Below are 57,671 nucleotides of genomic sequence, written 5' to 3'. Positions count from 1 at the left end.
GCAACAGCGACACCACCCGCTTTTCCCACTACATGGCGGTGGATCCAGAGCGGGGACCGCCGGAGCCTCTCTGGCGCCTGCTGCGGCCGCTGGTGCTGCTGCTGCCCTACCGCATGGCCGCCGTGCATGGGCTCGTGGTCGCTGGTTATGCGGCAGCGCCGCTGCTGATGGCTCGGGCCTGGGGTGTGCCCGCCTGGGGCGGCTGGTGGTCTCTGCTGATCTGCTGCAGTCCGATGCTGCGGGGTTTCATGCAGAACGCCCACAGCCGTCAGGCCCTGGCGGTGCTGCTGCTCCTGCCGCTGATGCTCTGGGCGGCCCGCCAGTTCCGCCCCCAACGTCTCTGGCTGGGGCTAGGGGTGATCCTCTCGGCGCTCACCCACAGCACCATCGTCTGGAATCTGCTGATCAGCCTCAGCCCACTGGCCATGCGCCTGCCCGAGTCGCTTGCCTTGGCGGCCGGGCGCTGCCGAGATGTCTGGTCGCTCCCCGGCTTGCGCCGCTGGCTGGTTCTGCTGTCGGTGCTCGCTGGTGGGGCCCTGATCACCCTGGTGGGGATCACGGCCCTCCAGCGCCTGCAGGACTACTCATTCGATGCCTATTTCAATGATTATTCGATCCGCAGGATCGTGGGCCGTCTGCAGCGCGCCCTGGCCCTGGGTGTCCTGCTGGCCTGTGCCCAGAAGCGGCTCTCGCCCCTGCGGTTGCTGCGCTGTGAGCAGACCCGGCTGCTGATGGTCTTCGGAGTGGCATACCTGCTGATCCAGGCCTCGGTCAGCCACCAGTGGCTGCCCCAGGTCACCAGCCGCCTGGCCGACAGCGTCGCCTTCCTGCTGCTGATCAGCTTCCTGATCTGGCTGAACCGCTACGACGCGCACTGGTGTGTCATTCCAGCGGTCTACGTCACGTTCCAGTACTGGTTCGAGGGACGCATCCTTCCCTCAGCCGGCTTTGATTGCGGCCAGAACGACAGCTTCCTTTGCGTGCCTGATCGCTGGCCCTGGCAGGTGCGCTGGTGATTCGGCAGGTGATGCACCCAGGCCTCACCAGCGCTCCTGATCGAGCCGCTCACCGCGCAACTGGCGCAACTTCTCCCCCAGGGCCGGTCCTGCGGCGTACCCCGCTTCCAGCAGCTGCCGGGCGCTGGTGGGGGAGGCCAGGCAGCGCCAGCGCAGCAACCAGCGCAGCAACCCCCGTCGCCAGACACCGGACGGCCCGCTCACCAACGCCAGGATCACCGCTTCCGGCGTCAGCCCCCCCCGCTCCAGGGCCAGGCTCAGCTGCGCCGGGCTGCCGCCTGGCTCAAGGCCGGGTTTCACCAGCCATTCGCGCAGCCGCACCAGGCCGCGCAGGCTCAGCTGGCTGCGGTGAGCCAGCTGCAGCTGGTCGGCCAGAGCCAGGGGATCCGCCAGGGGGGCCAGCAGGGCAACCATCAACCACTGCTCCTGGGGCCAGGCGGGTAACTGAGTCAGGGCCAGCAGCCGCTGGGCCCAGCGCAGCCGTCGCCGCCAGTTCCGGTCATGCTGAATGACGGGATCCAGCAGCTCGAGTGCCTGCCAGTGCTGCAGCAGCTCCAGGGCCCGCGGCCAGGGTTCACGTCCGAGCAGCAGCTCCAGCTCCTTGCGCAGGCGGCTGCCCAGGGAAGGGGGTACCCCCGGGCTGCCGCCGGGTTTGGCCTCACCTCGGCGCCAGGGCCAGGCCGCGAGGGTGTGCTGCCACTGCGCCAGGGCCTCAGGCGCCAGCTCCAGGCCCAGCCGGGCGCTGTAGCGGGCCGCCCGCACGATCCGGGTGGGATCGTCCTGAAGGCTGTGCCCGTGCAGGAAGCGCAAGCGCCGGGCCGCCAGATCCTCCCGCCCGCCGAAGGGGTCCAGCAGCTGGCTTTCGAGGGCATCGGCGTGGGCTGACTCGGCCCGCTCCAGCTGCTCGACATCCAGCAGCAAGGCGATGGCGTTGATGCTCAGATCGCGGCGCGCCAGATCATCCGCCAGGGAGCCGTAGCAGACGCTGGGATTGGCGCCGGGTTCCTCGTACCACTCCCGCCGGGCGGTGGCCAGATCCAGCAGCACCCCGTCGATGTCCAGTTCGGCCGTGCCGAACTCCTCATGCAGCTGGCAGCGGCGCAGGCTGTGCCCCAGCAGCTCGGCCAGCTGGCGGGCGATGCGGTGGGCGGCCGGCGTCCCGGGTTCAGACCCGGATTGCTCGACCACCAGGTCGAGGTCGGGCAGGCCACGCCAGGGATCCCTGTGTACCCGGTGCAGCAGCAGATCCCGCACGGCCCCGCCCACCAGGGCCACCCGCAGGGGAGCAGCGGCTTCGACCACCAGCTGCAGGGCCCGCCGCAGGGGGGGATCGAGCTGGATCAGCACGGGGTCACCAGACGTTGGGTGAGCCAGGCCATGCGCCGCACCCGCACCAGACGATGCAGGAACTCCAGTGGATGATGCCGGTAGCGGGGGTTGTGGGTCCACAGGGGCCGAAGGCCGAGCCAGACCACCTCGGCGCCGCTCAGGCTGCGCACCCCATAGAGCGCCGAGGTGAGGCCGGCCACCACCAGGCGCCGACCGGGCGCCGCCTGCTGAAGAGTCCGCACCAGCACCTCCACAGGCACTGCGCTGCGCAACACGGCGGCCACCCCGGCTGGCGGTTCGGGACCGAAGCTGCCGCTGGCCGGTGCCTTCGGGTGCTCGAGCAGCAGCAGGCGATCCAGGGACGGATCGAAGCCCGACAGCTGGGCGATCCAGGCCTCAAGCAGTTCCGGTGGCAGGCGCTCCCCCGGGAACTGATGGGCCAGGTTGGGGAGGGAGCAGAGCCAGAGCGCACGCTCCGGCTGGGTGGCCGCGAGGCAGGCCTCCACGAACGGCTGGCAGGCAGCACCGAAGCTGGCCACCAGGGCTTCGAACAGTCGCGCGCGGGTGCCCAGCGGCACGGGATCCACCGGCCCATGGGGCCGGTGCCAGTGCGGTTGGGCGCCTTCGAGCACAGTGTGCACCCGTCGGCCCGGCTCCGGGATCGGCCGGTTGAGCAGGCTGGGCAGGATCGCCTTCAGCTCGCGGGCGCAGCGGTAGTAGATGCCCAGGCCATCGCCGCAGATCAGCCAGGTGGGGATCCCCAGCTGCTCGCAGGGGTCCCGCTGAACCTGCTGCCATTGGTTGTTGAGGCAGGCCAGGTCGTAGGTGTCTGGCTCGAGGGTCTCCGGTTCCCGCACGAGATGCACCGGAGCCATGGCTTCAGGATCCAGCTGGCGCAGCTGCTCCAGCCAGCGCTCGATTGCCCGGTGCTGTTCGGCCAGCCGCAGGGGATCCCAGGTGATGGCACCGGTGAGCAGCAGAGCGATCTCCGCGGCACCGCCACGCAGCTCCGGCCGCTCCAGCACCACCGCCAGCTGGTTGACGAGATGGATCAGCCCTCCGCTGAGCACGAGCACCCTGGGAGCCGTGCTCACAGGGGCTCGATCGGCGCCAGGCGTGGATCGAGGATCTTCGGGCCCATGCCCTCGAACTTCACCGCGATCGAGATCTTCTCACCGCTGCCGAACAGGTGGGTGATCGTGCCGTCGCCGAAGCTGGCGTGGCGCAACTGATCGCCGATGGCCCAGGCCCTTGCCGGGGCGCGGCGGCGCACCGCATTGGTCGGGGCCGCGGCGCTGCCGCCGGCGGCCACCCGCTGGCTCTCCTCCCGGTCAACACGGGTGAGCCGATCCAGCCGCTGCTCCCGCCGGATGGCGGCACCACCGCTGTGGGGGATGTCGCCCTGCACCAGCTCCGGCGGCAGCTCCGAGAGGAACACCGACGGCACCGCTGGCTCGCGCATGCCGCCCCACAGGCGTCGCTCGCTGGCGTGGGAAAGGAACAGGCGCTCCTTGGCCCGGGTGATGCCCACGTAGCAGAGGCGCCGCTCCTCTTCCAGGGCGGCGGGATCCTCCAGCGAGCGGTAGCTGGGGAAAAGGCCCTGCTCCAGTCCCACCATGCACACCACGGGAAACTCCAGGCCCTTGCTGGCGTGCAGGGTCATCAGGGTGACCCGGTCCTGCTCGGTGTCCTTGCTGTCGGCGTCGCTGGCCAGGGCGGCTGAAGCCAGGAAGCCCTCCAGCGAGCCCTCCTCGTTCTCCTCCTGGTATTGCAGGGCGGCGTTCACCAGCTCCTGCAGGTTGCGCCGCCGCTCCTCGGCCTCATCGGTGCCCTCGGTGATCAGTTCGGCAAGGTAGCCGCTCTGCTCCATCACCCGCTGCACCAGTTCCGATGGGGGCGCGTCCTGGATGCGGCGGTTCAGATCAGTTATCAGTTCGCTGAACTGCAGCAGTCCCCTCGCCGAGCGGCCCGCCAGAGAGCGCACCGCCTCCGCATCGTTCACCACTTCCCAGAGCGGCAGACCCAGCTGGGCCGCGGCGTCGGTGAGCCGCTGCACGGTGGTCTTGCCGATGCCGCGGCGCGGCACGTTCAGCACCCGCAGCAGGCTGACGCTGTCGGCCGGGTTGACCAGCAGACGCAGGTAGGCCAGCACGTCCTTGATCTCGCGCCGGTCGTAGAAGCGCAGGCCCCCGACCACGATGTAAGGGATGCCCCAACGCACCAGCGATTCCTCCATCGCCCGGCTCTGGGCGTTGGTGCGATAAAGAATCGCCATGTTGCCCCAGCTCAGCTCGGGGTGGGCTGCCTCGAGCATGCGCAGGCGGTGCACCACCGCCTCGGCCTCGGCGATCTCGTCGTCGCAGCGGGTAAGGGTGATCGGTTCCCCTTCACCGCGGGTGGGGCGCAGCACCTTGTCGATGCGTTCGCTGTTGTGGGCGATCAGGGCGTTGGCCGCCTCCAGGATCGTGGCGGTGGAGCGGTAGTTCTCCTCCAGCTTCACCATAGTGCGGGTGGCCTCGTCACTGGCCCGATCGCCGAAGTCGTCCTGGAAGCCCATCAGGATTGTGAAATCAGCCGCCCGGAAGCTGTAGATGCTCTGGTCGGCGTCGCCCACCACAAAGACCGAGCGCTGGCCCCAGTCGTCGAAGTGCTCGGGATCGCGGCCGCCGGTCACCAGCAGCTTGATCAGGTCGTACTGGGTGCGGTTGGTGTCCTGGTATTCATCCACCAGCACATGGCGGAAGCGGCCGTGCCAGTAGTGGCGCACCTGTTCGTTGCTCTGCAGCAGCTGCACCGGCAGCAGCAGCAGGTCGTCGAAGTCGAGGGCGTTGTTGGCAGCGAGGGCGCGCCGGTATAGCCGGTAGGCCTCGGCCTCCTTGCGGCCGCGCATCCCCTCGGCCTTCGCCTCCATCACATCGGGCCGCCAGCCCTGATTCTTGGCATTGCTGATGGCCCAGCGCACTTTCTTGGGCTCGAAGCGCTTGGGATCAAGACCCAGCTCCTGGGTGACGATCTCCTTGACCAGGGTCTGGGCGTCGGATTCGTCGTAGATCGAGAACTGGCGGGTCCAGGTGAGACCTTCGGGGTCCTTGTACTTGTCGATGTCGAAGCGCAGCAGCCGCGCGAACAGGGCGTGGAAGGTGCCGATCCAGAGCTCTTTGGTGACCTCCCGGTAGATGCGGTTACGAAGCTGCCGCTGCTGCTGGGGCTGCAGGGTGCTGAAGGGCTGGCCGAACTGCCTGGTGGCGAGCCGCTGGGCCAGCAGCAGCTCCAGCCGTTCCTTCATCTCCCGCGCCGCCTTGTTGGTGAAGGTGACGGCCAGCAGCTGGTGCGGATCGACGCCGTGGTGGCCGATCAGGTGGGCGATGCGGTGGGTGAGGGCGCGGGTCTTGCCGCTGCCGGCGCCTGCCACCACCAGCAGGGGGCCGTTGTGGTGATCGACCGCCCGGCGCTGGGCGTCGTTGAGGCCGTCGAGGAAGCTCATCGCTGGATGGTATCTGCGCTGTCGGTACCAACGGCAGCCAGGACCTGAGAGGCCCAAAGGGAGGCCTGCCCAGGATTCCCGCCCGGCGCGGCGCTCGCGCCGGTGGAGGCTCCCATACCCCAACTCAAATCGTTCCCCGGTGTTCCAGGGCGCTCTGCCTCGTCGTCCCGGCGAAGGTTCAGCGGGAAGGCCGGCCGAATACATTCAGTCCGTTTGCGCGTGCAGGACGGCCATGCAGAGGGGAGCATTCCGAACGCCGGTGACGCTGGGGGCAATCAAGGGATGACGATGCGACCGGATGAACGTCCCACTTCGGGACCCTCGGTGCCGGAGCGCGGCTGCGGCGCGCCCGGACGCTGGGCAGCCCTGCCGGTCGCGCTGCGGTCGCGCGCCACGCTCCGCTGGGGGCTGTTGTTTCTGGTGGTCTTCCTCGCCATCCACTGGCAGGAGGTGACCTCCCCCACTTACAACGTCGACGACTGGGCCCTGATCGGCAAGCCGATCCGTCAGGCCTATGAGAGCCGCCCCGCCTGGGATCTGATCTACGGGCTGCTGTTCCAGGACGCCTTCTCTCCCTTCTACGGCTGGCTGATCGCGGCGGGCTCTCTGTTCGCGATCGCCGCCTGTCTGTCGTTGTTCCTGCCGTCGCTGGCACCGGCCTGGATCGCGCTGGCCGCCCTGCTGATCTCCCTGCATACCTTCCTGCTGGACCTGTTCAACTTCGGTTTCGCCATCGGCCTCTACCTCCTGCCGGCGGCGCTCTCCCTCTGGGGCGGGGTGCTGGTGGCCTACAACCCGGGCCCGCCGCTGCTGGGGCGGCGCTGGCGCGATGCCGTGCTCGGAGTGGCGATGGTGGCGTTCGCGATCGGCATCTATCAGCCCCCCGCCATGCTGGTGCTGGTGCTGTTCGGCTTCGACGCCCTAGGCCGCAGCCTCGGCACCTTCCGCCCGTACCCCTGGAGCTGGCTGCGCCTCGCGGCCGGACTGCTGCTCGCCTTGCTGATCTACGGCCTGACCGCCCGTCTGGCGATTATCGGCCACGTCGCCGACTACCGCACGGAGCTGGCCAGCTTCTCCATGTTCCTAGTGAAGCTCGGGTCCATCGACCGGTATCGGGATGTCTACGCCACCAACGTTCCACTGCTCTGGCGACCGGCCCAGATCCTGCTCTCCAGCATCTTCCTGCTGATGGTGCTGTGGCTGAGCGTTCACCTCTGGCGCACGCTCCCCACGGTGGCGGCCCGCCGGCGGCAGCTGGGCCTGCTGTGGCTGTCCGCAGGTTGGTGCACCGTCTGGCCCTTCTGTCTCTACACGGCGCTGGAGGTCGGCTTCCCGGCCCGCGCCTTCGCCCTCGGCAACGTCGGCATCGTGGGCTTCAGCGTGGTGGCCATGGCCTGGCTCTCGGGTCGGGCTGTGCCCCGTGCGCTTCCCAGCCGCCTGATCATCAGGGGGTTGGTGGGCTTGCTGATCGTGGGCTACGTGATCCCCCAAGCTGCCTTCGCCTCGCGGATCTGGGAGCTCACCCAGCGGCTCGAGCGGCGCGACATGGCGATGGCTCAGGCGATCGCCGCCGACGTGCGGTCCCTCTCCCGTGCCAACCCCCGCCTGCCGCCCGAGCCATTCCGGCTGTTCGGCACCACCGAGAGCAATCAGCCCTTCACCCACTGGAGCAGTGTCGGGGAATCAGCCTTTCGTGCCAGCTGGAGCATCGAGGCGATCTTCCGCCAGCTGCTGGGGCTGGAGGTGACGCATCTCCGCTCAGGCAGCGAGGGCACGCCAGCCTCCGTGGACCGCAGCACGCTGCCAGCCTGCGGTGCCTGGCCTGCCCCCGATGCGATCGTGCCCTACCGGGGCCTCTGGCTGGTGTGCCTGGAGGCCAGCTCCACGGCTCCATCAACTGCGGGCGAGCGTCGCTGAGCTGCGCGCCGGCCTGACGAGGCCCTCGATCGGCGCAGGGGCCCCAGCCCCTGTCGTCAGCCAGCCTGAATGCTGGCGACTGAGCCATGCGATGGGTCAGGCAAACCGGAGCCGGCCCATTGGGACGCGATCAGTAGCTTTGCCTTCCAGGATTCGTGTTCATCCTTTCCGGGCTGGTTGCCCGCTGGTGCGCGCCCGCTGAAAGCTCCAGCGGGTCAGCAGGAAGGAGATGCTGGACCAGAGCAGCATGGTTGCCAGGCCCACCAACACCTCCGGCGACTCTTGCCGCTTGAGGATCCAGCCCAGCCCGAGAGCCAGCAGCAGGCACGCCGCCTGGATCAGCAGATAGTGCAGCAGCAGCTGCCGCTGGAAGCGGACCCGGAAGCTGATCCGGGCATGCAGCACGGCATTCAGCAACAGACAGATCCCGCCCGCGACGGTGATCGCCACGAGTGTCGGCGTGCCGGCGCGGGAGGCCACCATGAACAGCAGCAGATACAGCAGTTCGCCGAGCCCCCCCACCAGCAGGAAGCGCACCAGACTGTGGTTCAGCCAGCGCACCGGGCCGAGATGGCGCAGGCGACGGAACAGGGGTGCCCTCACCCTTGGCTGCCCCCTGTCACAGGAGCTCCCGGGGCACCGATGGCTTCCATGCTGCGCACGAATGACTGGGGCTTATGGCTCACCGTGAGGAAGATGCGGCCCAGATACTCACCCATCACACCGATCAGCAGGCACTGCAGGCCGCCGAAGATCAGGATGGCACAGATGATCGACAGCCAGCCTGCCACATCGGAGCCGAGCAGCAGAACCTGCAACAGCAGCAGCACGATCACCACCAGCCCGAAACCGGCCAGGCCCATCCCCAGCAGCGAGGCCAGCCGGAGCGGCATGATCGAGAAGCTGGTGAAGATGGTCAGCCACAGCCGCACCAGACGACGCAGGTTGTAGTTGCTGACGCCGTTATAGCGGCTGTCGTGGCTCACCTCCAGGCTGCCGATGCGCTGCGTGTACTGCGACAGCAGACCATCGATGTAGGGATAGGGACCCTGATACTCCGCCACGCGCCTGGCGATCGGCCCGGAGACACAGCGAAAGCTGGAAAGATAGAAGCGCTCAGGCAGATCCAGCAACCAGTTGGCGGTGCGATTGGCGAAGCGGCTGCCGAGATTGCGCCAGGTGGCGTGCTGCTTCTCCCGGTATTCGCCGTACACCACGTCGAGCTCCTCCTCGCGGGCCTTCCGCCAGAGCCGCAGCGCTTCCTCGGGCGGATTCTGCAGGTCGTCATCGAGATTGACGATCCAGGCACCCTGGCTGTGGCGATAGCCGGTCAGCACCGCCGCATGCTCGCCGTAATTCCGGGCATGGCGCAGCACCAGACCCCGCAGGCTGGTGTGCTGAAGGCGCCGCCGGACCTGCTCCAGCGTGTCGTCCGGACTGCCGTCATCGACCAGCACCAGCTCCCAGGAACAGGGGATCGCCAGGGCCTCGAGCCTCCCGATCAGCGCCTCGACGCAGCCCCCGCTGCGGTACAGCGGAATCACGAGGCTCAGTTCCACAGGCGCGGGTCGGGAGGGGGGCGTCATCGGCTCAGGCAGGGTGCGGGGCGTGGGGCTTGCGGGCCACCAGCAGCAGGGAGCTGCCCCAGGGTTGCGGCAGCAGGGGGGCCAGCAGGCGTTCCAGCTCCAGCAGAGTGCCTAGGCTCCGGTTGATCCAGGCTGGGGGGAGCCGCAGCTCCGAGTCCCCTGGGCAATCCTCGGCGCCGGATGCCCCCTCGGGACGCCGCATCAGGTCACCCAGCCGCAGGCGCAGCCACAGGCGCAGCCACAGGCGCAGCCACAGCAGCGGCGTCAGCGTTCCATTCCAGTAGCGGATCTCCTCTACGGAGAAACCGCTCGCCTCGACCAGCCGGTGCAGCCCGGCCGGCAGGAAGCGCCGGGCTCCCATCACCCGCACGTCGTGGCTGCGAGCCAGGCAGGGCATGGCGGCCACGTTCAGCAGCAGCATGCCCCCCGGCACCAGAAGACCGGCCATGCCCCGCAGGGCCTGCTCGGGGGAGACATCCCGGTGGTAGAGCACATCCACCGAACAGACCAGATCCCAGTCGCCGAGCACAGGCGACAGGTCATTGACGGAGCAGTGCCGCACCTCCAGCCCCAGCGAGCGGGCATGGGCGAGCGCCAGCGGATGGATGTCGCAGCCCTCCGCCCGGGCGACATCGGCGCGGCGGCTCAGGGCCCGCAGCAGTCCCCCGGTGCCGCAGCCGGCATCGAACACCCGCAGGGGTCGGCCGCGCCGCCGGCCTTCCCGCTCCAGCCGCGCCAGCAGCCGGCGGCGCAGGGCGATGAACCACCAGTGTCGCTCCTCCAGGCGCGCCAGGCTGCGGTACTCCTCGGGCAGCATCAGCGGATCCGGGGCGCGGGGGCATCGAGCAGCGGCAGCAGCTGGGTGCACACCTGCTCCAAATGCCGTTCCTCCAGGTAGGGGTGCAGGGGCAGGGACAGAATCCGGCCGAGAAGCGCTCTGGTGTGTGGCAGCTCCGGCGGCGGGCCGAAGCTGCGGATCACGTGGGGATGCTGGTGGCAGGCCTGGGGGTAGTGCAGGGCCAGGGGCAGCCCGGCCTGACGACCGGCGGCCAGCAAGGCATCGCGATGCCCTTCCGGCACCTCGACCACGTAGAGGTGATAGCTGTGCCGCCACGCCTCACCGTCCCCGGGGACGGTGAGGCGGCATCCAGGCGCGCGTCGTACCAGGCGGCCACCTGCCGGCGCTGGGCGATCCGCGCCTCAAGATGGGCGAGCTTGCCGAGCAACACCCAGGCCTGCAGCTCATCGAGCCGGCTGTTGACGCCGAACTGAACGGCCTGCCGGGATCCGTCCCAGCCATAGCAACGGCTGCGGCGGGCCAGCTCGGCATCCTCGGGGCGGTTCACCACCAGGGCGCCGCCGTCACCGAAGGCCGCCAGATTCTTGGTGGGGTAGAAGCTGAAGGCCCCGAAGCGTCCGCGGGTGCCGACAGGCCTCCCCCCGACCAGGGTGCCGCAGGCCTGGGCACAGTCCTCGATCAGGGTGAGGTCATGGCGCTCACACAGGGCGCTGAGGGCATCGAGATCGCAGGCAGCACCGTAGAGATGCACGGCGATCAGGGCCCGGGCTGGACGCCGGCGCAGATCCTCCCCCGCCAGCAGCGCCTCCAGATGGGCCACCGACAGCAGGGGCACGTCGGGCTCGACATCCACGAAAACCGGCTCGGCCCCCAGTCGAAGCACCGCCGCGACGGTGGCGTAGGCCGTGTGCGCGGGCAGCAGCACGCGATCCCCGCTCCCCAGGCCGCTGCAGCGGAGCGCCAGCTCGAGGGCATCGGTGCCGTTGGCCACGCCGATCACCGCCGGCGGGTCGCTGCCGGCGGCCAGCCAGCTGCCGAAGGCCTGCTCGAAGCGGCGCACCCCCTCCCCCAGGATCAGCTCCCCCGAGGCGCGCATGTGCGCCAGGGCCTCCAGCAGCAGTCCGCCATCGCGGTGCAGCTCCTGGAGGGGAAAGTTGAAGGGGTCGCCGGGGTCGGCACCGGGGGGCGACTGGGTCATGGCATGGCTGGGGTCGGGCTGGTGGCCGGCGTCAGTCCGGCTGGACCGGCAGGTAATGGCGCGCGTGCTGTTGGTAGTAGGTGATGGTGCGTTGCAGCGTGGCGCGCAGCGGCCTGCTGGGCGACCAGCCCGTGGCCTGCTCAAAGCGGCTGTAGGAGGAGTAGTAGTTGCCGATGTCGATCCTGCGGCGCTCTTCCGGAAAGGGCAGGATCTCCAGATGCCCCCCGCCATGGACCTCGATCAGCAGTTCTGCCAGCTGTCGCAGGCTGATCGTCTCAGGGGCGCCAAGGTTGTACGGACCCGGTAGCAGGGAGGGATCGCTGCCTGCCAGCAACAGGGCATCCACCACGTCCTCGACGTCGTTGAAATCGCGCAGCTGGTCACCTCCCCAGACCTGAATCGGCTGCCGCTCCAGCAGCTGTCTGACCCAGATACCAAGGAAGGTCTGACGGGCATCGCGGATGCGCATGCGCGGTCCGATCGTGTTGGTGAGTCGCAGCACGCAGGTGCTCAGTCCATACACCTCGTGGTACAGGCGATGATAGAGCTCTGCGGACAACTTGTTGATCCCGTTGACGTCAATCGGATGCACGGGATGGTCCTCGTCCACCGGTAGGTAGGCGGGGCGTCCATAGAGCTATCTCGTGCTGGCGAACACGATCCGAGCGCCGGGATTGACGCGGCGACACAGTTGCAGAAGGCTCAGCTGAGCCGTGAAGTTGATCGCCAGATCCGTCTGGGGATCTTTCATGGAATCGAGGTGGCTTGTCTGTCCGGCCAGGTTGAAGATCACCTCCTGCCCCCCCAGCAGCGCCTCCAGCGAGAAGCAGTCGCGAATGTCGGACAGGTTGATGCGTACGCGTTCCGCATAGCCGCTGAGGTTATGGAGATTGCCCCCGTACTCCGGCACCAGGCTGTCGATCACTGTCACCCGGGCTCCCAGGTCGCACAGCCGGATCGCCAGGGTGGAGCCGATGAAGCCGAGGCGCTGCTGGCGTGATCGCCCCGGCCTGACGACTGGCTCATGCGTCCGTCAGGCGAAGGGTCTGCATCGGCGTTCAGGCTAGGTCGTGCAGCTGCTGCCGCCCCTGGGTCGCGCTGTCCTCCAGGAGGAACAGGGGGCATCACCGCTCCGCGTCCAGGTCGGCATCGCTCAGCCCTTCCGGGTCCTTGTACTTGTCGATGTCGAAGCGCAGCAGCCTTGCGAACAGGGCATGGAAGGTCCCGATCCAGAGCTCTTTGGTGACCTCCCGGTAGATGCGGTTGCGTAGCTGCCGCTGCTGCTGGGGCTGAAGGGCTGGGCCAGCAGCAGCTCCAGCCGTTCCTTCATCTCCCGCGCCGCCTTGTTGGTGAAGGTGACGGCCAGCAGCTGGTGGGGATCAACGCCGTGTTGGCCGATCAGATGGGCGATGCGGTGGGTGAGGGCGCGGGTCTTGCCGCTGCCGGCACCGGCCACCACCAGCAGGTGCCCGTCGCGATGATCCACCGCCCGGCGCTGGGCGTCGTTGAGGCCGGAAGCAGGCCCCGGCGCCGTGCCACCCGACACCCGAAGGAGGGGGGCAGGGGAAGGACAGAGCCATGGGGGACCCTTGGGGCCCGATCGCTGCGAAGTATTCCAGGACTCCCTCACCTCTAGGGGAAGCCTGTACCGTCGCCGCGATTGGGACTCGGAATGATTCACCAACTGGGGCGCTTCTCCTTCTGGCGGCAGGGTGGCCGGAGCTGGAACCCAGGCTGGAAGGTCTCCCCATCCCTGAGGGAGAACCTGCCCCTGATCGGCCTGCTGGCGGCGATCACGTGGCTCACCTTCACACGCCTGCTCTCGCAGCATGTCGGCGACCACGTCTATGCCTTGGGCAGTGAAACCCTCCGGGCGGTGCAGGCCTGGGAGAACCATGGCTTCTTCCGGATGGCGGGCTTCTTCCCCCTGGGAGGGACTTACTACCCACCCCATCAGTTCCCCCCAACGCTCTATCAGTCCTATCCCCCGCTCTATCTGCTTCCCTACTGGGTGGGCTACCGACTCGTCGGTGGGGAAGCGGGGTTTCCCGCCGTCAAGATCAGCCTGGCGTTCCTGTTCCTGATCGCCCTGGGGCTGGTGCTCGGCAGGATCGCCACCCTGTGCTTCGCGGATCGGGGCCGTGGCACGCGCCAGTTGGTGTTCGTGGTGGCCTATGCGATCACGATCACCAACGAGGCCGCCCTGCGCTTCACCATCATCGACGAGCCCGATTACCTGGGCCTTCTGCTGATGCTGCTGGGCGTGGCACTCCTGGGGGACTGGTGGAGCCGGCGACACCCCCCCGGGGCCTGGCCGGTGGCCGCGGCCTGGGCGGCTGCGGCTGGAAGTCGACCTTCTCAAGGGTCTGCGGGCGATCTCCCTCACCGCGGTGGTGGCGATGGCCCTCTACTGGATCCAGCGCCTGATCGCCAATCTGATGTTTCCGCAGGGCCTTCAGGGGAGCAGCCTGTTCGATCGGATGGGGCTCACCGCCAGCACCAGCGAGCACCAGGGCGTGCTGGATTCCCTGCAGTTTCTGATCTTCCAGATGTCCGGTGCCACGATCGAGTCGTCGGGGCTGCCCGCCAGACATCTGCTCGAACATGCGGCGATCTGGATGCTGGGCGTGGTTCTGTTCGCCATCACCCTCCTGCGCAGCCATGGGCGCCGCCGGCAGCTGCTGCTGATCCTGGCCGCGGCCCAGCTCTGGCTGTTCGTGCCGCTGCTGCACCAATCGCTCAGCCAGCACGCGTGGATCTACGGCATCCATTTCCTGCCCACGGTGGTGCTGGGCTGGGTGGGCGGACTCACCACCCTGCTGCCGCGGCGACCCGGCAACCTGATCACCCCCTGGCTGCTGGGCTTCTTGGGGATCATGATCTGGGCCATCCAGCTCAGGTACTACCTGGTGGCCTACCTGGGCAAATGATGCGGCCGGCCGCTCCGCCCTGTGGTCCGGGCTCTCCGGAGGCCGTGTCACCCCGTTCGTAGCGTTCAGGGTCTGCCCCTCTCCACCCGTGCGGCATACCCCTCCCTTCCCCTACCGGCCGGAGATCGATGGCCTGAGGGCGATCGCGGTGCTGGCGGTGATCGCCTATCACTTCAACGACCGTCTGCTTCCCAGTGGCTTCCTGGGAGTCGACGTGTTCTTCGTGATCTCCGGCTTCGTGATCACCGCGTCGCTCGCCGGCCATGGGGAGTCGTCGCTGCGCCCTTTCCTGCTCAGCTTCTACGCCCGCCGCGTCAAGCGGCTGATGCCTCTGCTGATCGCCTGTGTCGTGCTCACCACGCTGATCGGTTTCCTGGTGATCACGCCGGGCACCGATGAGTTCGAGGCCACCTGGAGCACGGGGATCGCCGCCCTGTTCGGTGCGGCCAACATCAGCCTGCAGGCGCATCAGTCGGATTACTTCGCCACCAGCACCGCCCTGAATCCCTTTACCCACACCTGGTCGCTCGGTGTGGAGGAACAGTTCTATCTGCTGTTTCCGCTGCTGGTGTTCCTCAGCGGCTTCTCGCGGCAGCAGGTGGGTGCGGGGCGACGGCTGGCCCTGCCCCTGATCCTGCTGAGCGTGGCCTCCCTGATCGCGTTCGCCGTGCTGAACAGCCGGGATCCGCTTGGCGGCTACTACTTTTTCCCGGCCCGTTTCTGGGAACTGGCCGCCGGCGCCCTGGCCTTCCTGGTGTGGCGCAACCGGGGCGGATCCGCCGAGAAGGGCAGCGGCTGGCCGCTGCCGGGGTTCCTGGCCGGCGCCCTGCTGGTGCTGATGGTGCTGCCCCGCTCCGGGGAGCCCTGGACCACGCCGGCCGTGGTTCTGGTCACGGCCCTGCTGCTGCTGGTGCTGGCGGCAGGCCAGGGGACCTACGGGCTGCTGACGTCACCGGCGATGCGCTACCTGGGCCTGATCTCCTACGCCCTCTACCTCTGGCACTGGAGCGTGCTCTCGATCAGCGCCTGGACCGTGGGCATCCATCCGTGGACCGTGCCCTTCCAGCTGGCGCTGATCCTGGGGCTGGCGGCGGCCTCCCACCACCTGATCGAGCAGCCCCTGCGCAGGGCCCGCTGGTCGTCCCGGCCATCGCTTTCCATCCTCTACGGCCTGGCGGCAGCAGCGGCCGCCGCCCTGCTGCTGGTGGTGCTCGGCAAGCCCCTGCGGGGGCATCTTTTCACCGGCAGCGATGGCGCGGCCTACCGCAGGCACTGGGAACATCGGATCGGCATCCCCGGCACCACGGTCAACGGCACCCTCTGCCACACCGGTCCGGAGGTCACCCCGGGGTCGTTCGCCCCCTATGTCCGCCACTGCACCACCGAGCGGCGCCCCGGCGATCGGCGACACCTCTTCCTGCTCGGCGACAGCCATGCCCTGGCCCTGATGCCGCTGGAACAGCACCTCCACGACCGACTGCCCCTGCAGATCACCCACTACTCGCGCAGCGGCTGCCCTTTCCCCCCTTCCGCCTCGGGGCATGAATCGAGCGGCTGCTGGGCGTTCTCCCGCCAGATGCTGGACGCGGTGACGAGCGCCGTTCGCCCGGGCGACATCGTGGTGATCCAGAACTACTTCCGCTCCCACTTCGGCGACGGCGACGACACCCGCAACATGCAGATCGATGCGGCGGGCCGTCATGTGCTCGGCGCGGCGAACAAGCTGGCCTATTACCGCAAGGCGCTCGAGGATCTGGCCGCCAACCTGGGAGCCCGCGGGGCCAATCTGGTGATCCTCGGGGAGGTGCCGCGCTTCCTCGATCTGAAGGTGGATCCGAACCTCTGCATCCGCCAGTGGTTCCGGCCCTGGCTGCCCCCCCAGTGTCAGCAGCCCCAGCGTCAGTCCCTAGCCGGGTACCGGCAGGAGAACGAAGCCCTCAACAAGGTGTTCGAGGCCGTGGCCGCCGCCCATCCCCACGTGCACGTGTTCGATCCGGCGGTATCACTGTGTGCCGATGGCACCTGCAGCAGCCACGACCGACAGGGCAACCTCCTCTACCGCGACCGCGACCATCTCAACGAGCTCGGCGTGGCCCGGATGGCCGAGGACTTCCGCCGCTTTCTGGCCGACCGGGGGCTGCTGAGCACCGCCATGCCCGAGGGGAACGCGAAAACCCTGGACCTACATTGACCGGGCTTCGCGGCGTGCAGGCGTTGGCTCAGGGAACCGGTTCCATCCCGATCTTCATCGGCTACGACCCCCGGGAGCGGGCCGCCACCAACGTGCTGATCGACAGCCTGTACCAGCACAGCAGCATGCCGCTGGCGATCACACCCCTGGTGACGCCCCAGCTGGAGAACCAGGGCCTGTACCGCAGGGAGCGGGATCCGAAGCAGAGCACGGCCTTCTCGTTCACCCGCTTCCTGGTGCCCCATCTGATGGCCTACCAGGGCTGGGCGATCTTCATGGACTGCGACATGCTCTGCCGCGGCGACATCGCCGAGCTGTGGCAGGCGCGTGACGCGGCCTACGCCGTGCAGTGCGTCCAGCACGAGCACACCCCCAGCGAGACCCGCAAGTTCCTGGGCGAGGTGCAAAGCGCCTATCCGAAGAAGAACTGGAGCTCGCTGATGCTGCTGAACTGCGAGCGCTGCACCGCCCTCACCCCCGACTACGTGAACACCGCCACCGGCCTGGAACTGCATCGCTTCCACTGGCTGGCTGGCGACCACGAGATCGGCGCCCTGCCCGACCGCTGGAACCATCTGGTGGACGTGCAGCCGGCCCCGGACGCCGGAGCCGGGGAGGGGGGACCGACCCTGCTGCACTGGACCCTGGGCGGGCCCTGGTTCCGCGAGCAGTTCACCATGGGCGGCGTGCTGGCGGCGGAGTGGTACCGCGCCCGCGAGGATGCCATGGGCCTGTGGGACTGAGGCCAGGAACCCCTTGGGACTGAGTGTCGTCACCGTCTGCATGAACCGGCGCGAGCACCTGCTCGCCACCGCCCCCCGGCTGGCGGCCTGGCCCCGCCACCAGGAGCACCTGATCGTCGACTGGAGCAGCGGCGAGCCCCTGCGCCGGGAGGATCTGCCCGACGACCCACGGCTGCGGCTGCTGCGGGTGGAGGGGGAGGAGCGCTGGAACCTCTGCCGCGCCTACAACTTCGCGCTGGCCCGGGCCCGCGGCACGCGGCTGCTGAAACTGGACGCCGATGCCTGGCCCACGGAGCGATTCGACCCGGACGATCCGGCCCTGCGGCTGCCCGGCAGCGGCCTGCTCTGTGCCTTCGGCAGCGGCCCCGAGGGCCGCAAGGGGCAGCTGCTGCTCGATGCGGCGCTGGTGCAGGCGGTGGGGGGCTTCGACGAGCTGATGGTGGGCTACGGCTTCGACGACAAGGACCTGCAGGCCCGGCTGCGGCTGCGCACGGGCCATGACCCGGCCGTGATCCCGGCCGACTGGCTGGCGGTGATCGCCCACGGCGACGAGGAGCGGGCCGGGCAGGGGAGGGCCGCCCGGCGCAGCGGCCTGGAGGCGGCCCGGGGCCAGGCGGCGATGCGGGCCACCCGGATGGCCAACCGGGTGGTGGCGGCCCACTGCCCGTGGGGCGCGGACAGCCCCGGCTCGCGCTATCGGGAGGTGGCGCCGGACCGGTGGCGGCTGGAGCCGGAGTCCCTGCCGGGGCCGCCGGCCGAGGTGGCGGCGGAACTGGAGCACGTGCGGCGCATGACCTTCTGGGGGGCGTTCCTGGTGATTCCCGAGGTGGGCCTGGAGGCGATGCCCTGGAGCCTGTTCCCGCCGGAGCGGGGCGGGCGCTGGCCGGTGCGCTGGTGGCACCGGCTCTGGTGGCACACCGGCCGCCGGCTGGTGCTGCTGCCGGTTCAGGCTCTGGCTGCGGCCCAGGCCCTGCTCACGGCGGGGGGGAGCAGGACGCCATGAGCGAACAGCCACGCCTCAGCGTCGTCACGGTCTGCATGAACCGGCGCGAGCACCTGCTGACCACGGCGCCACGGGTGGCGGCCTGGCCCCACCACCACGAGCACCTGATCGTGGACTGGAGCAGCCGTGAGCCCCTGCGCCGCGAGGATCTGCCGGACGACCCTCGCCTGCGGCTGCTGCGGGTGGAGGGGGAGAGCCGCTGGAATCTCTGTCGCGCCTACAACTTCGCCCTGGGCCAGGCTAGCGGCACCTGGTTGCTGAAGCTCGACGCCGACTGCTGGCCCACCCGGGAACTGGAGCCATCAGCCCTGCTGGCCGCCGGGCCGGTGTGGGTGGGCAGCGGCGGCGAAGGACGCTACGGCCAGTTCCTGATGGAGCGGAGCACGTTCGCCTCCGTGGGCGGTTTCAACGAGTACCTGCGGGGCTGGGGCTTCGATGACAAGGATCTGCGGGCCCGGCTGGAGGTGCAGCAGGGGCTGCGCCTCAGCACGATCCCCACGGAGGCGATCGGGGTGATCGAGCACTCCAACGAGGAGCGGATGGGCCAGCCGAGGGCCGGCGAGGGGGAGGCGCTGCGCCGCAGCCTGGGGCTGGCGACGATGCGCTCCTCGCGACTCGGCAACCGGCTGCTGGCGGCCCACCACCCCTGGGGCCCGCGCACCCCCGCCAGCGTCTACGAGCAGACGGCGTCGGGTTTGTGGCGGGTGGTCAGCGCCTCCGTGCCGCGCCCCACCGCCGAAACCGCCGACGAGATCGACCATGCGCGCCGCATGGCTTTCTGGAGCTGCTTCCTGGCGATCCCGGACGTCTTCCTGGCGGAGCTGCCCCCCAAGCTGGCGCCGCCCTCCCGGCAGGGGCGCTGGGCGGTGCGCTGGTGGCATCGGCTCTGGTGGCACTCCGGCCGGCGGCTCCTGGAGCTTCCGGTGCTGGTGCTCGGCCTGGGGCGCGGGCGTCTGGAGAGGATGAAGCGTGCCCTGGGGCCACGGTGATCCGCCTGACGCTGGCGAGCAACGCCCTGCACCTGGAGGCGGCGCGGCGCCTGCGGCGGAACCCGGCCCTCACCGGCCCTGCGCCGCTTGAGATCCTGCTCTGGGAGCCGCGGCGCATGCGGCTGGGGCCGGAGGATCGCCGGCTCTGGCCCTTGCGCCTGCCGGTGACTCCTCTCACCATGGCGCTGCTGATGCCGCCGGCCCTGGCGGGCCTGGTGCGGGAACTGCGCCTGGCCCATCTGCACAACGCCGGCCGGGCCCTGCGGCGGATCGCGGCCCGGGCCCACCGGATCGTGCTGCTCGACGACGGCCTGGACCAGTACAGGGCCGCGCCCCGGGCGGTCGATCCCCGGGCGTTCCCTGAGGGGATCGACTACTGGCTCTTCTCCGATGCCCCGGCCTGGCGGGCCCGCTGGTGCGCGCGCTTCCGCTGCCGCGACCTGGGACCCCTGTTCGATCGCCAGGAAGCCCCTCCCGACGGTGCCCGGGAGGTCCCGCTGCCGCCGCCACGGGGGACCCTGATCATCGATTCCCCAGGGGTGGAGCGGCTGCAGGAGGATGCGGCTGCCCTGCCGCGGCCCTGGTGGCTGATCCCGCATCCGGTGGACGCAAAGCGCTCCTGGACCCTGCCGCTGGCGGAGGGGGATCGATGCCTGCAGGTCCCCCCCGAACAGGTGCTGCCGTTCTGGCGGGGGACTGTGGTGGTGGGAGAGAGCCTGATGCTGCTGGCGGCCCTGCGCTGGTGCAGAACCGGAACGGTGGTGAGGGTGGCGCTGCCCGGTGACGTCGATGAACGCCTGCGCGCGTCAGTTTGTGCCGAGGCCGGCCTGGATGCCGGGGTGATGTGGCGTGAATGACACCATGCTGTCAACCGCAGCACGGGTCCGGGACCGGCCATGGCCCGGAGTCGGAGTCGTCTGGGAGCAGCGTTCAGCATGAGTGAGCAAGATTCGCCGTGGCCGACGGACGGCGCGGTCACCACCTTGCCCGCCGCCCTCAGCTCGCCCGGCACGGAGATCTGGGGGCTGGTGTTCCTGGCTCTCTTCCTGGCCGTGCACTGGCAGGAGGTCACCTCCCCCACCCTCAATGTCGACGACTGGGCCCTGATCGGCTCCGCGATTCAGCAGGCCCAACAGAGTCGCCCCGCCTGGGATCTGGTGCATGCCCTGCTGTTCCAGCACGCCTTCTCGCCGTTCTTCGGCTGGCTGCTGGCGGCGGGTTCCCTGTTCGCCATCGCCGCCGCCCTTCCTCTGTTCCTGCCGTACCTGACGGCTCCCTGGATCGCGCTGGCCGCCCTGCTGATCTCCCTGCACGCCTACCTGCTGGATCTGTTCAACTTCAGCTTCGCCATCGGCCTCTATCTGCTGCCCGGGGCCCTGTCGCTCTGGGGCGGTGTGCTGATCGCCTACAACCCCTGCCCACCCTTGCTCGGGCGGCGCTGGCGCGATGCGGTGCTCGGCGTCGCGATGGTGGTCGTGGCCATGGGCATCTACCAACCCACGGGAGCGCTGGGGCTGGTGCTGATCGGGCTCGACGCCCTGGCCCGGGCGCTGGGATCCAGGCAGCCGGCCCCCGGCAGTTGGCTGCGGCTGCTGGCCGGCGTGATCAGCGGGTCCCTCATCTACTACGGCATCGCCCAGCTAGCGATGAGGGGCCAGAGCGCGAATGAGCGCACTGGCTTCGCCACCCTCTCCCGACTGGTGGAGAAGGTGCTGGATGCGGGCGTCTACCAGGAGGTCTACGCCACCGATGTTTCCCTGCTCTGGCGGCCGGCCCAGATCCTCCTCTCCTGTGTGTTTCTGCTGCTGCTGGTCACGCTCAGCATCGCCCTGTGGCGGCGAGCCGCCCCGGGCAGGGAACGCCGCCATCGCCTGGCGCTGCTGTGGCTGGCGGCCGGCTTGCTCACCCAGTCACCGTTCCTGCTATTCGTTGTGCTGGAGGCCGGGTTCCCCCGCCGTTCGTTCTGCCTGGGCAATGTGGGCATCGTCGCCTTCAGCGTGATCGCGCTGGCCTGGCTGGCGGGGTCTCCCGGGGCTCGTGGCCGCTGGGCGCGCCTCGGCAGCCGCGCCCTGGTGAGCCTGCTGATCGTGGGCTACGTGATTCCCCAGAGCGCCTTCGCCTCCCGGGTGTGGGAACTGACCCAGCTTCTGGAACGGCGCGACATGGCCATGGCCCAGGCGATCGCCGCCGATATCCGCGCTCTTTCCTTGAAGAGCACCGCCTCCGATCCTCCTCCCCAGACCTTCCGGCTGTTCGGAACCACGGAGCACAATCAGCCGTTCCCTCATTGGAGCAGCGTGGGCGAATCGGCGTTCCGCCAGAGCTGGAGCATCCAGGCGATCTTCCGCCAGCTGCTCGGCATCGAGGTGGAGCACCTCGCCTACCGCAGCGAGGGCAACGAGGCGGAAGTTCGGGGTTCCCTGCCCCGCTGCCGGGCCTGGCCGGAGCGCGGATCGATCGTGACCTACCGGGGCCAGTGGCTGGTCTGCTTGGAGTCCAACCCCGCGGGCCTGCGATAGCGCCAGCGGGTGAGCAGGAACGACGTGCCTGCCCACACCAGCAGGGTCGCGATCTCGACCCCCGCAGGCGGTGTGGATTGCTGCTCCAGCAGCCACCCCAGACCCAGGGCCAGCAGCAGACAGAAGCCCTGGATCAGCAGGTAGTCGATACGCAGGGCCCGGGGAAGCGCACAAGGAAGCTGATGCGCGCATGCAGGAGCACATTGACCACCAGGCAGGTGCCACCCGCCAGCACGATGGCCCCCAGGGAGCCCACCCCGGCGCGGAGCGCAAGGGCGAACAAGCCCAGGTAAGCAGCTCGCCGAATCCACCCACCAGCACGAAGCGCACGAGCGTGGAATCGAGCCCGCGGCGCAGCAGCGGCAGGGGTCGGCGATTCCTGGTCACGCTCGTCGGGCCGGGTCGCTGGCCCTGCTCGCCGGTGTCTCAACCGGCCAGGTGCCCACGGCCTCGATGCTGCGGGCGAACGACTGGGGCTTGCCGCTGACCGTGAGGAAGATCCGGCCGAGATACTCGCCGAGCACGCCGATCAGCAGGCACTGGAGGCCGCCGAAGATCAGGATGGCCGAGATGATCGAGAGCCAGCCCGCCACGGCCAGGCCCTGCACGAGGGCCTGCACCAGCAGGATCGCGATCGCAAGCAGACCGGTGAAGGCCAGGGCCAGGCCCAGCAGGGAGGCCAGCCGCAGCGGCATGATCGAGAAGCTGGTGAAGATCGTGAGCCAGAGCCGCACCAGACGCCGCATGTTGTAGTTGCTTTCGCCGTCGAGGCGGGGGTCGTGGTTCACCGTCAGCGTGCCGATCCGCTGGGTGTACTGGGAGAGCAGACCGTCGATGTAGGGGTACGGAGCGCTGTACTGAGCCACCTGGCGGGCGATCGGCCCGGCCACACAGCGGAAGCTGGAGAGGTAGAGGCGTTCCGGCAGATCCAGCAGCCAGTTGGCCGTGCGGTTGGCGAAGCGGCTGCCCAGGTTCCTCCAGGGGGCATGACGTTTCTCCCGATGGTTGCCGTAGACCACATCCAGCTCCTGCTCCTCGGCCATCCGCCACAGCCGCAGGGCTTCCTCGGGTGGATTCTGCAGGTCGTCATCGAGGTTGATGACCCAGCGGCCCCGGCTGTGGCGGTAGCCCGTGAGCACCGCCTGATGTTCGCCGTAGTTGCGGGCATGACGGATCAGCAGCACCCGCAGGGGACTGCCGCGGAGGCGGCGGCGGGCCCGCTCGACGGTGTCGTCGGGGCTGCCGTCATCCACCATCACCAGCTCCCAGGCACAGGGCAGGGATAGCCCCTCCAGCCGCTGGATCAGCGCCTCGATCGATCCGCTGCTGCGATAAAGGGGGATCACGAGGCTGAGTTCCGGAGCCTCGCCCCAGCCGGCGAGTTCGTGATGATCGACGGGCATCTCAGCAGACCTCCTGGGCCATGGGTTTGCGGGCCGCGAGCAGCAGAGAGCTGCCCCAGGGAAGGGGCAGCAGCCTCGCAAGTCGACGTTCCAGTTCCAGCAGCTTCTCCAGACTGCCGTTCAGCCAGACGGGGGGAAGCGTCAGTTCGGAGGGGGCGTCGCCGTCGCCCTCCACACCGGAAGCTGTCAAACGCTGCAGGCGGAGCCAGAGCCACAGGGGTGGCGTCAGCCAGGAGTTCCAGTAGGTGAGCTCCTCCGTCCGCAGGCCGGCGGACGCGGCCAGCAGCCTGAGGCCGTCCGGCAGGAAGCGGCGGGCCCCCATCACGCGCTGATCATGGCGGCGGGCCAGGCCCGGCATGGCGGCCACGTTGAGCAGCAGCAGTCCACCCGGTGCCAGCAGGCCGGCCATGCCCGCCATGGCGCGCTCGGGAATGACCTGGCGGTGGTAGAGCACATCCACCGACAGGACCACGTCCCAGCCAGCCGGCACCTCGTCCAGTTCATTCACCGAACACCGCCTCACGGCCAGGCCCCGTGCGCGGGCATGGTCCAGCGCCTGGGGATGGAGATCACAGCCCTCGGCCCGGGCGATCTCCGGGCAGCGGCCGAGTTCCTGCAGAAGCCCTCCGGTGCCGCAACCGGCGTCGAACACCTGAAGGGGGCGCCCCCGCCGGTGGGCTTCCCGCTCCAGTCGCTTCAGCAGACGACGCCGCAGGGCCCGGTACCACCAGTGCCCCTGCTCCAGGGCCGCCATCACCTCGTATTCCCGGGGCTGCATCAGCCCGTTCCCCCGGCTTGGAATGCTCCTTCCAGAAGGGGCAGCAGCCCTTCGCAGACCCTCTCCACCTGGTCCCTGGGCAGATAGGGATGCAGAGGCAGGCTCAGGATCCGGGCCACCAGCTCCTCGGTGCGGGGCAGGCCGCCGGCGGCGCCGAAGCGCTGGATCACGTGGGGATGGCGATGGCAGGGGAGCGGGTAGTGGACCGCCAGGGGCAGTCCCGCCTTCCGGCCGGCCGCCAGCAGAGGGTCCCGCAGCGACGGTTCCACCTCCACCACATGCAGATGGAAGCCGTGCCGCCAGTCGGAGCCATCACGGGGCAGGGTGACGCGATCGCCCAGCAGCTCGGCGTACCAGGCGGCCACCTGGCGCCGCTGCTGGATGCGCTGCTCGAGATGGGGCAGCTTGCCGAGCAGCACCCAGGCCTGCAGTTCATCCAGACGGCTGTTGATGCCGAACTGCACCGCCTCCCGCCGCTCATCCCAGCCATAGAAGCGGCTGCGCCGGGCCCACTCCGCATCCTCCGGGTGATTCACCACCAGGGCCCCGCCGTCGCCGAAGGCCGCCAGGTTCTTGGTTGGGTAGAAGCTGAAGGCAGCGAACCGCCCGCGTGTGCCGACCGGTCGGCCGCCGACCAGGGTGCCGGTGGCCTGAGCACAATCCTCGATAAGGGGCACGTCGTGGTGATCGCAGAGCGCCCCGAGGGCATCGAGATCACAGGCCTCCCCATAGAGATGCACGGCGATCAGGGCACGGGGCCGTTCGCCGGGGCTGCCGGCACTGCGGCTCAGGAGGGCGTCCACGTGGTCGGGCGCCAGCACCGCACGACCGGGCTCCAGGTCGACGAACACCGGCACGGCGTCGATCCGCAGGACCGCGGCGAGGGTGGCGTAGGCGGTGTGCGAGGGCAGCAGCACCCGGTCGCCGGCCTGCACCCCGCTACCGCGCAGCGCCAGTTCGAGGGCGTCGGTGCCGTTGGCCACACCGACCACCTCGGGGGCGGGATCGTCCCCGCCCAGCCAGGCGCCGAGGGCCTGCTCGAAACGGCGCACCCCTTCGCCCAGGATCACCTGACCGGATGCGCGCATCCGATCCAGCGCCTCGCCCAGCAGCGCTCCGTCGCGCCAGAGCTCCTGCTGGGGAAAATTGAACGGATCAGCCGGCGGGTCAGAGCTGGGGCTGGCGATCACGGCAGGGGAGTCGTGGCTCACAGATAATGCTCCCCATGCTGCTGGTAATAGGCCAGGGTGCGCTTGAGCGTGTGCCGGAGACTGCGGCTCGGCTGCCAGCCACAGGCCTGCTGGAAGCGTGAATAGCAGGAGTAGTAGTCGCCGATGTCGATCTTGCGGCGTTCTTCAGGGAAGGGGGTGACGATCAGTTCGCCGCTGCCATGGAGCTCGATGAGCAGTTCGGCAAGCTGGCGCAGGCTGATGGTTTCTGCTGATCCTAGATTATAAGGACCAGGCGGCAGATCAGCTCGACCACCGGCCAGCAGCATCGCATCCACCACATCCTCAACATCATTGAAGTCGCGCAGCTGGTCTCCACCCCATACCTCAATCGGTTCCTGCCGGATCAACTGCCGAATCCATACACCGAGAAACGTCTGGCGGGCATCACGTATGCGCATGCGGGGGCCGATCGTGTTGGTGAGTCGCAGCACACAGGTGCTCAGCCCATAGACCTGATGGTAGAGGCGATGGTACATCTCGCCGGAGAGTTTGTTGATGCCATTCACGTCCACCGGATCCACCGGATGTCGCTCATCCACCGGCAGATAGTGGGGCCGGCCATAGAGCTGGCGGGTACTGGCGAAGACGATCCGCGCCCCTGGATTGACGCTTCGGCAGAGCTCGAGCAGGCTCAGTTGCGCCGTGGCATTGATCGCCAGATCCGTTTGGGGATCACGCATCGAATCGAGGTGGCTGGTCTGGCCGGCCAGATTGAAGATCACCTCCTGCCCGTGGAGCAGGGCCTCGAGAGAGAAGCGATCGCGGATGTCGGAGAGATTGATCCGGATCTTCTCCTGCAGGCCTTCCAGGTTGTATTGATTGCCGCCGTAATCAGGGATGAGGCTGTCGATCACCGTGACCCGGGCGCCGAGTCCGTAGAGGCGGATGGCGAGGGTGGAGCCGATGAACCCCAGGCCACCGGTGATAAGGACGGATCGTCCATTCCAGCAGTGCCAGATTTCACCCGAAGGTGTCAGCGCCTGATCTGGAGCGGAAGGATCCGAGGAATCGGGGCCAACCATCATCGCAGGATCGTAAGGGTGAGAGGTTGCTAGCCCAGCTTCACCTCCTGTATCCGCGGACGCAAAGCCCTGTCGCCTGGGACTCTTCAGGCCAGTTCACGGAGGCTGCGGGTCACCTGGTCGGCGGTCTCGCTCCAGCGGAAGCCGGCCGCCCGTGCCGGCCCCGCCCCGGCCAGCTGCCGGGCCAGAAGCGCATCACGGCCCAGGTCGGTGAGAGCCGCGGCGATGGCGGCGGGATCGCGGGGATCCACCAGCAGCCCCGCGTCCCCCACCACTTCGGGCAGGGCGCCGGCACGGGCCGCGATCACCGGGGCGCCACAGGCCATGGCCTCCAGCGCCGGCAGGCCGAAGCCCTCCCACAGGCTCACCGTCAGCAGGCCGCGGCAACGGTTGAGCAGTTGCAGGCGTTCGGCGTCGCTCACCCAGGGGAGCCAGTCGCAGCGGCCGTCGATGCCCAGCTCGGTGGCGAGGCGCTGCAGGCGGGGGGTGTAGCGGCGGTCGTGCGGGCCCACCAGCTTGAGGCGCAGGTCCCCCTGCGGATCGGGCACGGCCGCGAAGGCCCGCAGCGCCCGCTCCAGGTTCTTGTGGGGGTCATGGCGCCCCAGCACCAGGAAGAAGGGCTCCCGCTCCAGGCCCAGGGGCCGCAGCAGGCCCGGATCGAAGCCGAGCCGGATCGGCTCCAGACGCCGTACGGGGACCCTCAGCCGCTCGTGCACCTCGCGGGCGGTGGCCTCGGAGTTGCACAGCACCCGCACGGCCCGGTGCAACACCAGCGGCACGTAGGCCAGGTGGTAGACCAGCAGGGGCGTGAGCTGGGGGTAGCGCAGCGGCAGCAGGTCGTGGGCGAGCACCACCGAGCGCACCCCCCGCCCCAGGGGGGCTTCCGGCAGTGGTGAGAGCAGCAGTGGAACGCCGTGGCGCCGCAGCAGCTTCGGCAGTTCGTTCTGGGTCCACACCAGCCGGGCCCAGTGGCCGCGGCGGCCGTGGTCGGGCGAGAGGTTGTCGGGGATCGGCAGGCTGCCGGGGCGGCCGAGGCCGAGGGGATCCAGCAGCGGCACCAGGGCCGGATCCAGGGCGGAGACCAGATCGCGGGCCACCACCCCGATGCCGGTGGGGCGGCGGCTGAGGTAGCTGCCGTTGAAGAGGGCCAGGGGCATCGCCGAACTCATCGCCTTGGGGGAACCGCCGGCGAAGCGGTGGGGAAGGGACCCATGGCCTCCGCCATCGCCACGAGCGTCGCCCAGCTGCGTTTCGGCCGCCCCGGCAGCCGCAGCAGCGTCATGAGCAGCAACCTGAGGTTGCGCAGGGCCAGCACCCAGCCGGGCCGGTGCCGGCGCAGGAAGCGCAGATAACTCAGGGTCGAGAGCCGTTGGCGTCGCTCGCTGGGGGTTTGGCTGCCTGCACCCCGCTGGTGGGTCACCGCCAGCGCCGGCCACCACAGCACCGGGGCGCCCGCCGCCCCAAGCCGCAGGCAGAGGTCCATGTCTTCGTAATAGAGGGGGAAGGCGGGATCGAAGCGAGCCGGGGGTAGGTGGGCGCTGGGCCGGATCAACAGGCTGCAGCCGCTCAGCCAGTCGAGCTGCACCGCGCCTCCGCCAGGGATGGCAGTGGCGGCAGCAGAGGCTGCGGCTGAGCCGACAGCAGAGGCCAGTCTGGCTTCACTCACCCGCCGCCGGCGGAAATCGAGGCCGCGATCGATCCAGCCGCCGCTGGGCTCGAGCTCACCGCTTGCGGCGCGCACGGCGGTGCCAAGCAGTGCCCGGGGCGGCAGTTGCGCCAGGGTCTCGCTCAGCCGCTCCAATTCATGGCCGGCCGGCAGGGCGGTATCGGGATTGAGCAGCCAGATCCAGCCCCCCCAGCCCTGGCGTGCCAGGTGCTCGAAGCCCCGGTTGCAGCCCGCCCCGAAGCCATCCCCTTCACGCCCCGCCACCAGCTCCAGCGGTGGCCCGCCGCCTCCACCGCTGAGGTCGTCGGCCCGCAGCGGCGCCGACTCCGGGCTGTTGTCCACCACCAGCCAGCGGAACGGCAGCAGGCTCTGGCGGGCCAGATCGTCCCCCAGCTGCTGCAGGGCGTCGAGGCTGTGGTACGCCACGCTGAGCACCACGGGCACGGAACCGGGAGGAACGGCAGTGATGAGCGATCCGCAGCTGAGCGCAGCTTCGCAGGAGGGCTCCGGTCCGCCAAGCGGCGAGGCCCCCTGCGGCATCTGTCGCCTCCATGGCGATGAGGAGGCGGTGGCCCGCGACGAAATCCTTCGCCTCGGGCCCTGGCTGCTGCGCCATCACCCCCGGCCGACCCCCCTGGCGGGCTGGTTGCTGCTGGATGCCCGCCGCCACCTCGGCGGTCCGATCGACTTCCTGCCGGAGGAGGCAGTGGCCTTCGGTCCGATGCTGCAGCGCTGCAGCGAGCTTGTGCAAACACTCACCGGCTGCGGGCGGGTGTACGCGATCGCTTTCGGTGAAGGTGCCCGGCATCTGCATGTACATCTCATTCCCCGCCACGGGGACGACCCTGGCAGTGAGGCCTGGAGGGTGGCGGACCTTTACCGGGCAGTGTCTGCTGGCGAGCGGGCCGCGGCGCCGGAGCGGCAGGTGGAGCAGCTGGTGCGCCAAGCCAGGGAGCTCACTGCGGCCTGGCGATAGGCTCCGCTGCAGCGACCGGGGCCCTGCGGTGAACGAGGCAGACCTGCAGCAGGAGGCAGCGGCCCCATGGCGTTGCCTGGTGGCGGTACCCGCCCGGCTCGAGTCTTCCCGGCTGCCGAACAAGGTGATGGCCGAAATCGGCGGGCAGCCGATGCTGCGGCGGGTGCTGGAGTGCTGCCGGCAGTCCCGGCGGGCCGCAGCGGTGGTGCTCTGCACCGACAGCGACCTGCTGCGGCAGGAGGCCGAGGGCTGGGGTTTCCCCGTCCTGATGACAGCGGCCTCCTGCAGCTCCGGCAGCGACCGCCTCGCTTCGGTTGTGGACGAGCTCACGGCCCTGGCTGCCACCGCAGTCGCCGGAGCGGAGGCTGCCCCGCCTGATCCTGCGCGCACGGTGATCATCAATGTCCAGGGGGATCAACCTTTCATTGATCCGGCGGTGATCGATGCGATGGCCAAGGCCTTCGCCGGCACCACGCCAGCCCCCGCCGTGCTCACCCCGGTGTACCGGATGGGTGCGGAGAAGGTCCACAACCCGAATGTGGTCAAGACGCTGCTGGCGGCGGACGGTCGTGCCCTCTACTTCTCCCGCTCCGCGATCCCGCACGTCCGTGGCGTCGAGTCCGCTGACTGGTCCCGGCACACTCCCTACTGGGGGCATGTGGGCATCTACGGCTACCGGGCCGACGTGCTCGCCCGCTGGGCGCATCTGCCCCACTCACCCCTGGAGCACACCGAGAAGCTCGAGCAGCTGCGGCTGATCGAAGCAGGCATCCCGGTGGGCACCTTCCCTGTCGACGGTGATTTCCTCTCGGTGGACACCGCCGAGCAGCTGGAGCAGGCCCGGGCGATTGCAGCGGCCGCTGCCGGCTGAGGGCTCAGACTGCTCCCGGCGCCAGGCCCGCCTGAACCAGATCGTGCAGGCGCAGCAACCCCAGCATCGGTCCCCCGTCGGCCAGCACAGGCAGCACACCGATCGGTTTGCGCCGGTTGCGCTCCATCCGCTCGAGCGCCTGCACCGCCAGCAGATCCGCCCCCACGGTGATCGGGTCGACGGTCATCAGATCGGTGGCCCGCAGTTCCCCCCAAGTGGCCGGTGAATGATGCTCCAGTGCCCGGCGCAGGTCGCCATCGGTGATCAGCCCGGCCAGCAGGGATTCGTTGTCAGCACGGCTGACCCAGCAGGCCCCCACCCCATCGCCGGTGAGCCTGGCGATCACGTCGCTGAGGCTGGCGCCCTCCTCAAGGGGATGCAGCTGAGCGGTCGGCACCATCAGATCACCCACCGTGAGGGTGAGTTGCTTGCCCAGGGCACCGGCGGGATGATTGCGGGCGAAATCGGCTGGTGAGATGCCGCGCCGCTCCATCCACACCGCCGCCAGGGCATCGCCGATCGCCATCGCCACGGCGGTGCTGGCCGTGGGCGCCAGGTTGAGGGGGCACACTTCCCGGTCGACGGAGCCATCGAGGACCACCTCGCAGCCCCGGGCCAGGCTCGAGGCCACCCGACCCACCAGGGCGATGCGGCCGGTGCCACGGCGGCGCAGGTGGGGCAGGATCTCCAGCAGCTCCTGGGTCTCGCCGCTGTTGGAGAGCAGCAGCACCACGTCCTGGGGGGCCACCACCCCCAGATCGCCGTGCAGGGCGTCGAGGGGGTTGAGGAAGAGGGCCATCAGCCCGATCGAGGAGAAGGTGGCGGCGATCTTGCGCGCCACGATGCCGCTCTTGCCCACCCCGGTGATCACCAGCTTGGCGCGCTCGTCGGCGCAGCGGTCCAGCAGAACCAGGGCCGCATCCACCTGTTGGCTGTCCAGCCGGTCGGCCGTTGCGGCGATGGCTGCGGCCTCTTCCTGCAGGCAGCGCGTCAATGCCGACATATCAGCTGCAGGCGATGGAGCCAAGCGACTGTATGGCGGGCGAGCTGGGCGGATCGGGGTGGGGGTCAGATCCGCGCCATGGCCGAACGCACCTCGCGGTCGGCGTCCTTACGCCTCTCATCCTGGCGCTTGTCGTGCAGCTTGCGGCCCTTGGCCAGCCCCAGGGTGAGCTTGATCCAGGAGCCCTTGAGGTGCAGATTCAGCGGCACCAGGGTGAGGCCCTTCTGGTCGAGTGCCACCCGCAGCTTATTGATCTCCTTGCGGTGGGCCAGCAGCTTGCGGGTGCGCAGAGGCTCGTGGTTGAAGTAGGCGCTCGCGTGGCTGTGGGGGGAGATGTGCACGTTGTGCAACTGCAGTTCGCCGTTGCGGATCAGGCCGAAGCCGTCACGCAGGTTGGCCTTGCCCGCCCGGATCGACTTCACCTCGGTGCCCACCAGCTCGATGCCCGTTTCCAGGGTTTCGAGGATCTCGTATTGATGTCGTGCGAAGCGGTTGTCGGCCAGCAGCCGGTTGGCGGCATCCCGTGCAGCTTTGGCCGCTTTCTTGCCCGCGCCTTTGGCCATCGACCTCCCCTCTGCTGAACTGACCCTATCCATGTCCTGACCTGCCTACTGTCAGGGCCATGGCGATCGTCTCCTCCGCAGCCGGATCCGGCGCCCAGCCGCCACCGCGGCTGCTGGATCCACGCCAGCAGACGGCCAGCCGCAGCCGGGATCCGCTCGAGGCCGAAGAGGAGGCCCCCCTCCCCAACCGGGAGGACGGCCTGCGGCCGCGGCGCCTCAGTGATTACATCGGCCAGAGCGAGCTCAAGCAGGTGCTGGGTATCGCCGTGGAGGCCACCCGTCAGCGGGCGGAGGCCCTCGATCACGTGCTGCTCTACGGCCCCCCCGGCCTCGGCAAGACCACCATGGCGCTGGTCCTGGCGGAGGAACTGGGCGTGCGCTGCCGCATCACCAGCGCCCCCGCTCTGGAGCGCCCGCGCGACATCGTCGGTCTGCTGGTGAACCTGCGCCCGAACGAACTGCTGTTCATCGATGAGATCCACCGGCTCAACCGCGTGGCCGAGGAACTGCTCTATCCGGCGATGGAGGACTTCCGCCTCGACCTCACCGTCGGCAAGGGCACCACGGCCCGCACCCGGGCGGTGCCGCTGGCCCCCTTCACCTTGGTGGGCGCCACCACGCGGGCCGGAGCCCTCAGCTCACCCCTGCGCGATCGCTTCGGGCTGATTCAGCGGCTGGAGTTTTACACCGTCGACGATCTCCAGGCGATCGTCGAGCGGGCCGCCGGGTTGATCGGTCTGGTGCTGGAGGCGGAGGCGGCTGTGGAGGTGGCCCGTCGCTGCCGCGGCACGCCTCGCATCGCCAACCGGCTGCTGCGGCGGGTGCGAGATGTGGCCAGCGTTCAGGGGCAAGCGCGCATCGGCCCAGGACTGGTGGCCGAGGCCCTCAGCCTGCACAGGGTGGATGCCCTTGGCCTCGATGCCAGCGATCGCCGCCTGCTGGAGTTGCTGCTCGGTGGCTACGGCGGCGGCCCGGTGGGCCTCGACACCCTGGCCGCCGGTCTCGGTGAAGACCCGATCACCCTGGAAACAGTGGTGGAGCCCTTTCTGCTGCAGCTCGGATTCCTGCAACGCACCCCCAGGGGCCGGGTGGCCACCGAGGCGGCACGGCGCCATCTGGCCTGGCCGGAGGCCGCCTGATGGCTGGCTTGCGGGCCATGGGAAGGTGCCTGCTGGCGCTCGGTCTGACCCTGGCTCTGGCGCTGCTGCCGGCCCCACGACCGCTCTGGGCCAGCCCCGCCACAGCAGCGCCGCTGCCTCAGTTGTTCGAGCAGGCCCTCGCTGCCAGCCGCGAGGGCCGCTTCGGTGATGCCCTGCCCCTCTGGGACCGGGTGCTGGAGCAGGCTCCGAGTGATGCCGCCGCCTGGAGCAACCGGGGCAACGTGCAGCTCGCCCTGGGGCGGGCTGAGGCCGCGATCGCTGACCAGGAGCAGGCGATGGCGCTTGATCCTGTCAACGCCGATCCCCACCTCAACCGCGGCACCGCAGAAGAGGCCCTGGGCCAGTGGGACCTGGCCGCCGCCGATTACCACTGGATTCTGGAGCGGGATCCCGAGGAGGCTTCCGCCCTGTACAACCTCGGCAACGTGCAAGGTTCGCTTGGTCACTGGGATCAGGCCAGGGACTGCTTCGAGGCGGCGGCGGCGGCCCGGCCGGGCTTTGCCATGGCCCGCTCCAGTGCGGCCCTGGCCGCTTTTCAGCTGGGGGAGCCGGCCGAGGCCGAGCGGGAACTGCGCAAGCTGGTGCGCCGCTATCCCCTTTTCGCCGACGCTCGGGCGGCCCTGACGGCCCTGCTCTGGCAACGGGGCGCCGCCGGTGAAGCGGAAAGCAACTGGGCGGCGGCCTCTGGTCTGGATCCCCGCTACCGCCAGCCAGAATGGTTGCTGGAGATCCGACGCTGGCCCCCGGGGCCGGTTCAGGCTCTCGAAGATTTTCTCCAGTTGGTCCAGCGATGAGTTCTGCCGCCCCATCCCGTTCCAGCGGCACCGCGGCGGATATTTGGCGGCGGCTGGATCTGGCCAGGGCTCTGGAGCAGGCCACGCCCGAGTTGATCGGCCTGCGCCGCCATGTCCATGCCCACCCCGAGCTGAGCGGTGCCGAACACCAGACGGCGGCCCTGGTGGCCGGTGAGTTGCGCCTGCTCGGTTGGCAGGTGCGCGAAGGGGTCGGCCGCACCGGTGTGGTGGGTGAGCTGGGGCCGGAAGGAGCTCCGCTGCTGGCCGTGCGGGTCGACATGGATGCCCTGCCGGTGGAGGAGCGCACCGGCCTCGCTTTTGCCTCCAGCCAGCAGGGGTTGATGCATGCCTGCGGGCACGATCTGCACACCGCTGTGGGGCTCGGTGTGGCGCGACTGCTCGCTCCCCTGGCCGGTCAGCTGAGTGCCCGGGTGCGGCTGCTGTTTCAACCGGCGGAGGAAACGGCTCAGGGGGCGGCCTGGATGCTGGCCGATGGCGCCATGGAGGGCGTGCAGGCCCTGTTCGGGCTGCATGTGTTCCCCAGCTTGTTGGTCGGAACGATCGGGGTGCGCAGCGGCAGCCTCACCGCCGCCGCGGGCGAGCTGGAGGTGGAGGTGCTGGGGGAAGGGGGCCATGGGGCCCGGCCCCACCAGTCGACCGATGCGATCTGGATCGCGGCACGGGTGGTGAGCGGCCTGCAGGAGGCGATCAGCCGCCGGCTCGATGCCCTGCACCCGGTGGTGGTGAGCTTCGGGCGGATCGAGGGGGGCAAGGCGTTCAACGTGATCGCCGACCACGTGCGTTTGCTGGGCACCGTCCGCTGTCTGGACACCACCGTGCATGCCGAGCTGCCGGGCTGGATCGAGGACACCGTCCACTCCATCTGCCGGGGGTATGGCGGCGAGGCCCGGGTGCGCTACCGCTGCATCTCGCCCCCGGTGCACAACGACCCCGCCCTCACCGACCTGGTGGAGGAGGCCGCCCAGGCCCTGTTGGGCCGCCCGCAGGTGCTGCGCCTGGATCAACCTTCTCTGGGGGCTGAAGATTTCGCTCAGCTGCTCTCGGTGGCGCCGGGAACGATGTTCCGTCTGGGGGTGGCTGGAGCCGATGGTTGTGCCCCTCTTCACAACGGTGGCTTCAACCCCGATGAAGGCTCCCTGGCGGTGGGGGTCGAGGTGCTCACCCTCAGCCTGCTGCTCTGGATGGAGCGCCAGGCTTGAGCCGCTTCCGTCCTGCCCTGAGGATGGTGCTTGCCCTTTCGGCCCCTCTGCTGATTCTGCTGGCGCTGGTGAGCATGGCCTCCCGCCGAGGCACCCAGCGGCTTGAGGCGGTCCCGGCCCTGATGATCGGCACCGGCCTGCTCGTGAGCAGTGGTCTGCGCCGGGCCCAGAGGCGGCGGATCCTGCTGGAGGCCCTGCGCCTGGCGGCTCCGGGACAGGCATCTAGTACTGAGCAGGGTCCTGGCGGCAGTGGTGTGAACGGCGTGGGAGGCTGAAGTCACCCAACCCTGATCCCAGTCCATGTCCGATCCAGAGTCCCCTTCTCCGGCTGGCCTGAACCCCGCGGAGATTCGTCAGGCCATCCTTTCCGGTGACCCCTCTCGCGCCATGCCGGCCCTGGTGAGCCTGCGGCAGCTGGAGGCGGAGCAGGCCGTGCCGTTGCTGCTGCTGGGCCTGGAGCAGGAGCCGTTCATCGTTCGCTCGCTCAGCTGCGCGGGCCTTGGGGTGAAGCGCAACGAGGCGGGCTGGGAGGCCCTGGCTGCGGCCCTCAAGGGCGATGGGGATGCCAATGTTCGCGCCGAGGCGGCTAACGCCCTGGTCAGTTACGGGGTGGAACGGGCCTGGCCGCTGCTGCGCCAGTCGTTCGAGAGCGATGACCAGTGGTTGGTGCGCTGCAGCATCCTCTCGGCCCTGGCGGAAGACCCGGCTATGCCGGCGTCCTGGCTGTTGGATCTGGCCAATCAGGCGATCGCCGACGGCGATGGCACGGTGCGGGTTGGAGGTGCCGAGATCCTGGGCCGTCTGGTGCGGGAGGCCACGGTCACTGGGGCCGAAACTCTGCAACCCCCCGAGGTCCGTGCTTCCTTAGTGGCGCTGCAGGCCGATCCCGACCACCGGGTGGCGGCGGCGGCACTGAACGGGCTTCAGTGGTAGCAGCGGTTCCTAATGTCTCGACCCGGAGATTTGCGATCAAAGTCCTTGGAGCTTCTCCAGGATTGAATCCGCTGTGGCGGTCCAGTTGAACGGGGCTTTGGTCTTGTTGTGGGCCGCAACGAACTGCTCGATCCTTGCGATCAGCTCCTTGACGCTGGAGAAGCTGCCGCGCCGGATGGCCCGCTGGGTAATGATCCCAAACCAGCGCTCCACCTGGTTGAGCCAGGAGGCGTAGGTGGGCGTGTAGTGCACGTGGAAGCGCGGTCGCTGCGCCAGCCAGGCGCGGACCTTGGCGTGCTTGTGGGTGCAGTAGTTGTCGACGATCAGGTGGACATCCAATTCGGCGGAACTGACTTTTCGATCAGGCGCAGGAACACCAGGAACTCCTGGTGCCGGGGCGGGGTCTGCATTGGGTCGTCACCTCGCCGGTGGCCACGTCAAGGGCGGCAAACAGTGTGGTTGTGCCGTGGCGGATGTAGTCGTGGGTGACGCCCTCCACATAGCCCAGGCCCATGGGCAGCAAAGGCTTCCGCGGAGCGGTAAGTCTTCTGACGGTGAGGCTGCACCGAAAAGGTCTGCAGCCAGGGAACGGACGCTCCAATGGGTGCTGACATCGGTGGGTTTGGTCTGCAGAGCCCGATTGATCACCTCGGCCGCTGAACTTTGTCCTCCGTGAGGACGAGCGGCTGCATCGGACGGCCGACAGCCATGAAAAGACTCCCTTGGGAGACACTCAATATTTTGTCAGTTATTTGCGGGAATGCACACTAGATCATCATTCAGGGCTGAAAGTCAGCCCTTGACACTCAAACAATGCCTGCCTGCCCGGCGCCCTATCCTAGGCACCATCCATGCCCGCAACGGACGCATCAATTTGAAGGCGTTCACGGCGGCGATCCAAGATATCATTTGCAATCCCAGCCTCTGGGCTAGATATTGCGCCAATGCGATCTGCAGTGCAAGACGCGATACATAAAGGCCATTATGCCTGGATATATAGATCACTACGAGATGTTCTGTGCCATTGAGCGTGCATGACGCCTCATTCTCTAAGGCTTTGAACTATAGTTGGCGATAAGCCTGCTGCGCAGATCCTGATAGTGCGCCGCGATCAATGGATTCACAGGTCGTGGCAAGTGAACATCACGGCTACGCCGAAGAGCTGGTTCGATGGATGCCAGACCAGCGCTCCTGGCTGTATTTCCCAAGGAGACCTGGAGAACTCGGGCGATGCGCTGAAGTTGCTGTTGCGGTTGGCTGAACCAGAGCTCATAGTCGACCCCATGGCAGGGGAGATTGATAGAATCGCGAAACAATTCACTGTAGTGAAGACACCAGAGGGTTTCGGCGCGGTCAAGATCCATTCCCACCAGCGGACCATCACGGTTCAGCAGAGAGGTGCAAACCTCACTTGGATCCCTCAAGCTATAGATCACGTGCAACTGGATCCCAAGCGATCCGGCCACCGAACGCCAGAGCGGCAGCAGCCGGCAAATACGCGGATCCTTGATGGCCCATGGTCTGTGTTGCACCCGCAGCTCTGCCTGCAGGATTGCTCGCAACTCTTCACTGGCCTCGCGAGCGAGAGGCATGTCCATCCAGCCCTCAGGCAGGGGCTGGCAGCCCTCGGCCGTTGGCCACCACCGATCCAGGTTGATCAGCAGCTGTTCATGAACAGCTGTAACATCGCGGCGTTCGAAGTATCCTGTGGGGTTGAAGTGATCAGCGGCGATCAGCTCGCCTGGGAGGGGAACGCCAAGGCCCTGAAGCACACGGCCCAGCAGCGACGTACCGCTGCGATGCATGCCGGTCAACAGAATCAGCTTTGCAGGCTGCCCGATGTCGTCGCTCAAATGCGTCACGAAGTGTGGGGATGAAACGAGATGATCAGCAACAACCGTACCCGCAGGTGGAGCAGCCACTGCTTCCCCATTTTCTGGTAGTCGGTGCTCAGAAGGCCGGCACGAGCACCGTGCACCGCCGTCTTGGCAATCATCCAGGCATTTTTCTGCCGCCCGCCAAGGAACTGCACTACTTCTCGCTGCATACTGATCGCCCGTGGGGATGGTATCTGCGGCAATTCGAGGGAAGGGGTGATGCTCAGCTCTGTGGGGAGGTCACTCCGTATTACCTCTTTCACCCGCAGGCCCCAGCCCGCATCAGGGCCGCATTGCCAGCAGTGAGGCTGGTGGTGCTACTGCGAGATCCAGTGGAGCGCACACTTTCTCAATACTTTCATGCCCGCAGGCATGGTTTCGAAACCCTGTCGCTCGAGGCTGCACTCAAGGCGGAACATGGAAGGCTCGCCGATGCGGAGGCAATTCTGCAGGCGGCAGGCTCTTCCCACTACAGCCACCAGAAGCACAGCTACGTGGCCCGCAGCCGCTACGAGCAACAGCTGGACCGCATCGAAGCGCTCTTTCCCCCTCAGCAGGTTCTTGTGCTCCAAAGTGAGCCTCTGCTGAGCGGAAAACGGGAGCCATGGGAGAGGTTGTATGCGTTTCTGGGGGTTCCACCTGTGAGCTGGGAGTTCGAGATGCCTCGAGAAAATGCTGGCCTCGAAGAAGCTAAGGCGGTCCAGGCGCACGTCAAGGAGCTGCTACGGCGCCAACTGGAGATCAGCGCCACAGCCGTGCGAAAGCGTTACGGATTCGACTGGGGTTGGTGACGGGCTTGCCGCGCACGCGCAGCAACAGCGGCACCGTGAGAGTTGCCCAGTGGCTCACGCCATGCTCCCAGAGTCCATTTTCACCCCAGCAGTCGCCGTGATCGGCGCAGGCGAGGATCGTGCCGTGATGGAAGCGCTCAAGCAGGGGGCCGAGCTGCCGGTCGACCCATTCGAGGCAGGCCTGCTGACGACGACGAGATTCAGGCGCACTGCAACCTGGCCCACCAAATGGTACGCAGGGAGAGGGCCAACGCGGCCAGTCGGCCCCCTGGTGCCAGTAGGGGACGTGGGTTTCCCCCACATTGAGAAACACCAGGGTTGGCGGCCGGGGAGAGAGTTGCCGCAACTGCAGCTCGATCCAGCAGAGTTGATCGAGCAGGCTCCAGGTATTGCCAGCAAAATGAAAGGCGTTGAACGGTGCGCCGAGTACTGCACCAGTGGGAGTGGACGGATCGAACCACGAGACAGCGCCCGTGCCGATGGCATGGTAGCCCAACCGCCGAAAACCCTCGATGATATTGGCCCCTTCGAGTTGAAAGGGAGCGCGATCATCACCCGACGCTGCAGAATACATAAGCCGGAACAACTTGCCGGCCTTGGGATTCAACCACGGCTGTTTTGAATGGTTGAGACCGGGTGTGAACCCCATCCAGAAGGCGGCATGGCTGCCATAGGTGAAATAGCTGGGAGCCATGGCGCGGTGAGTGGGGCCGACCCTATCGAGATGAGGAGTGGCAGCACGGCGGAAGGTATCGTAGCGACAAGAATCAAGAGTAAGAATCAGAACATCGTCCGGATGAGTCACAGGCTTCAATGTTTCAGAATCACTCAGACCTCTACAGATTAAACGCGACAAACCGCTGGAAGCTCGCCATAAACCAATAAAAAAAGGGCACCTCTTAGGTGCCCCATTGATGAATGACTGGCTTAGAGACAGCCAGCGCGAACGCTGGCTGAGAGTGCAACAATCAGACAGGCACACCTTGAGCGATGTCGCCAGAGGAGTTGACGTTGAAGACGTAACTCGTTGTGTTGAAAGGAAAATCGAGGAAGGAGGCAGGCTGCTGGCCGGTAGTGCCAACACCCGCAAGCTTCTCGACATTCGTGACAGCCAAGATGTCACCATCTTGATCGATGATGCCGTACAGACCATTGAAGATGTTAGGCAGATGGAAGATGTTGTAAACACCTTCGCCAAACTTGATCCAGTCGGTACCACGTCCACCGTTGACGAATGCAGCGGCGACGTCAGGACCATTCGAGCCAGGAGGACGCAGGCCGGGAAGCTGAATGATGCTGTCGATGCTGCCATCAACATCCCAACTGGTGATGAGCAGAGTGTCATTACCAGCGCCAAGACTGATGGAGCCACCACCATCTGTGTACCAGCCACCTTCCGCACCACCGGCTACGGTGAGATCGACCAGATCTCCGCCTCGCCCTGTATTGATAGAGGCATATTCCTCGGTGACCAAGGCATAATCCTTGATGGAGGTTGCATCTATAATATCGGCATTGTTGCCAGTGTTAACAGAGCCGTCAGACAGGTAGATACCAGCCTCGCTTCTCCCTTTGGCGATAATGGTATCAAGCCCAAAGCCTGTATCCACCCCACTTTGCGTTGTGACGTACAAGCCGTAGGTGGCTTCGGCGGAGATGAAGTCGTTCCCTTCACCAGTGTAAAGCCCACTGTAGGAAGTGACCGAAATCCCCGACTCCTTACTAGAGCTGTCTTGATCACCGCCCTTTGCAAGGATGCGATCATCAGAAGAACCGGTTTTAATTGTGGAGTTGTAAAATATATCAATAGCATCATCACCATTTGAAGTAACGTCAATAAGATTGTTACCGTTACTCAGATAGATACCGGAGCCAGAGTAGAGATAAATACCATCATAATCGTTATTCCGAGAGACAACCTTAATGGTGTCAGCTCCTTCCCCAAATACAATATTAGCACCGTACTCAAGATCGATACCTTCTTCAGCAGCGTCAATCGTAATCAGATTGCTGCCGCCGCCCATGGCTAGGGCAGAATAGCTCAGATAGAGGCCATAGCTCGAGTTGGAGAGAAGCTTGAGAGTGTCGTTGCCGGCACCATTGTCTCCATCACCAAAGTTAATATTTGAGTTTAATGCATAAACACTATAGTAATCAGAATCGATGTCAACTAGATTGTTTCCGGCACCGAGCTTGACGTTGGAGGCTGAAACATAAACCCCAGCGTAGGCTGATTCAACTTTGACCGTGTCGTTGCCAGTACCAGCAATAAGTGATGACTCGTAGAGATAAATACCTGTTTCAGTTGAGCCATCTGCGTTGTAAACGGAGAGGAGATTGTCACCATCCCCAAGGTCGATGAGTGCGCCTTCGGAAGCATAAATTCCATATTCACCAGACTTGATAGTGAGGGTATCGTTGCCAGCGCCAAGATAGACAGCACTGCCAGAAGAGATATAAAGGCCATACTCGCCCTCGGTTGATTCAATACTTATCAGATCATTGCCTTCTCCAGCATCAATCTTACTCCCATAGTATACATCAACACCATCTCCGTCTTGGGTAGCAGCCAATACCTTGAGGGTATCATCACCAGCTCCCAGGAGGATAGAGCTGCCGTAAGCGAGATATACTGCTTCAGAAGAAGTGGTTGAGCTTGAATCTAGATCAACTAGATCGTTTCCAGAACCGCCCTTTAACAGTGAGCCGTAAGAGAGCGTAAGAGCAGTTTGAGTGGATCTCACTCTCAGGGTATCGTTGTCGGCACCAAGGGCAAGCAAACCCGATTCAGAAAGATAAACTCCATATCCGCCACTAACACCAACGTCTAACGGAGTCGGTTCTCCACTGTAACCGGAAATAAGCCCGTCATTTTCAACGTTAACAAGGTCAGCGCCTTGCCCGGTGTAAATATGACCGGTATCGCTAAAAATACCATAGTATCCGAGCCCGGTGATGTCAATAACGTCATTCCCCTCTTGGAGGCTGATGCCATTGTCGCCACCCTCCATGTAAATCCCGGCTATAAGTAGCTCTTCTTCAGCATCTTCTCCCTGTGCAATAGCATTGGCATGGTCTGCCTTCAGGGGGAGGCCGCCAGACATATTAATGGCGATTGTGTCATTATCGGCACCCATATAAACATAATTGGAAGACCCTCTCATGCTCAGAGCGGTTCGTCCAGCCACGATGTCGAGAAGGTCTTCGCCTGCTCCAAACTGAATCAGATTGCCATCACCCGTTTCGATGCCGTCCATGACGACACCGTCGGCAAGAGCAGCTACCTCAATGGTGTCGTTGCCTAAGCCCATCAAGATGGAATTACCTCCCAACGCTGGGAAGATAAACGGCAAATCCTGGAAGAGAGGCAGGGAGGGATCGATCGCGAAGGGGATTGGTCCAACACCAGGTCCTGAAGACCCAGGCTTGGCACCCATGTAAATGCCGGGCGGCTGCTCGCAAGGACCATCTTCACCAACAAGCGTGGCATCAACACGAATCAGGTCGTTGCCTGCATCCATGTCAATCTCACCCCCGAACATATAGAGGGTGTTAGGTCCAAACAAATCACCCGTGGGCGGGAAGAAAGCACCTGTGGCAGGCTTGACACGGATAGTGTCGTTATCAGTGCTTAGATCAATGTAAAAACCACCACCAACGACAAGATTCTTTGCGTTGATCTGGTTAGCAAAAGGTGCGGTTGCGACAATGTTGTCGTAGACCGAGGAATTACTGGCAGGGCCTGGAACAACTGCAACCAGTGTGTCAGGGGTACCCTCTGTACCGATTGAAAATGCAGGAAGGTTCGTCATGAGAAGGTTTCCGGTTTGGAATTGGTTTTGAGTGAGTTCCCTTGAACGGCAGAAGCTCGTTGCGAAACCCAAGATCTGCTCTGTTGTCCGAGGCACGTTCGCCAAGACGCAGAGGAAGCCCGCGCCGACCATAAAGTTAGCAGTGCGCTGGGACTCATTAGACTTAGGCCGTTGTCATTCAGATAAACACTGTTTTCGATGGCATTTTAGCTTTTTTAAGGCTGGCTGCAAACTGTGCCGGCGCAGAAATTGTCATACCAAGACTTTGCTGGCCGCCGTTCGCCCGAGCGTATAACCCTATGGCCTTCTGGCAAGCGGACGGATTGATTGAGGCTGCTCCGCCCTATTCTCAGTCTGACGCGATCAAACCCCTGCAATCTGGCTTGAATCATCGACGACCTTGGCATGCAGCTGAACCTTGCGGAGATACGACCAAAAGTGACAGGTCACATTAACATAGTAAGAAGGGGGTAGCTCATAGCTAATCTCCATAAAACTGCGCTCGTCGTCCAAGATCTCTGGCAGTTGCTCGTAAGCAGGATCAACACTGAAACTTATCCATTCTTGCAGAGGGCAGTAGGTGAAAAGCGCGGCTTTATCGTTTTCTTGAGAGGCCGCTAACAGTTCTAGATCTTTTTTAGTTAGTTTGAACTTGGTGTCGTGCTCTGTCCAGCGGTACGATTCAATCGCATGATGAAGATGGTATCGAAGTGGATTGTAGGATTTGTCGGGCTGGATTGCAGGGATCTTTCGGTTCATCTCATTGACAACTGACATCATCTGGGCAGACATTCTGGGATTAACCCCGGAATAGGTACCTAGTTCTGAGGGAAGCGGCAAATCAGCATGTTGGCAAAAATCACTGATAATGTTCCATTGTTCAGCAGAAGAGTCCTGATTGCTGACGTAGGAATAGGGCAAGGCATGAAGCTTGATGCGATCTCTATTCTGTATCACTGGCTCCATTCGGGAGATTCTTGCATAATCCTGTCCCGAAATCTTGGATAGATACTGTGGGCTAAGCACATTACCGCCCTTCAATGTCTGCATCAAATCACTTGCGAGGCGCTCGTAGGGATTGCGCAAATAGTAGAATAATGAGATACGCTCAAAGTGTGCCAATAGAAAGTCATAAAATGAATTCCAGTCCTCGTTACTCAGAAATGAAATTTCTTCTGTGGACAAGACAACACGCTGAAATCCAAGCTCGTTCGCTCGGACTAGCTCGGCAGTGAAAGCCTCAGTAAACCTCTGTTTCAGATCTGCACATGCACTAGCGTTATGGCCGGCTCTGATTGCATTGTGGTAGTTGGTGAGTTGCTCCGGCGAGCTTACACCCACATAAACGAGATACCAGCTGTTGGCCGGAGTGTCTGAAGAAGTGATTCGGGGAACGTAGGTTCCAGATGATCCAATGCCTTGACGGTTCTTGTGAAGATAATTCTGCAACGCGGTGCTGCCAGTCTTGTGAGGGCCGACATGGAAAATCAGTTCTTGGATCATTGGATTTAATCTCTTAAGCTAGCTGGATGACCAAAAGATCTACAGAGTTCGCAGCGAATCAGCCTTATCCTTGAAGCTACCAAGCAGTATCTGCAAGTAAGATAGCTTGCGTAGCTTGATATTGGCCGTCAGCGACATACCCACTTGCAATGGCAGTTCCTTTCCATCCCTGGTTTTCAGCGATTGACTAGAAAGGCTAAGTTCGGCTGGAAAACGATACTCTCTTTGCAGGTCGTTTGGTGGCAGGGCATCAGAACCAATAGACTTGATTTTAGCAGGGAGACTGCCAAAATCCGTTGAGGGAAAAGAGTCGATGCTGATCTCAGCTGTCTGATCAATGCGTACAAATCCAATCTTATTGCTTGGAATCTCCACTCGAGCCAGTAGCTTATCTTTGGGAACAATCTTCATCACTGGGTCGCTCGCTTGTGCTACAAACCCCGATGCTCGTGGCTTGAGATCAAACACAACACCGGTTACTGGCGCACGGATCAACTCATATCGGCTGGTTACAACCTGATCAGTAAGTCTGCTCGACAAGTCTGATAAGTCTGCATTCAGTTGCTGGATTTGTTGCTCAAGAATGGCCCGCTGGCGCTCTCGATCCACCCTATTCTGACTGAGCTGGCCCTTAGACGTTTCCATTTTATTTTTCTGCTGTAGGTATTGCAACTGGCCAGCAGCACCCTCCTTGCTCAATGTTTCAAGTCGATCTGTCATCTCCTGGTCAAGCACGAGATTGCGACTCAGCATCGAAGCTTCCGTCTCGTTAAGCTTAAGGTATGTAGACAACTCATGCTCCTTAAGGTTTTTCTGAAGAAGCTTAATCCGAATGGCATTTTGAACTGATCTGAGTCGTTCATTGCTAACTTGTGAATCCATTCTCACTAAAACTTGCCCTTTTTGGACCGTTTCCCCAGACTGCACCTCAACTTTATCAACCACACCTCCAAGGGGAATCTGGATTTCTGTAACCTTCCCAGTCGGTTCAATCTTGCCAGAAGCGACCACAACCTCTTCTGTTTGAGCGTAGAACAGCCAGGCAACCGCAAAGCCTGTTGTGCCGATCAGGCTCCATGTGATCGCACGTAACCAGAAATATGGTTGGCGGAGCACCACCTGTGAAGATCTTGATTGATGGTTGGCCGTGGCCATAGGTTGTGGAGCCGGGGATGATGCTGGAGTATGTCGAATCATAACGCCTCCTGCTGCCTGTAAAGGGCGTAGTACCTGCCGCGTTGATCCATCAGTTGAGTGTGTGTTCCCTGCTCAACAATCACCCCTTTATGAAGCATTAGAATCAAGTCTGCTTGGCGGATGGTTGTGAGACGATGCGTGATAAAGAAAACTGTTCTGTTGTGATAGTGCTCTTTGAGATTATCGCAAAGCTGTCGCTCAGTCTGGTAGTCTAGCGCCGAGGTTGCTTCATCAAGAACCAAGATATTCGGATTACTGAGAATAGTTCTAGCTATGGCAATCCGCTGACGTTGCCCGCCACTCAGGCCAGAACCCCGTTCGCCAACCGAAGTGCTGTAGCCCGACGAAAGCTCCATGACAAATTCATGAGCGCAGGCGATCCTGGCAGCTTGAACGATTGACTCACTGCTCGCTTCGGGATTGGTGAGAGCTATATTTTCATTGATATTACCGGAGAATAACAAGGGATCCTGCGGCACAATGCCAATTTGACGCCGCAATGAATAGATCTGCACCTTGTCAATATCGTAGCTATCGATTAGAATCCGCCCGGAATCCGGGCTGTAAAGCCTGGACACTAGCTTCATAAGTGTACTTTTGCCGCTGCCGCTCTGGCCGACAACACCAACAAATGTTCCAGCTGGAACCTTGACAGAAACGTCCTTCAGCACGGTTTGGCTGGTTCCTGGAAACGCAAAGCTGACATGATCGAATTCCACCTCGCCATGGATGGGCGGGAGACTGATCTTCTGTTGGTCAATGTCGTCGGATTCCTGTTTGGAGTCGACAACGTCAGCCAACCGTTCGAATGACACTTTTAGCTCAACGATATTCTGCCAGATTGTCGTCAGCCGCAAGAGTGGTTGGGTCACGTAACCGCTGATGATTCTGAACGCGATCAGCTGACCAAGGGTCAGTTCGCCCTTCAATACAAATGAGGCACCGACCCAGAGAACCAGCAGCTGGGAGAGCTTCTGTAGCACCTGGCTGGTCTGGCTCAGAGCCGTGACGGTGATCGTTTTGTTGAAGGTTCGTTCGATGTAGGTGCTGTATAGGTCTTGCCACTTCCAGCGACTCACCATCTCCACGTTTTGAGCCTTCACCGTCTGGATCCCAGTGAGTACTTCCACTAGGTGAGACTGGGTTTTCGCATTGTCCTCTGCGACTTGTCTGTTCTGACGTCGGAACAGGGGCGTACCGAGTACGGTGATCCCGATTTGAATCGGTAGCACCGCCAGCGCCACAGCTGTGAGCGTCAAGCTATACAGAACCATGACCACGATGTAGATCACGGAAAATAGCGCATCCAGGATAGTCGTCAGCGCCTGTCCCGTCAGGAAGCTTCGAATCTTCTCGAGTTCGGCAATCCGGGTGCTTAGCTCACCGACCGGACGTCGGTCGTAGTAACTGAGTGGAAGCCTCAGGAGGTGATCGATCACCTCAGACCCGAGGCGCAGATCGATGCGATTGGTGGTTTCGGCGAACAAAAACGTTCTCAGTGAGCCAATCACGCCCTCCAGCACGGTCACCACCACCAGTGCCAGGCCCATCACCTGCAGTGTGTCGAGGCTGCGCTGGCTAATCACCTTATCGATGATCACCTGAATCAACAGCGGGTTGGCCAGGCTGAACAACTGAACCACGAAAGACGCCAGCAGAACCTGGCTAAGGACCAACCGATAACGTTTGATCGCAGGCAGGAACCAGCTGAAATCGAACTTACGCTCAGGACTGGTTGCAAGCCGATCCACCAGGACCACAGTGATTCCTTCCGGGAACATGTTCTCCAGCTGACTGATGCTCAGCTGGAGCCATCCCTTCGATGGGACAGCCACGGTCAGTCCGCGGCTGTTGCTCTCGGTTACCACGCCGAAGCCATCCTGGAAGGCCATGAGGGCAGGAACCTCCAGGCGAGTCGCCTGATTGGTGGGCACCACGGCCCCGACCACATAGAGATGCATGCTGCCGGCCAGCTGGCCGGCGAGCTGGATGTTGAGTTCCTGCCCGCGGCGCTCCGCATCCAGCAGAACCCGTTCGATGCCGTCACGGCGGAACGGTACCCCCATCTGCTTCGCCAGCATCTGCAGGCAGGCCATCAACTCCGCCCGTCCGGAGCTGGCGCGGATCAGCGTCACAGCGGCAGGTGAAGCTCCACTGCCCAAATCCAGAGCACTTGCTCCAGGTAGGGTGGCAGTCTCAATCGCCTCGGCCGGCACAACTTGATGGTGCTTGGCTCCATTCTGGAGTGAGTCGGTACCGATGGCCATGGACGGCGCCGGTTGGCTGGAGCTTCCGCCCGACAAAACCCGTTCAAGCCATTCCGCCGGCACACTCACCACTCTGGGTGGCAGTGGCGGTCGAGCAGATGGCCAGCTTTCGGCTTCGAGGCGCTGTGCGAACGGTGTATCCGTTCCGTTCGCGCTGGCCATAAAGCAAACCCGCTCCGGATCGGTCAGGTCGGGGTCCGTTCGGCCCTGGCAGAGCCTCGTCTGAGACCAGGCCTCCTGGATGATTGTGGAGCGGTTGAGGCTGCGGGGATTGATCGCTTCGATTGTGCTCAACAGTTGATCAAACTCTGCCAGCCAGAGCGTTGAGTGGCACCAGCGCGCGAAGTTGGGCTCGCGTTTCAGCAGGTCTAGGATCACCCGATCCGGAATCGCCAATGCCACCAGCTTGCTTGCCGCTGCGACCGTTTCACATGGGGAGGCCCGCAGCAGCGAGCACAGCCCGACGATGGCGCCGGGGCCAACCTTTTCAAGCGTGAAGAGGCGTTTGTGGTCCTTGGACAGCACGCGTGCCTGACCATCGAGTACCACCAGAACACGATCACCGATCAACTGGCCGCTGGTCAGCGGCTGTCCCAGCTCGAAGCTCAGTAACTTGCCCTCGGACTTGAGAATGGCCTTGCTGGCTTCCGAAAGCTGATCGAAAGGCGCTTGATCCAGCAGCGAGAGAGTGGATGTCAGAGTCATACGATTCAAACTGCTGTCGACTGAAGCGAGTTTGCAACAAGCCTACGAGTCACCTCAGTCTGCACCCACTCCTCAAACAACTCCCTGGTCATGCGTGCCTGCATCGCGGGGTCGAAGCTGGCTGGGATCATCGACTCAAGCCTGATCAAAAGCCACCATTCCGCCACCTGGATTGGCTCCAGAACCTCTCCGACTGTTGCCGTCCGCAGGCGCTCGGCCAGGGAAGGGTGGGGAACTCCCAACGGGACAGGGCCGATCAGCCCCTGACTCTGGCTTTCCTGCCCCTGAGAGTGGCGCGTTGCCAGGTCGGAGAAACTGGCTTCACTCTCCGCAATCTGGAGATAGAGTTCGCGGGCCAAAAAGGGATCCTTTACACGAATCAGGCTGTAGACGATCTGATCCAGCTCGGTTTTCCGGCCGAGGAAACGTTGTTCAGCGCGATCTGCGAAATGCTCACGGGTGTAGTGATCCAGCCGTACCGGTAGCTCAAGTTGCCATTGAAGAGCTGTCCTGTCGAGCCCCCGTTCAACAAGATGAGTCGAGAACGCTTCTTCGCTCGACAGCCCGTTGGATTCCCGATAGCGCCCCAGGAGCTGCTCGGCCATGCCATGTGCCAGAGGAATACCCTTCACCGCATCGGCGACAACCTGGCGCTTGACGAACTCTTGCAGGAGTCCATGGCGCCTTAGTTCGGTCAAGTAGAGGGGTTCAGAGTCCAAGGGGCTGATGAAGGGAAAGTCGGGGTTGGCTTGGGTTGATGGTCAGGCTTCTAGGAGTTGGTTGTGCTGGAACGACTCTCGATGACGTGAAGAACGCCCCTAACGTCAAAGTAACCATAGGGGCGGCCCGAGCTATCGATCAACAATCGCTGACACTCCCTCACTTGGAGTCGCTCACCGGCGAACTCGCTCTCTACAGCACCCGTGGAGCCTGCCAGACGCTCGAGGGCTTCGAGACGGGCACCTGAGGTCACACCACGGGCAATCGAGTGAAGGGCTGGGGTTGCTGCGATCGGACGTTCCGAGCCCGGGGATTCATCCTGTCGACGTCCCCCCGGGGGCTGGTGGATGAACAAGCTGCGGACAGCGCCTTCCAAGAAACAGCCCTTGAGCATGAGTCCCCAGTCGCCCAGGAGTTCTCCATGGTCCGAGATCACCGTAACAGCAACGCGATGCCCGTCTGGCCTGGCTTGCAGCGCGGCAAGCAGAGCGCCCACCTGGGCATCCAGCAAGGCCAGGTGATTGGCGTAGTCCTGTCGGAGCAGCAGGAGCGATTCCGGCGGGAAACCATCCGGCCAGCGACGCAGTAGCTGGCTGAGCTGGCAGTCCACTGGGAGCATCTCGGCTTCGGGCGGCCGAGGCACCGGAGCCGGGATTGGCGTCTGATCGGCACTCTGTCGCCACGAGCTGGGCACGTCGAAGGGTTCATGGGGGCCGGGGAAGCTCACCCAGAGGAACCAGGGCATGTCGTCGGGCAGGACAGCCAACTCCTTGAGCGCCTGCTCTCCCAGCCAGAGATCTGGATAGAGAGCTTCCGGCAACACCGTGGGCCAGACCGCGTCCACACGACCATTCGCGTAGCGGGCCGTGAGATCCTCTCGGTAACAATCCAGCATTCCGCAGTCCCGCCACGCGTCGGTCAACGCACAGCTCACCTCGGCCAGCGCCCTTGGTCCAGCGATCTCCACGGCACGGTCGAACCCCAGCGCCCGCAACAACGGGATGTTGTCGCGCAGTTCGACGCCGTGATGGTGGGGTGTCCAGTGGGTTTTACCAACCAAGCTGGTGACATAGCCATGTTCCTGCAGATCGCGAACGAAGGAAGGAGCGTCCGGCGGCATGGTGAAGGGGCGGTTCCGGTCCAAACCAAGCCGACTGGGTCGCAGGCCGGTAAGCCAGCTCGCCCGCGCTGGTACGCATTGTGGGCTGGGAGTGTAGCAACGGCTTCCCAACCATCCGTTCGCGACCAGACTGCGAAGGTGAGGGAGCTGGAGCCAGGGCTGCAGAAGCCAGTCACCCCGCCATTGGTCGAAGCTGATCAGCAACCAGGACGATACGGAATCAGAGGCGCTCACCCGGGAGACGTCAAACGTCGGCATGGCAATGCAGCAGCCCCTCGACAACCACCTCCAGCTGGCGGGTCGTGAGCTTCAAAGACTGTTCACTAAGGCTGTGGCCAGCTTGGTCGAGTCCCGTGAGATTGCAAGGCAGACGTTGCAATCTCAGGTGAGCCGGCTCCGGGAGCCGAGCGTTGATGCGAGCCACACTCGCCTCCATCCGGCAAATGAAGATATCCTGAGCCTCAGGAGGCACCTGTGACGGGAGATCTCCAGGGGCTGGTGTTGATTCGACCAGTAGTCGGCCGATCGCGCTGGCTCTGCGGCCGAGATGGCGGTTCAGTAGCAGCATCAGACGCAGCTCATCCAGCTGAAGGCTCCGGTTGACGTGGATGCCTGGCTCGACCGTGAGAGTCTGTGAACCATTCGGTAAAGCCAGCCACTCAGCAGCTTGTCCGAAGATGGCGGCTGGAGCACGCGAGTAATTGTGGACGGTGAGATGACAACGGGGGTCGGCGGAGACAGCTTCGAGAAAAGATTCCAACGCATCATTGAGATTGTATTTTGGAAGCCATTCGACGATAGATTCGATGCAGCCATGGGCTTTAACCATCTGTCCGTATAGAGAGTAGGCATGCTCGAGTGGATCACGTACGAACAGCAGAATCTCCACATGACCCAGGCCCACCGCTTCGGCCAGGTCCGCAATCTCTGACAGCCGATGCGGAATCTCCTTCATCAAGGCTTCCCGGCTGAACAGAAGCCTGTCATCAGATTGCAGCTCATCGACCAAACTGGCGAGATGCAACAACGGATCCGCAGAATCCAAGATACTGTTCAGAATAAAACCATTGCCCATGCTGAATCTGAGCTGCCGGGCATCGGCTTCCTCGAAACCGTTGACTGGAGATACCTGTGGGTAGGCTGTACGATTAAGCTTCATTAGCGATGTACGGTTCACCGACATCCACGACTGAAGAGAGGAGGAGCCGGTTTTGCCGTGCCCAACATGCAGGCAAAGGGGCATTCTACGTTCAACTAGAATGAATTCACTTTATCATTGCTGGGCGGAAGGGCGTTTTGGTCTGGGCTCCTCTCTTGGTCACGCAACCCTCTCTGTCCCTTGGGCATTCGCTGCCAGCGCATCCCTGGCAGCTTCAGGATGACTGGGTCCTGCTGACGGCCTCAGCCGATCAGCCGCCTCCACCTGATCGGAGCCTATGGGCCATGCGTGTGCAGGCCCAAGTACCTCACCGCGAGGCAGAAGGATTGCTGCAGAAGATCATGGAAGCTCGACTCATGAATGACGGGAAAGGGGAGCTTGCACTTCTTCAGGAGCGTCTCCTCAGGCTCGAAGAGAACGATCCCTGGATCGCTCTGGAGCGCGGGAAGGCATACCAAGCGAGAAACGATCGCGCACCGGCACTGGCACAGTGGCAGCAGGCCTTCAGCTTGTCGGGCCAGGACCTTGTGCTGTTACGCAAACTCAATGACTGCTCCCCACACCTCGTTCAAAGGCATGTTCAGAATCTGAAGCCGCCAGCTCCTGGTTCACGTGTTGCGATTGTTCTCCCTGGAGAGTTGCGCTGCTGGCAACGGAACGCCAGTCTGTTTATTGCTCTCTCCGAACACTGCGATCTTTTTATCTGCACATCCGAGAGCTATGCAGAAGTAGCCAAAGGCTTGGCGGCCGCGCCGCATCTGCGCGTGCGCCTCGTTGAGGATGATCCCACTCTGCCGGTGCCATCGATGCAGCAATGGATGAGGCTTGCGCATTGTCTTGACATGATACGAATCAGAGAGAAGGAGAGTGGCCATGAATATACGCACATTATCAAACTCAGAAGTGACTATTTCTACGTCCAGCCAGAGGATCTTTTGGCGTCCGTCACTGGCACTCGAAGTGGTTTTTGGGCCTGCTCAGACAAGGTTTTTGGTGGCGACCGGGCTACCATGATGCTTTGGGATGCTTTCCATCAGGCTATCCCTGGATTTTTTGATAACAACGAAGATCGGTACTTTCCAGTTAATATGATGCAGATCCTGCGATCGGAGGACAGCTTTAAATGGTTTGGGATGCTCTTTCCGGTAGAGGTGGTTGGCAAGCCTGATGCACCAGTCGAACTGCGCAAGATCTTGCTGGGCGGTGGAGAGCCGTTGGCCCGAACTTTGGCCACGTATGGAGCCAAGGCCAGTCCCCTGGGTTACACCCGATTGTTTCAGGGCCATGAGCGCTTTGCTTCTGAGGTCAGTTTTGCCCGTTTCCTGAATTTCACGGGCGTCTCAGTGGGATGGAAGCCCGCTCTGTCGGGCTTCCTGTGGTCGGATCGTCATCAATACATCTGATGACCGGGATTATGGATGAGCTTGGTGCTGTAGGGCCTCCCTTTAGTGTCATTGCGCTGCCGCCAAGGTCTAGATATTCCGGTGGGGACCCACCTCTGGATGACGTTTCGGATTCGGGACGTCCCGCGGAACCCTGGTTCTGGCTGCCTCTGGGCAGCCGCCTCAGCATCCATGCCGTTGCCGAACTGTTTGACAACGATCCATCACCCCATGAAATGCTGCTGGCCGTTGATCCCAATGAGCAGGAATCACTTTATCCAGTTTACCAAGCTCGGCACTGGCGTTTGCTGCGTTCACGCGAACGCTTGAGGTCGACCCGTCACTGCCTCGAATTCTGCCTCGATGAGGCCCAGACAGACTGGCTGATCCTCTACCCAATTCACCTGCTTACCACTCGGCGACCAACCCGGCTGAGTCCGGAAGTCTTCCTGACCGATGAAGGTGGATATCACACCAAGGGCATGCGATCAGACGTTGAGTCATGCATCGTGAGTTGCAGTAGAAAGGCCCTTCAGACGGTCCTGACGGATTGTCAAGCTCCGGATATTAGCTTGATCCAGATTGCCGAACAGCTGGCCCAAAGTGAGCCTATGGATCGGATCAGCTCAGGTTGTTTAGATTGCTTGGCTCCAGACTCTCGCAACGAGTTATGTGGATTAGGGATCACAAGCAGAGACTTCAATAGGCTGGAGTTCTTCCCCAGCCAAGGACTGGTTCGAAAGACTTCTCAAGATACCGCCAGACTGAGTGGCGAAATGGCCTATCTCACTAGCCTTCCAGATGAGCTGCAAAAGTTCTTTCCGTCAGTTGTGATGTGCGAGGAAACATCGACACATCCAGGCTTGCCCCCTGAAGTGGCGTCATTCTGGATGGAGTACATACCATTTCCATCACTTAGCGAATGGTATCTGTATCGCAAGTTGAGTTCATCCCGCTGGATGGAAGTTTTTTCCAGTCTTGCCGAGATCTGCTCAGCGTTTCGCAATGCCTATGAGCCTTGCCATGGCGATGCCGCATGGCTGTATTCTGAGAAGTTGGAGTTTCGCCGAAGAGAGCTTACTGCTTGGTGCTACACACAGCCGGATCACGAGTCTCTCCTTACGCGAGAGCTCATTATCAATGGCCGCCACTATCCACCCGCTTCAATGGCCATGGAGGAGCTTCATTCGGCTTTGTTGCATCTGGAAAAGGATTGTCAGTTGCAATTCGTTCATGGTGACCTCTGCTTCAATAACATTCTCTTCGACTTCGAGCAGATGCGGCTAAAGCTGATAGACCCAAGAGGACTTGACTCTAAGTTCCGAAGCGGATACCGCTTAGGCCTTGGCGACTGGCGCTACGATGCGTGTAAGTTGTATCATTCCGTCGCTTGGGGATATGATGCTATTGTAAATGATCTTTTTACGCTTAATCGCTTCTCGACTGAGATTGAGCTACAAGTCTATTCCCCTTGCAATGCGAAGGTGATCACCAGGGCTTTTCATGAATGTTTCCTGGGAGACAGGATGCATGGCTCTGATCTGTCCGTACTCACAGCAAGCCTATTTTTCAGCATGCTTCCCTTGCATCGAACCAAGCCTCACCAGATGACGGCCATGCTCTGTATTGCCCTGCAATGCCTCTATCCTGCCTGAAGCCTCACCTGCTATGGATCTGATCATTACAGCTGCAGGTCGCGGGAGCCGCTTCTACTCCCAGGGTGTGCTCCGGCCAAAGCCGCTGATTCGAGTTCACGGCAAGGAACTGTTGACATGGGCATTGGAATCGTTCCCTGTTGGTTTGTTCAGTCGATGGCTGATCGTCTCTCAGCGTAAGGATGGTGTGCGAGCCGCGATGGCAAACCGGCTGAATCAATCGTTTCCTGGGCAGAGAATCGAGTGGCTGGAGCTCGATGCGATGCTTGAGGGTCAGCTCAAAACAGCACTAGCTGCTGCTCGAGAGGGTCAGATATCTGGCTCTATTGTGATCCACAACTGTGACACGGCCTTCGAATGGGACCACGGGATTATTGACTTGAATGCCTACGGCTGGATTCCTGTCTTCAAAGCCGCAGGCCAGAGTTGGTCATTTGTCTCCGTGAATCCCGCGGAACCAACGCGGGCTATCGATGTCCGCGAGAAGCAGCGAATCTCCGATCTGGCGTCCATTGGCCTCTATGGTTTTGCCAGTGCTGAGCGCTTCATTAAGGACGCCGAAGTCGAGATCTCCGATCCTGGCCGGAAGGTCAATGGAGAATTCTTCATTGCTCCGATGTATAGGCAGGCCATTCAAAGGGGGTTAGCGGTCCATGTTCCGTTGGTGACAGGGGTGACATTGTTTGGGACTCCCGAGCAAATCTGTGATTCGTTCAAAATCAGCAGGCAGCAACTCATTGAGGACAATCAGATCTGAAAAGGCACACCCAACCTGTTTTCCTGGCGGCAAAGTGGTCGAGTATTTGCGGCAAACCATGCTGAGTCCCATGCATTCCCATGCTAGCTTTTCGGCAGATGGCTGAACGCAGTTGAACTCTAGGCAGGTTGAGAATCAGACCTTGCAGCAACAGATGCTCCAAGCGCTTGCCGCCAGACAACTTCAAACGGCTGAGAGAGCTGCAATCGAGTTGATTCGTCGCGAACCCAGTAACTATTTGGTTCACGGAGCATTGGGTCAAATCTATCGGCAAACTGACAGGTTGGCGGCCAGTGTAGACATGCTTGAAAAGTGTGTCACCCTCAATCCCGATGATGTTGTGGGATGGATGAATCTTGCTCAGGTTCTTTATGACTACAAAGAGTACAGTAAATCAGCCAGGGCTTATGCCCGATTTCTTAGTCTGCGCCCGAATCTACCTGAGGCACTGCTCGGACTCGGCAGGGCAATGGAGAAGCTTGGTGAGGCGAAAGAGGCCATCAAGAATTATCAGAAGGCTGTAGAGTATTCTCCGGGTTTGGCGGCCGCTCAACATGCTTTGGGCCTAGCTCTCCTTCGCACGAACGACCTTGACGGAGCGGCTGAAGCCTACCGGAGCCTGATCCGGATCCTTCCAGACCATGCAGCTAGCTATATAGATTTAGGCAATATTTTGCAATCGCAGGGGAAGAGCACAGAAGCGACTAAGCTCTACCATCAGGCGATTCAGATTAACCCTGACCTGGATTTAGCCCACTTTAATCTTGGCGTCGCCTTGGTGTCTCAAGACCGATTCACAGAAGCCATTGCTGCCTATAAAGAAGCGATCAAGCTACGTCCTGACCAGCAGGCGGCGCATATCAATCTAGGCACAGTGCTGGCCTGTCAAGGGCTGCCAGATCAAGCCATTGAGGTTTATCGTCAAGCGTTAGCAAAGACTATTGATAATCCGAAGCTGGAACTGCAGCTTGAGTATAATTTGGGCTTGGCTCTCCTCACCATGGGAGACTATGAGCAGGGCTGGGCAGGGCACGAGCACAGGCATGTTGTTAGCAGGCTTCTGCATCAGGAAAATATTGATCGTCATCTCCGCCTCTGGGATGGCGATCTGGGATTGCAGGGCGAGTTGGTGATTGTTACCGAGCAAGGGTATGGTGATATCTTTCAATTCATGAGGTATGCCAAGCATCTCCGAGGGAAGGTGCCCAGGCTGTCGATCGCCGCTGAGGCGAAGATTGTGGACTTTCTTGAGGAGTCGTCTCTCTTTGACAGGGTATACAGCCTTCCCCTCGAAGCAAATCGATTTTCAGAAGATGCGAGATGGGTATCGATCATGTCTCTGCCTCATCGACTCGGCGTGACTACCGCTGACGTTTTAGTGCGGGATCCCTACTTAACAATCTCGTCAGGGAAAGTGGAATCCTGGTCCCGCAGACTCCGCAATGATGGCGAGTTCGTCGTTGGGATTCATTGGCAGGGAAATCCTGAGCACGAGAAGGTCAATCTCAAAGGCCGATCTCTCCCGTTGGAGGCGTTCAGACCGTTGGCGGACATCCCCGGCATCCGTTTCGTCTCGCTCCAGAAGGGATATGGATCGGAGCAACTTCAGAACTGTACGTTTAGGGGCAGATTTGCAGACTGCCAAGCTGACATTGATCTGACCTGGGACTTCCTGGAAACAGCCGCGTTGATCAAGGCGTGTGATCTTGTGATCACGTCTGACAGCGCAGTGGCTCATCTCGCAGGAGCGCTTGGGCATCCAACTTGGCTGTTGCTCAGAAAAGTGGCGGATTGGCGCTGGGGACTGCAGGGAGACACAACCCACTGGTACGACTCCCTTCGGCTCTTCCGGCAGCAGGGAGATGAGGGCTGGAGCGAGGTCATCAATCGTGTAAGAAGCGAACTGGCTGCCCAGCTTCGGTTCCCACAGCAGCATGACAACATGATGACCGCATACGCCGCCAACAGGACATGCGTTTCTGTCCCAGTGTCAGTAGGTGAGTTGATCGACAAGCTCACGATCCTCGAGATCAAGAACGAGCGCCTGCTTGATGAGCACAAGCTCCACCACACACGCCATGAGCATAGTCTTCTTCAAGATCGTCTCGAAACGCTGAAACTGCCTGAGATCGACTTGCTCAAGACTGAATTGAAGGCTGTGAACATTAGCCTGTGGGAGATCGAGGACGAGATTAGAATATGCGAAAGCAATGGCGACTTCGGCCCCAGGTTTATTGAACTGGCTCGAGCTGTGTACCACATCAACGATCAACGCGCTCGCATTAAAGCGGCGATTAATAAAAAAACCAACTCAGATATCACTGAGCAGAAGTCGTACGCAGGCTTTGTTGCGCCCAAAGATGATGAAGCCTGCTGTTAATTGTGATTTTGCTGAAAAATCCGGCCACCTCTGCGAAAATGGGGAAACTGCTCTTTTCTGACGCGAGGTCAACGGGAGGGAGCGCAGCTGCTATATGTTCATTACGTGCCGATCCAGTAGTGCATTCCTGCCAACCATCCGCTCAGGCGGGTTCGGAAACTGGCGGATCAGGCCCTTGATTGGCTAAATCCATTCTTCTATGCGCTGTATGCCACAGAAGGCCGACCGAGCGTTACCGCCTGAGCAGCTGCTAATGGAGCATCTCCACCACAACATATTGTTACGCTGATTTTGGGCCTCAATCCGGACAATCCCATCTTGCACCCCACCACTGACTGATGTCGAATAAGTAGGCGTCACTCAAGTGGTATTCACCTCCACGTTTCAGCTGTTGCCGATCCAGGCTCGCCGTTCTGCTCCGATGCTTGCTTGGCCCACAGTGTGCAGGTGAGTGATGTAGCGCCCATGGCTTTTCGCATGGTACGTTGTCAAAAGGGCCTTGCGCTATCCCTGGAATTGGTTGCGGATCTGGCGGGGGAGGATTTTCAGTTTGCCCACCCCGTATGAGAGGCCTTTAGCTACACCATCAGGAGTCAGCCTGGATCAACACCACTCGGGAACCAGCTCGCCGAGCAGCTGCCGGAACACGGCCCTTTCGTGGTTCTCGCCGGTGGTGTGGCAGGCCCTACTAATCACTGCTCCCCAATAAGGCGAACTTGGTGCTTAGACTCGCAGAAGATCACGGACTTGTGCGCTACGACTACGACATGCTGGCCAGCTCCCGCCCTCGCGACGAATCTGCTGACCCGCCACTTACCCGCTGCCATACACCCAGAGTCGTCCGTGTAACCGCGAACCGTCCCTGGAGAACCCAGACTCCATACTCCGGTTAAACTGAAATACCAGACAGGAGATGTCCATGGGCAGGGCCGACTGAAAGTCAGGCACAAGGGTCGTTGTGCGGCCAAGCTGGGCCTGGTTTTATCGGGACTGCTCTTGTCCTTTGGCCCATCTTGCTGCC

Annotated in this window: 47 protein-coding genes and 4 pseudogenes (1 of these 51 running past the window's edge); 22 read left to right on the top strand and 29 right to left on the bottom strand. The window is 63.6% G+C overall.

The features are described from left to right. Window positions 1-1,016 carry the 3' portion of a hypothetical protein gene (locus CJZ82_RS11815; RefSeq protein ID WP_094555975.1) on the top strand. It extends 211 nt beyond the left edge of the window, so only the last 1,016 of its 1,227 coding nucleotides appear in the window; its start codon lies off the left edge, out of view; the stop codon is at window positions 1,014-1,016. Window positions 1,017-1,040: 24 nt separating this feature from the next. On the opposite strand, the gene CJZ82_RS11810 is transcribed toward CJZ82_RS11815, so the two are convergent. Genes CJZ82_RS11810 through CJZ82_RS11800 form a run of 3 tightly spaced genes read right to left on the bottom strand, consistent with a single transcriptional unit; the run spans window position 1,041 to window position 5,829 of the window. After that, window positions 1,041-2,363: a CCA tRNA nucleotidyltransferase gene (locus CJZ82_RS11810; protein WP_233130216.1), complete on the bottom strand. Its 1,323-nt coding sequence runs from the start codon at window positions 2,361-2,363 to the stop codon at window positions 1,041-1,043. Further along, complete coding sequence (locus CJZ82_RS11805; RefSeq protein ID WP_094555974.1) at window positions 2,357-3,439, bottom strand: hypothetical protein; 1,083 nt, start codon at window positions 3,437-3,439, stop codon at window positions 2,357-2,359. Before CJZ82_RS11805 ends, CJZ82_RS11810 begins: the two co-directional genes overlap by 7 nt. Further along, window positions 3,436-5,829, bottom strand: a complete 2,394-nt coding sequence (locus CJZ82_RS11800; protein ID WP_094555973.1) for a UvrD-helicase domain-containing protein — start codon at window positions 5,827-5,829, stop codon at window positions 3,436-3,438. Before CJZ82_RS11800 ends, CJZ82_RS11805 begins: the two co-directional genes overlap by 4 nt. Window positions 5,830-6,111: 282 nt before the next feature. Between CJZ82_RS11800 and CJZ82_RS11795 the strand changes: the two genes are divergently transcribed. Continuing rightward, on the top strand, window positions 6,112-7,746 hold the full coding sequence (locus CJZ82_RS11795) for a hypothetical protein (protein WP_094555972.1): 1,635 nt from the start codon (window positions 6,112-6,114) through the stop codon (window positions 7,744-7,746). 159 nt (window positions 7,747-7,905) lie between these two features. Here the strand turns inward: CJZ82_RS11795 and CJZ82_RS11790 are convergent, their stop codons facing one another. The 7 genes and pseudogenes from CJZ82_RS11790 to CJZ82_RS11760 all read right to left on the bottom strand — a co-directional run. Beyond that, entirely contained in the window at window positions 7,906-8,349 is a 444-nt protein-coding gene (locus CJZ82_RS11790; protein WP_158218565.1) for a GtrA family protein, read from the bottom strand. Next, window positions 8,346-9,332, bottom strand: coding sequence for a glycosyltransferase family 2 protein (locus CJZ82_RS11785; protein ID WP_094555970.1), 987 nt, complete (start codon window positions 9,330-9,332; stop codon window positions 8,346-8,348). The genes CJZ82_RS11790 and CJZ82_RS11785 overlap by 4 nt, the downstream gene beginning before the upstream one ends. 4 nt (window positions 9,333-9,336) lie before the next feature. After that, on the bottom strand, window positions 9,337-10,149 hold the full coding sequence (locus CJZ82_RS11780; protein ID WP_094555969.1) for a bifunctional 2-polyprenyl-6-hydroxyphenol methylase/3-demethylubiquinol 3-O-methyltransferase UbiG: 813 nt from the start codon (window positions 10,147-10,149) through the stop codon (window positions 9,337-9,339). Continuing rightward, window positions 10,149-10,412, bottom strand: coding sequence for a DegT/DnrJ/EryC1/StrS family aminotransferase (locus CJZ82_RS19375; RefSeq protein ID WP_255380910.1), 264 nt, complete (start codon window positions 10,410-10,412; stop codon window positions 10,149-10,151). Before CJZ82_RS19375 ends, CJZ82_RS11780 begins: the two co-directional genes overlap by 1 nt. Beyond that, window positions 10,310-11,329: a DegT/DnrJ/EryC1/StrS aminotransferase family protein gene (locus CJZ82_RS11770; RefSeq protein ID WP_094555967.1), complete on the bottom strand. Its 1,020-nt coding sequence runs from the start codon at window positions 11,327-11,329 to the stop codon at window positions 10,310-10,312. Before CJZ82_RS11770 ends, CJZ82_RS19375 begins: the two co-directional genes overlap by 103 nt. A gap of 31 nt (window positions 11,330-11,360) precedes the next feature. After that, window positions 11,361-12,305, bottom strand: a pseudogene (locus tag CJZ82_RS19010) (NAD-dependent epimerase/dehydratase family protein). Between the two features lie 175 nt (window positions 12,306-12,480). After that, a pseudogene (locus tag CJZ82_RS11760) lies at window positions 12,481-12,875 on the bottom strand (UvrD-helicase domain-containing protein); the annotation flags it as partial. Between the two features lie 853 nt (window positions 12,876-13,728). On the opposite strand from CJZ82_RS11760, the gene CJZ82_RS11755 reads away from it, so the two are divergent. From CJZ82_RS11755 to CJZ82_RS11725, 7 genes are all read left to right on the top strand, one after another. Continuing rightward, window positions 13,729-14,259, top strand: coding sequence for a hypothetical protein (locus CJZ82_RS11755; protein WP_143593650.1), 531 nt, complete (start codon window positions 13,729-13,731; stop codon window positions 14,257-14,259). 88 nt (window positions 14,260-14,347) lie between these two features. Continuing rightward, window positions 14,348-16,450, top strand: coding sequence for an acyltransferase family protein (locus CJZ82_RS11750; protein ID WP_158218564.1), 2,103 nt, complete (start codon window positions 14,348-14,350; stop codon window positions 16,448-16,450). Between the two features lie 23 nt (window positions 16,451-16,473). Next, window positions 16,474-17,193 carry a glycosyltransferase gene (locus tag CJZ82_RS11745; protein ID WP_094555996.1) on the top strand — a complete coding sequence of 240 codons (720 nt, stop codon included), beginning with the start codon at window positions 16,474-16,476 and terminating at the stop codon, window positions 17,191-17,193. Between the two features lie 13 nt (window positions 17,194-17,206). Continuing rightward, a complete protein-coding gene (locus tag CJZ82_RS11740) occupies window positions 17,207-18,196 on the top strand; it encodes a glycosyltransferase family 2 protein (protein WP_233130215.1) in 990 nt (329 codons plus the stop codon). Then, entirely contained in the window at window positions 18,193-19,185 is a 993-nt protein-coding gene (locus tag CJZ82_RS11735; RefSeq protein WP_094555963.1) for a glycosyltransferase family 2 protein, read from the top strand. The genes CJZ82_RS11740 and CJZ82_RS11735 overlap by 4 nt, the downstream gene beginning before the upstream one ends. Then, a complete protein-coding gene (locus CJZ82_RS11730; protein ID WP_094555962.1) occupies window positions 19,182-20,042 on the top strand; it encodes a hypothetical protein in 861 nt (286 codons plus the stop codon). Before CJZ82_RS11735 ends, CJZ82_RS11730 begins: the two co-directional genes overlap by 4 nt. Before the next feature lie 78 nt (window positions 20,043-20,120). Continuing rightward, window positions 20,121-21,704: a glucosyltransferase domain-containing protein gene (locus tag CJZ82_RS11725; protein ID WP_158218563.1), complete on the top strand. Its 1,584-nt coding sequence runs from the start codon at window positions 20,121-20,123 to the stop codon at window positions 21,702-21,704. 133 nt (window positions 21,705-21,837) lie between these two features. Here CJZ82_RS11725 and CJZ82_RS18420 read toward each other — a convergent pair whose 3' ends face one another. From CJZ82_RS18420 to CJZ82_RS11695, 7 genes are all read right to left on the bottom strand, one after another. Continuing rightward, window positions 21,838-21,987 carry a hypothetical protein gene (locus tag CJZ82_RS18420; protein ID WP_158218562.1) on the bottom strand — a complete coding sequence of 50 codons (150 nt, stop codon included), beginning with the start codon at window positions 21,985-21,987 and terminating at the stop codon, window positions 21,838-21,840. A 100-nt stretch (window positions 21,988-22,087) separates the two neighbouring features. Continuing rightward, window positions 22,088-23,107, bottom strand: coding sequence for a glycosyltransferase family 2 protein (locus tag CJZ82_RS11720; RefSeq protein ID WP_094555960.1), 1,020 nt, complete (start codon window positions 23,105-23,107; stop codon window positions 22,088-22,090). 1 nt (window position 23,108) lies between these two features. Then, a complete protein-coding gene (locus tag CJZ82_RS11715) occupies window positions 23,109-23,885 on the bottom strand; it encodes a bifunctional 2-polyprenyl-6-hydroxyphenol methylase/3-demethylubiquinol 3-O-methyltransferase UbiG (RefSeq protein ID WP_094555959.1) in 777 nt (258 codons plus the stop codon). Next, window positions 23,885-25,075, bottom strand: a complete 1,191-nt coding sequence (locus tag CJZ82_RS11710; protein WP_143593649.1) for a DegT/DnrJ/EryC1/StrS aminotransferase family protein — start codon at window positions 25,073-25,075, stop codon at window positions 23,885-23,887. Before CJZ82_RS11710 ends, CJZ82_RS11715 begins: the two co-directional genes overlap by 1 nt. Window positions 25,076-25,092: 17 nt before the next feature. Beyond that, complete coding sequence (locus CJZ82_RS11705) at window positions 25,093-26,142, bottom strand: NAD(P)-dependent oxidoreductase (protein WP_233130214.1); 1,050 nt, start codon at window positions 26,140-26,142, stop codon at window positions 25,093-25,095. An 83-nt stretch (window positions 26,143-26,225) separates the two neighbouring features. Then, entirely contained in the window at window positions 26,226-27,308 is a 1,083-nt protein-coding gene (locus CJZ82_RS11700) for a glycosyltransferase family 1 protein (protein WP_094555957.1), read from the bottom strand. Next, window positions 27,305-28,249 (bottom strand): glycosyltransferase family 2 protein, encoded by a 945-nt coding sequence (locus CJZ82_RS11695; protein ID WP_094555956.1) that lies wholly within the window; start codon window positions 28,247-28,249, stop codon window positions 27,305-27,307. The genes CJZ82_RS11700 and CJZ82_RS11695 overlap by 4 nt, the downstream gene beginning before the upstream one ends. A gap of 22 nt (window positions 28,250-28,271) precedes the next feature. On the opposite strand from CJZ82_RS11695, the gene CJZ82_RS11690 reads away from it, so the two are divergent. Both CJZ82_RS11690 and kdsB read left to right on the top strand, forming a co-directional pair. After that, window positions 28,272-28,781: an HIT family protein gene (locus tag CJZ82_RS11690; RefSeq protein ID WP_094555955.1), complete on the top strand. Its 510-nt coding sequence runs from the start codon at window positions 28,272-28,274 to the stop codon at window positions 28,779-28,781. 28 nt (window positions 28,782-28,809) lie between these two features. Next, on the top strand, window positions 28,810-29,652 hold the full coding sequence (kdsB, locus tag CJZ82_RS11685) for a 3-deoxy-manno-octulosonate cytidylyltransferase (RefSeq protein ID WP_198949749.1): 843 nt from the start codon (window positions 28,810-28,812) through the stop codon (window positions 29,650-29,652). A gap of 4 nt (window positions 29,653-29,656) precedes the next feature. Here kdsB and CJZ82_RS11680 read toward each other — a convergent pair whose 3' ends face one another. Together CJZ82_RS11680 and smpB are read right to left on the bottom strand one after the other, a co-directional pair. Next, complete coding sequence (locus CJZ82_RS11680; protein ID WP_094555954.1) at window positions 29,657-30,655, bottom strand: SIS domain-containing protein; 999 nt, start codon at window positions 30,653-30,655, stop codon at window positions 29,657-29,659. A gap of 65 nt (window positions 30,656-30,720) precedes the next feature. After that, window positions 30,721-31,218 carry an SsrA-binding protein SmpB gene (gene smpB, locus CJZ82_RS11675; RefSeq protein ID WP_094555953.1) on the bottom strand — a complete coding sequence of 166 codons (498 nt, stop codon included), beginning with the start codon at window positions 31,216-31,218 and terminating at the stop codon, window positions 30,721-30,723. 59 nt (window positions 31,219-31,277) lie between these two features. Between smpB and ruvB the strand changes: the two genes are divergently transcribed. Genes ruvB through CJZ82_RS11650 form a run of 5 tightly spaced genes read left to right on the top strand, consistent with a single transcriptional unit; the run spans window position 31,278 to window position 35,325 of the window. Then, the gene (gene ruvB, locus CJZ82_RS11670; RefSeq protein WP_094555952.1) at window positions 31,278-32,357 is read left to right on the top strand and encodes a Holliday junction branch migration DNA helicase RuvB; all 1,080 of its coding nucleotides are present in this window, start codon (window positions 31,278-31,280) and stop codon (window positions 32,355-32,357) included. Continuing rightward, window positions 32,357-33,172, top strand: a complete 816-nt coding sequence (locus CJZ82_RS11665) for a tetratricopeptide repeat protein (RefSeq protein WP_233130213.1) — start codon at window positions 32,357-32,359, stop codon at window positions 33,170-33,172. The genes ruvB and CJZ82_RS11665 overlap by 1 nt, the downstream gene beginning before the upstream one ends. Next, window positions 33,169-34,392: an amidohydrolase gene (locus CJZ82_RS11660; protein ID WP_233130212.1), complete on the top strand. Its 1,224-nt coding sequence runs from the start codon at window positions 33,169-33,171 to the stop codon at window positions 34,390-34,392. The genes CJZ82_RS11665 and CJZ82_RS11660 overlap by 4 nt, the downstream gene beginning before the upstream one ends. Further along, window positions 34,389-34,667, top strand: coding sequence for a DUF3188 domain-containing protein (locus CJZ82_RS11655; RefSeq protein WP_233130211.1), 279 nt, complete (start codon window positions 34,389-34,391; stop codon window positions 34,665-34,667). The genes CJZ82_RS11660 and CJZ82_RS11655 overlap by 4 nt, the downstream gene beginning before the upstream one ends. Window positions 34,668-34,692: 25 nt before the next feature. Then, the gene (locus tag CJZ82_RS11650; RefSeq protein ID WP_094555951.1) at window positions 34,693-35,325 is read left to right on the top strand and encodes a HEAT repeat domain-containing protein; all 633 of its coding nucleotides are present in this window, start codon (window positions 34,693-34,695) and stop codon (window positions 35,323-35,325) included. 36 nt (window positions 35,326-35,361) lie between these two features. Here CJZ82_RS11650 and CJZ82_RS11645 read toward each other — a convergent pair. Both CJZ82_RS11645 and CJZ82_RS11640 read right to left on the bottom strand, forming a co-directional pair. After that, window positions 35,362-35,979: pseudogene (locus CJZ82_RS11645) on the bottom strand (IS630 family transposase); the annotation flags it as partial. 395 nt (window positions 35,980-36,374) lie between these two features. Then, on the bottom strand, window positions 36,375-37,247 hold the full coding sequence (locus CJZ82_RS11640) for a sulfotransferase family protein (RefSeq protein ID WP_143593648.1): 873 nt from the start codon (window positions 37,245-37,247) through the stop codon (window positions 36,375-36,377). Between CJZ82_RS11640 and CJZ82_RS11635 the strand changes: the two genes are divergently transcribed. Next, window positions 37,235-37,993, top strand: a complete 759-nt coding sequence (locus CJZ82_RS11635) for a sulfotransferase (RefSeq protein ID WP_158218561.1) — start codon at window positions 37,235-37,237, stop codon at window positions 37,991-37,993. The two genes, CJZ82_RS11640 and CJZ82_RS11635, sit on opposite strands and share 13 nt — an antisense overlap. On the opposite strand, the gene CJZ82_RS11630 is transcribed toward CJZ82_RS11635, so the two are convergent. The 8 genes from CJZ82_RS11630 to CJZ82_RS11590 all read right to left on the bottom strand — a co-directional run bounded on the left by CJZ82_RS11630 (window position 37,944) and on the right by CJZ82_RS11590 (window position 50,500). Further along, a complete protein-coding gene (locus CJZ82_RS11630; RefSeq protein WP_094555948.1) occupies window positions 37,944-38,687 on the bottom strand; it encodes a hypothetical protein in 744 nt (247 codons plus the stop codon). The two genes, CJZ82_RS11635 and CJZ82_RS11630, sit on opposite strands and share 50 nt — an antisense overlap. 274 nt (window positions 38,688-38,961) lie before the next feature. Beyond that, window positions 38,962-41,805 (bottom strand): hypothetical protein, encoded by a 2,844-nt coding sequence (locus CJZ82_RS17930; protein ID WP_143593647.1) that lies wholly within the window; start codon window positions 41,803-41,805, stop codon window positions 38,962-38,964. A 363-nt stretch (window positions 41,806-42,168) separates the two neighbouring features. Then, window positions 42,169-43,308 carry a hypothetical protein gene (locus CJZ82_RS17925; protein WP_143593646.1) on the bottom strand — a complete coding sequence of 380 codons (1,140 nt, stop codon included), beginning with the start codon at window positions 43,306-43,308 and terminating at the stop codon, window positions 42,169-42,171. A 39-nt stretch (window positions 43,309-43,347) separates the two neighbouring features. Next, window positions 43,348-44,463 carry an HlyD family secretion protein gene (locus CJZ82_RS11610; protein ID WP_094555944.1) on the bottom strand — a complete coding sequence of 372 codons (1,116 nt, stop codon included), beginning with the start codon at window positions 44,461-44,463 and terminating at the stop codon, window positions 43,348-43,350. A gap of 38 nt (window positions 44,464-44,501) precedes the next feature. Beyond that, window positions 44,502-47,477, bottom strand: coding sequence for a peptidase domain-containing ABC transporter (locus tag CJZ82_RS11605; RefSeq protein ID WP_094555943.1), 2,976 nt, complete (start codon window positions 47,475-47,477; stop codon window positions 44,502-44,504). A gap of 5 nt (window positions 47,478-47,482) precedes the next feature. Then, window positions 47,483-48,196 carry a peptidylprolyl isomerase gene (locus CJZ82_RS11600; RefSeq protein WP_094555942.1) on the bottom strand — a complete coding sequence of 238 codons (714 nt, stop codon included), beginning with the start codon at window positions 48,194-48,196 and terminating at the stop codon, window positions 47,483-47,485. Between the two features lie 50 nt (window positions 48,197-48,246). Beyond that, window positions 48,247-49,575, bottom strand: coding sequence for a sulfatase-like hydrolase/transferase (locus tag CJZ82_RS11595; protein WP_094555941.1), 1,329 nt, complete (start codon window positions 49,573-49,575; stop codon window positions 48,247-48,249). Continuing rightward, window positions 49,562-50,500: a hypothetical protein gene (locus CJZ82_RS11590; protein ID WP_143593645.1), complete on the bottom strand. Its 939-nt coding sequence runs from the start codon at window positions 50,498-50,500 to the stop codon at window positions 49,562-49,564. The genes CJZ82_RS11595 and CJZ82_RS11590 overlap by 14 nt, the downstream gene beginning before the upstream one ends. 260 nt (window positions 50,501-50,760) lie before the next feature. Here CJZ82_RS11590 and CJZ82_RS11585 point away from each other — a divergent pair, with 260 nt between their 5' ends. From CJZ82_RS11585 to CJZ82_RS19005, 5 genes and pseudogenes are all read left to right on the top strand, one after another. Next, window positions 50,761-51,879, top strand: coding sequence for a hypothetical protein (locus tag CJZ82_RS11585; protein WP_094555939.1), 1,119 nt, complete (start codon window positions 50,761-50,763; stop codon window positions 51,877-51,879). Then, a complete protein-coding gene (locus CJZ82_RS17920; RefSeq protein WP_143593644.1) occupies window positions 51,879-53,513 on the top strand; it encodes a phosphotransferase in 1,635 nt (544 codons plus the stop codon). The genes CJZ82_RS11585 and CJZ82_RS17920 overlap by 1 nt, the downstream gene beginning before the upstream one ends. A 13-nt stretch (window positions 53,514-53,526) precedes the next feature. Next, the gene (locus CJZ82_RS11575; RefSeq protein ID WP_094555937.1) at window positions 53,527-54,270 is read left to right on the top strand and encodes an NTP transferase domain-containing protein; all 744 of its coding nucleotides are present in this window, start codon (window positions 53,527-53,529) and stop codon (window positions 54,268-54,270) included. A gap of 142 nt (window positions 54,271-54,412) precedes the next feature. Further along, the gene (locus CJZ82_RS11570) at window positions 54,413-56,650 is read left to right on the top strand and encodes a DUF6165 family protein (protein ID WP_143593643.1); all 2,238 of its coding nucleotides are present in this window, start codon (window positions 54,413-54,415) and stop codon (window positions 56,648-56,650) included. Between the two features lie 57 nt (window positions 56,651-56,707). Then, window positions 56,708-56,983: pseudogene (locus CJZ82_RS19005) on the top strand (IS5/IS1182 family transposase); the annotation flags it as partial. Window positions 56,984-57,671 lie beyond the last annotated feature (688 nt).

Origin of the sequence: Synechococcus sp. 1G10, assembly GCF_002252625.1 — a bacterium.
Lineage (GTDB): Bacteria > Cyanobacteriota > Cyanobacteriia > PCC-6307 > Cyanobiaceae > Regnicoccus_A.
Note: the sequence above shows the minus strand (reverse complement) of the source record. Positions and strands in the feature narration are given on the sequence as shown.

What these genes read in the sequence shown, in the direction of transcription:
- CJZ82_RS11800 (WP_094555973.1), bottom strand. Translation starts at nt 5,829, where the DNA reads ATGAGCTTCCTCGACGGCCTCAACGACGCCCAGCGCCGGGCGGTCGAT.
- CJZ82_RS11795 (WP_094555972.1), top strand. Translation starts at nt 6,112, where the DNA reads ATGACGATGCGACCGGATGAACGTCCCACTTCGGGACCCTCGGTGCCG.
- CJZ82_RS11785 (WP_094555970.1), bottom strand. Translation starts at nt 9,332, where the DNA reads ATGACGCCCCCCTCCCGACCCGCGCCTGTGGAACTGAGCCTCGTGATT.
- CJZ82_RS11780 (WP_094555969.1), bottom strand. Translation starts at nt 10,149, where the DNA reads ATGCTGCCCGAGGAGTACCGCAGCCTGGCGCGCCTGGAGGAGCGACAC.
- CJZ82_RS11770 (WP_094555967.1), bottom strand. Translation starts at nt 11,329, where the DNA reads ATGACCCAGTCGCCCCCCGGTGCCGACCCCGGCGACCCCTTCAACTTT.
- CJZ82_RS11755 (WP_143593650.1), top strand. Translation starts at nt 13,729, where the DNA reads ATGGCCCTCTACTGGATCCAGCGCCTGATCGCCAATCTGATGTTTCCG.
- CJZ82_RS11735 (WP_094555963.1), top strand. Translation starts at nt 18,193, where the DNA reads ATGAGCGAACAGCCACGCCTCAGCGTCGTCACGGTCTGCATGAACCGG.
- CJZ82_RS11725 (WP_158218563.1), top strand. Translation starts at nt 20,121, where the DNA reads ATGAGTGAGCAAGATTCGCCGTGGCCGACGGACGGCGCGGTCACCACC.
- CJZ82_RS11720 (WP_094555960.1), bottom strand. Translation starts at nt 23,107, where the DNA reads ATGCCCGTCGATCATCACGAACTCGCCGGCTGGGGCGAGGCTCCGGAA.
- CJZ82_RS11715 (WP_094555959.1), bottom strand. Translation starts at nt 23,885, where the DNA reads ATGCAGCCCCGGGAATACGAGGTGATGGCGGCCCTGGAGCAGGGGCAC.
- CJZ82_RS11705 (WP_233130214.1), bottom strand. Translation starts at nt 26,142, where the DNA reads ATGATGGTTGGCCCCGATTCCTCGGATCCTTCCGCTCCAGATCAGGCG.
- CJZ82_RS11700 (WP_094555957.1), bottom strand. Translation starts at nt 27,308, where the DNA reads ATGAGTTCGGCGATGCCCCTGGCCCTCTTCAACGGCAGCTACCTCAGC.
- CJZ82_RS11690 (WP_094555955.1), top strand. Translation starts at nt 28,272, where the DNA reads ATGAGCGATCCGCAGCTGAGCGCAGCTTCGCAGGAGGGCTCCGGTCCG.
- CJZ82_RS11680 (WP_094555954.1), bottom strand. Translation starts at nt 30,655, where the DNA reads ATGTCGGCATTGACGCGCTGCCTGCAGGAAGAGGCCGCAGCCATCGCC.
- smpB (WP_094555953.1), bottom strand. Translation starts at nt 31,218, where the DNA reads ATGGCCAAAGGCGCGGGCAAGAAAGCGGCCAAAGCTGCACGGGATGCC.
- ruvB (WP_094555952.1), top strand. Translation starts at nt 31,278, where the DNA reads ATGGCGATCGTCTCCTCCGCAGCCGGATCCGGCGCCCAGCCGCCACCG.
- CJZ82_RS11665 (WP_233130213.1), top strand. Translation starts at nt 32,357, where the DNA reads ATGGCTGGCTTGCGGGCCATGGGAAGGTGCCTGCTGGCGCTCGGTCTG.
- CJZ82_RS11660 (WP_233130212.1), top strand. Translation starts at nt 33,169, where the DNA reads ATGAGTTCTGCCGCCCCATCCCGTTCCAGCGGCACCGCGGCGGATATT.
- CJZ82_RS11650 (WP_094555951.1), top strand. Translation starts at nt 34,693, where the DNA reads ATGTCCGATCCAGAGTCCCCTTCTCCGGCTGGCCTGAACCCCGCGGAG.
- CJZ82_RS11630 (WP_094555948.1), bottom strand. Translation starts at nt 38,687, where the DNA reads ATGGCTCCCAGCTATTTCACCTATGGCAGCCATGCCGCCTTCTGGATG.
- CJZ82_RS17930 (WP_143593647.1), bottom strand. Translation starts at nt 41,805, where the DNA reads ATGACGAACCTTCCTGCATTTTCAATCGGTACAGAGGGTACCCCTGAC.
- CJZ82_RS17925 (WP_143593646.1), bottom strand. Translation starts at nt 43,308, where the DNA reads ATGATCCAAGAACTGATTTTCCATGTCGGCCCTCACAAGACTGGCAGC.
- CJZ82_RS11610 (WP_094555944.1), bottom strand. Translation starts at nt 44,463, where the DNA reads ATGGCCACGGCCAACCATCAATCAAGATCTTCACAGGTGGTGCTCCGC.
- CJZ82_RS11605 (WP_094555943.1), bottom strand. Translation starts at nt 47,477, where the DNA reads ATGACTCTGACATCCACTCTCTCGCTGCTGGATCAAGCGCCTTTCGAT.
- CJZ82_RS11595 (WP_094555941.1), bottom strand. Translation starts at nt 49,575, where the DNA reads ATGCCGACGTTTGACGTCTCCCGGGTGAGCGCCTCTGATTCCGTATCG.
- CJZ82_RS11590 (WP_143593645.1), bottom strand. Translation starts at nt 50,500, where the DNA reads ATGTCGGTGAACCGTACATCGCTAATGAAGCTTAATCGTACAGCCTAC.
- CJZ82_RS11585 (WP_094555939.1), top strand. Translation starts at nt 50,761, where the DNA reads ATGCGTGTGCAGGCCCAAGTACCTCACCGCGAGGCAGAAGGATTGCTG.
- CJZ82_RS17920 (WP_143593644.1), top strand. Translation starts at nt 51,879, where the DNA reads ATGACCGGGATTATGGATGAGCTTGGTGCTGTAGGGCCTCCCTTTAGT.
- CJZ82_RS11575 (WP_094555937.1), top strand. Translation starts at nt 53,527, where the DNA reads ATGGATCTGATCATTACAGCTGCAGGTCGCGGGAGCCGCTTCTACTCC.